Genomic DNA, 54,136 nt, shown 5'->3' on the forward strand with positions numbered 1-54,136 from the left:
CGACCACGCGGTTGACGAGATTGCCGACCGGCAGGCGGTAGCTCGCGGGATCGTCGCGCCTGGCGCCCTCGAACACGGGGTTGATGGCGCTGCCGAGATTGGCCCCCAACACCAGCGCCAGCGCCGCATAAGGGGTGATGAACTGCGAATAGGCCAGCGACATGATCAGGAGCACGCTGGCGACGCTCGAATGCACAGCCCAGGTGACGAGCGCTGCGATGACGATGCACAGAACGGGATCACCAGTGACGGCGGCCATCACGACGCGGACGCCGGGCGCGTTCTCTGCCGGCGCCAGCGTGTCGAGCAGGATGTGCAGCGAGAGCAGCATCAGCCCAAGGCCGATGCAGACGCGGCCGATGTCCTTGATGCGCGAGCGAGCGCCCGAGCGGAAGGCGACGAGGCCGAGCACGAACAGTACGGGGGCGACGGCTGCGATGTTGAACGATAGCACCTGCACGATCAGCGTAGTGCCGACGTTCGCCCCGAGCATGATGGCGAGCGCGGCAACGAGGCTGAGCAGGCCCTCGGCCGCGAAGGAGCTGGTGAGGAGCGCCGTCGCCGTGCTGCTCTGGAGCAGCGCAGTCAGTCCGAGGCCCGCGGCAAAGGCGCTGAAGCGGTTGCTCAGCGCCTTGCCGAGCAGGCGACGGAGGTCGGGGCCGAAGGCGCGCAGAATCCCGCTGTGGACCATGTGCAGGCCCCACAGCAACAGCGCCACGCCACCCATCAGATCGAGCAGAACCAACGTTCCCATGCTCCGTGTCCGGATTAGAGTCGAAGGGTCAGGCTAGCGCCAAACGATCGTGGATCAAACCCTTTGTTGGCGGGTCGGCGTTAACGTTTGCGGTAGCTGCGCGTTCCCGAGGCGCGATGCCTTGTGAGCAGGCTCACATTGCCGCTTTGAGGGCAGCAAAGCCGCTGTCAAGATCGGCCTTGAGGTCGTCGACGCTCTCGAGCCCGATGTGCAGACGCAGCGTCGGGCCGCCCGGCGCCCACTTGGTCGCGGTGCGATAGCCATCGCAGTCGAAGGGAATCGCCAGGCTCTCGAAGCCGCCCCAGGAGAAGCCCATGCCGAAGAGCTTCAGAGTGTCGAGCATCGTGTCGACAGCCTTCTGCGGCGCCGGCTTCAGCACGATGCTGAAGAGGCCCGAGGCGCCGGTGAAGTCGCGCTTCCAGATCGCGTGGCCGGGATCAGTTTCGAGCGCCGGATGCAGCACGCGCGCGACCTCGGGTCTAGCAGCGAGCCAGCGCGCCATGTCGAGCCCCGAACGATGATGCTGCGCAAGCCGCACCGACAGCGTGCGCAAGCCCCGTAGCGCGAGGAAGACGTCGTCGGGGCCGGCGCAGACGCCGAGCTGGCGGATGCCTTCGGCAATCTGCGGCCAGGCCTTGGCGTTGGCCGAGATCGTGCCGAACATGATGTCGGAATGGCCGCCGATATATTTGGTGGCAGCCTGCATGCTGATGTCGACGCCCTGGTCGAGCGAGCGGTGATAGAGCGGCGTCGCCCAGGTGTTGTCGTCGATCACGAGCGCATCGCGCGCATGCGCGACCTCGGCGATGGCACGGATGTCGGGCATCTCGAAGGATTGCGAGCCCGGCGCCTCGATCAGCACGGCGCGGGTATTGGGCTTGAACAGCTTTTCGATGCCCGCGCCGATCAGCGGATCGAAATAGCAGGTCTCGACGCCGAAGCGGGCCAGCAGGCCATTGCAGAAATTGCGTGAGGGCCGATAGACGTTGTCACAGACCAGCAGGTGGTCGCCGGCCTTCAACACCGCGAGCAGGGTGGTGGAGATCGCCGCCAACCCCGACGGCGCGATGCCGACGCCGGCGCATTGCGGTCCCTCCAGCGCCATCAGCGTGTCCTGGAACGCCCTGGTGGTGGGGGTGCCGTGGCGGCCGTACTGGAACTCGCCGCGATGGGCATGCAGGTCCTCGGCGGTCGGATAAAGCACAGTCGAGCCGTGAACGACCGGCGGATTGACGAACCCCTTCTGCGCCTTGGTGTCACGGCCGGAGGTGACCAGCCGGGTCTCGGCATGCTGTTGGGAGGGATGCGAAGAATCCATGCGTCTGCTTTCAAAAGTGCTTCCGATGGACGCGCGTCGCGCCCCGCGGGTCGGCCGGAGGCCGCAGGAATTAATAACAGAACACAGAAGAGTCCCGTCAACCCCTTGACCCGGCTCGCCAGTCGTTCTGTGATGCGCAGGTGCTATTCAGTCGCCGCATGTTGAGGGGCCTGCCGCGACCTTCGATCCATCGTCTGACCGGACCTTGCGCCATAGCCAAAACGGCGGGCGCCTGTGGTGGGGATTAAGGTATGGCCTTTCAGGGATGGGCGGGTGTTCGGCAAGGTTTTCCAGCATGACTCTTGCAAGGCTAGCCTTTTTACGGGGAAAGTCCTGGCGGAGACGATCCTGAGACAACGTTCCTGTCCTTGAGACGACTTTGAAAGGCCCAAAGCCCATGAAACGCGTAGCCCTGGCTCTCACTCTTGCCCTCGCCGCCGGCCTCTCCGCCCAAGCCGCCGACGCGCAAACGCTCAAGACCGTCAAGGACCGGGGCGTGCTGTCCTGCGGCGTCAGCCAGGGCCTGCCGGGCTTCTCGGCGCCCGACGACAAGGGCAACTGGACCGGGCTCGACGTCGATGTCTGCCGAGCCATTGCGGCCGCCATCTTCAACGACCCGACCAAGGTCAAGTTCGTGCCGACGTCCGCCAAGGATCGCTTTACCGCACTGCAATCCGGCGAGATCGACGTGCTCTCGCGCAACACCACCTGGACCATCTCGCGCGACACCTCGCTCGGCGCCAACTTCACCGGCGTAACCTATTATGACGGGCAGGGCTTCATGGTGAAGAAGTCGCTCAAGGTGAATTCGGCGCTGGAGCTGAACAGCGCCTCGGTCTGCGTCCAGACCGGCACCACCACCGAGCAGAATCTCGCCGACTACTTCAAGGCCAACAACATGAAGTACGAGGTGATCGCGTTCGGCACCAACGACGAAACGGTCAAGGCCTACGAAGCCGGGCGTTGCGACGTCTTCACCACCGACCAGTCCGGCCTCTATGCCAATCGCCTGAAGCTGGCGAATCCCAACGATCACATGGTGCTCCCGGAAATCATCTCGAAAGAGCCCCTGGGGCCGATGGTGCGCCACGGCGACGACCAGTGGTTTGACCTCGTGAAATGGACGCTGTTTGCCATGGTCACCACCGAAGAGCTCGGCATCACCTCGAAGAATGTCGACGAGAAGGCCAAGATGGAGAACCCGGAGCTGAAACGCGTCCTCGGCTCTGACGGTAATTTCGGCGAACAGCTCGGCGTGACCAAGGACTGGGTGATCCGGATCGTGAAGGCCGTCGGCAATTACGGCGAGGCGTTCGACCGCAATGTCGGCGCGGGCTCGCCGCTCGCCATCAATCGCGGTCTCAACAATCTCTGGAATAAGGGTGGTCTTCAGTACGCGCCGCCAATCCGCTGATCCGCTTGATCCGCAGGCCAGGGGCAAAATGAGCACCGAGGCTCGTAAAGCGCCGCTCCAGATCGCGCTGAAGATCAGGCGACTCCTGGGTGGCAAGGCAGGCTGGAACGGCGTCGCCGTCCAGTTTGCCTTCGCGGCGGTCCTGGGCTGGATCGCCTACGAGATCATCTCCAACGCCCGCGCCAATCTCGAAAACCAGCACATTGCCGCCGGTTTCGGCTTCCTCAGGAACAATGCCGGCTTCGACGTCAATCAGACCCTGATCTCCTACACCGGCTCCGACACGTTCCTGCGGGTGTTCGTGGTCGGGCTCTTGAACACGCTCGTGGTCTCGGTGGTGGGCATTGTCTTCGCCACCGTGATCGGATTTGTCGTTGCGCTATGCCGGCTGTCGCCGAATTGGCTGCTGTCGCGTGTCGGCGAGATCTATGTGGAGATCATCCGCAACCTGCCGCTCCTGTTCCAGATCCTGTTCTGGTATCTGGCAGTGCTCGCCGCGTTACCTAATCCGCGCCAGAGCATTTCGCTGTTCGGCCTCGCCTTCATCAGCAATCGCGGATTGGTTATTCCCAGCCCGATCGGCGAGCCCGGATTGATGCCGTTCATGGCCGTGCTTGCGGTCGGCATCGTCGCCTCGCTGGCGCTCCGCACCTATGCGCGTCGGGCACTGTTTCAGTACGGCCGGATGATCAGCATCTGGCCTTACGTGGTCGGCTTGCTGTTGGGGCTCCCGCTGGTCACGATGCTGGTGTTCGGTCTGCCCTTCACTGTCGAGCTGCCGCAGCTCAAGGGTTTCAATTTCGCCGGCGGCTCGCGGATCATCCCGGAATTCGTGGCGCTGACGCTGGCGCTGTCGACCTATACCGCCGCCTTCATCGCCGAGATCGTGCGCGCCGGCATCCTGTCCGTCCACGCGGGGCAGATGGAGGCGGGATCGTCGCTGGGCCTGAGCCGCGGCACCACGCTGCGGCTGATCGTCGTGCCGCAGGCGATGCGCGTGATCGTGCCGCCGTTGACCAACCAGTACCTCAACCTCACCAAGAATTCCTCGCTGGCGGTTGCGATCGGCTATCCTGACCTGGTGTCGGTGTTCGCCGGCACGTCACTGAGCCAGACCGGGCAGGCGATCGAGATCATCGCCATGACGATGGGCGTCTATCTGCTGATCTCGCTCATTACCAGCGGTGTCATGAGCATCTACGGGTGGCGCATCAGCCGGAGCCTCGGCGCATGACCGACATCACTGCGTCATCCTTCGTCCGTCAGGACCTGGTCGCCGAGCGTCCCGCGCCGGTGAAGACCACCGGCTTCATCGGCCTGCTGCGCACCCGCCTGTTCAATTCGCCGACCAACATTCTGCTCACGATCCTGGGTGCTTTGCTGCTCTGGTTCACCATCATTCCGTCCGTCAGGTTCCTGATGGTCGATGCGGTCTGGATCGGCAAGGACCGCACCGCCTGCCTCGCCGAGAACGCCGGGTTTACCGTCGGCGCCTGCTGGCCGTATATCCAGGCCAAGCTGCCGCAACTGATCTACGGCTTCTATCCCGAGGCCGAGCGTTGGCGGGTCAACCTCGCGCTCGTCCTGGCGGTGGCTCTGCTGCTGCCGCTGCTCATTCCCCGCCTGCCGGCGAAGGGGCTCAACGCCGGCCTGTTCTTCTTCGCCTTTCCGGTGGTCGCGTTCTTCCTGCTGCATGGCGGCGGCATCACCGGATTCGGCCTGAGCTGGACGGCCGGCGCGCTGGAATTGTTCGACGACAGCATCACTAGCGCCGGGCGGGCCCTGCTCAGCCTCAGCAAGACATCGGCCATCGCGCCGCTGCTCTGGGTCGTCGGCAACCTCGTCGTGCTGGTCGGCACCGCGATCCATTGGCTGATCTTCCCGCTGACCTGGCTGCGCGATCAGATCCAGGCGACGGGCCAGTCGGTCTGGGTCGATTTCGCCATCACCACCGCGTGCATCTCGCTGATCGTCTTCTTCCTCGGCGGCGGCCTGCGGAGCGGCGGGCGCGCCTTGCTCGCGAGCATCGTCGCTTTCATCGCGATCGCAATCGTCATCAAGCTGATGGGACTTGATCACGGCGGCCTGCCGATCGTCGCCACGAATCTGTGGGGCGGCCTTTTGGTGACGCTGGTGGTCTCCGTGACCGGCATCGTCACCTCGCTGCCGATCGGCATCGCGCTGGCACTCGGCCGGCGCGCTTCGATCCCGCTGATCCGGATATTCTCGATCGCCTTCATCGAATTCTGGCGCGGCGTGCCGCTGATCACCGTGCTGTTCTTCGCCACCTACATGCTGCCGCTGTTCCTGCCGGGCAATTTTTCGGTCGACGGCCTCGTGCGCGCGCTGATCGGCATTGCCCTGTTCACCGGCGCCTACCAGGCCGAGAATGTCCGCGGCGGGCTCGCCGCGATCCCGCGCGGGCAGGGGGAGGCGGCGGCGGCCCTGGGGCTGTCCTGGTGGAAGACGACGTCGCTGATCGTGCTGCCGCAGGCGCTCCGCCACGTCATTCCGAACCTCGTCAACAGCTTCATCTCGCTGTTCAAGGACACCTCGCTGGTCTCGATCGTCGCGTTGTTCGACCTGTTGGGCTCGTTGCGGGCGTCATTCTCGGATCCGAAATGGTCGACGCCGTCGACTGCGTTCACCGGCTTCGCCTTCGCCGGGATCATCTATTTCCTGTTCTGCTTTGGAATGTCACGCTACTCGCTCTTCGTCGAGCGCCGCCTCAACGCTCACCGCCGCAACTGATCGAGCTCACCATGTCCGATAGTCCCATCGTCAACATTTCCGGCCTCAACAAATGGTACGGCGAGTTTCACGTGCTGCGCGACATCGACCTCGAGGTCGAGAAGGGCGAACGCATCGTGATCTGCGGGCCCTCCGGCTCCGGCAAGTCGACCCTGATCCGCTGCATCAATGCGCTGGAGGAATTCCAGGAGGGCGAAATCGTCGTCGACGGCATCGAGCTCGGGCCGAACCTCAAGCACGTCGACGCGGTGCGGCGCGAAGTCGGCATGGTGTTCCAGAGCTTCAACTTGTTTCCGCATCTCAGCGTGCTCGACAATTGCACGCTGGCGCCGATCTGGGTGCGCAACATTCCCAAGAAGGCCGCCGAAGAGACCGCGATGAAATTTCTGGAGCGGGTCAAGATCCCGCATCAGGCCAACAAGTTTCCGGGCCAGATGTCCGGCGGCCAACAGCAGCGCGTCGCGATCGCCCGCGCCCTGACCATGAACCCGAAGGTGATGCTGTTCGACGAGCCGACCTCGGCGCTTGACCCCGAAATGGTCAAGGAAGTCCTCGACACCATGGTCGACCTTGCGAAAGAGGGCATGACCATGCTGGTCGTCACCCACGAGATGGGCTTTGCGAAGGAAGTCGCCAACCGCGTGGTCTTCATGGATGCCGGCCAGATCATCGAGGCCAACACCCCGAACGAATTCTTCGCCCATCCGCAACACGCGCGCTCGAAGCTGTTCCTGAGCCAGATCCTGCGCTGATCTCCGGGAACTCCCGGAGGCGTCGTCGATCGGCCGGCCAGGCCCACGAAATCAGTTAGACTCTCCGCGGGCCATTCCTTCGGAGAGCAACCTTGCAGAGCAGCGCCGGCGCGCGTGCGTTCCACCTGGGAATCCCTCTATGCCGGCGTTCCCGTCGTTGCCAAGCTCGGCGACGCGTCTTCGTCGCGCGCCGACGGTTCGATCGTGGCGGCCGTCGGCCTCAATGACTGGGTCGCCGAGGATGATGATGGCTATGCCGCGATCGCGTGCAAATATGCGGCGCAGCCGGCTCATCTGGTGAAGTTGCGCGCGGAGTTGCCGGCTCAGATCGCAGCCTCGCCCGCCGGCAATGTCGAAATCTACACGAGTAGGGTCGAGGCTGGCTATCGCCAGTTCTGGCGCGACTATTGTGCCTCGGCTTCGAACGGCAGCGAGGGCGCTTGACGAAGCTGACCGGGGGCGAAAGCCTCAAATTGCTGAAACTGGCTTAGTCTTCCGGAAACCATGGACAGGCGCGCGGCCGCGCTAGTTCACAGCTCCGAAAGCTATCGCCGCGCATATGGCGCCAAAAGGGTACGCCAATGCTTGGTTTCGTGTTCGGCCTCAATGCCCGTCTCGGGCGCTTGCATTTCTTTCTCGCCTCGGTCGCGCTTGCGATCGTGATGACCGCGATCTGTTTTGCGATCGCGATGGCGGTCCTGCGCACCACCTCACCCAGCATGATCCGGGTGGAAGACCTCGTGAAGAACTGGGCGATCATCGCCGCGATCGTCTTCTTCGGACTTGCGACCTTCACGCTGCAATCGATGCGCATCCGCGACATCGGCTGGGATCCGGTCTGCGTGATCCCGGCCTGGCTCGCGCTCATGATCGTCGATCACGTGGTCGCGACCCGGTTTCCGGCCTGGGCCTTCGGCCATGAGCAACAGGGCACGGCCGTCGGCGGGCTGGTCAATCTCGGACTGATGCTTGCGCTCACGTTCTGGCCGAGCGCCGACAGCGAAGGCTCTTACGGCACGCCCGCGCCGCCGCGCTCCAGCGCCAGGTCCTCGGTTTCGAACGACCGCCTGGCGCGTATATCGCAAGGCCCGGCACGTCCGACCTGGAGCTAGGTGGACCTAAACGAACGGCGGCTTGATGTTGCTGCGCTTCTCCAGCCATTCCGGCACCGGCAGGTTCTTGGCGCGCATGAAGTCGGCGTTGAACAGCTTCGACTGGTAACGGCTGCCGGAATCGCAGAGCACAGTGACGATCGTCTTGCCTGGCCCGACCTGCTTGGCGAGGCGCACGGCGCCGGCGATGTTGATCCCGGTCGAGCCGCCGAGGCACAGGCCCTCGTGCTGGAGCAGTTCGTAGATCACAGTGACGGCGTCAGTGTCGGGAATGAGATAGGTGTCATCGACCTCCGCGCTCTCGACGATCGCGGTCGCCCGGTTGAGGCCGATGCCCTCGGTGATGGAGCCGCCGGGCGTGGCCTTGGCGTCGCCGGTCCTGAAGTATTCGAACATGCCGGCACCGTGCGGATCGGCGCAGGCGATCCGTACGTTCTTGTTCTTTTCTTTCAGATAGCGGCTGGTGCCTGCGAGCGTGCCGCCGCTGCCGACCGAGCAGACGAAACCGTCGACCTTGCCGTTGGTCTGCTCCCAGATCTCGGGGCCGGTCGACTCGTAGTGCGCCTTGGCGTTGTCGAGATTATTCCACTGGTCGGCGAACAGCACGCCGTTGGGCTCGGTCTTGCGGAGCTCGTCGGCGAGCCGGCGGCCGACATGCTGGTAGTTGTTTGGGTTGGCATAGGGCAGGGCCGGCACTTCGATCAGCTCGGCGCCGCACAGCTTCAAAAAGTCCTTCTTCTCCTGGCTCTGCGTCTCCGGGATCACGATCAGCGTGCGGTAGCCGCGGGCGCTCGCCACCACGGCAAGCCCGATGCCGGTGTTGCCGGCGGTCGCTTCCACCACGAGCCCGCCCGGCTTCAACTCGCCGCGCTTCTCGGCCTCCAGGATCATCCATTTGCCGGCGCGGTCCTTCACCGACTGGCCGGGATTCATGAACTCGGCCTTGCCGAGAATGGTGCAGCCGGTCAGTTCCGAGGCGCGCTTCAGCTTGATCAGCGGGGTGTTGCCGATGGCTTCGACAACGTCATTTTTGATGGTCATGTCAGGCAATTACCGGCTGGTTATGACGTGGGCGCCGACCCTAAAGTAGGGTCGCCGGCCTTACAAGCGACCCCTTGCAAGCCGATCCCCGCAAACTCTTATTGCTGCTTTGCGAAGATGACCTGCCGGACGTCGATATTCCCCGACAGGAATCCGGCCTCGCAATAAGCGAGATAGTACTCCCACAGCCGCCGGAACCGGTCGTCGAATCCGAGCGGGACGAGGCCCGGCCAGGCCGTGCGGAAATTATTTCGCCAGGTGGCAAGCGTCTTGGCATAATCTTGCCCGAAGATGCGCTCGCGGATGACTGGGACGCCGAACCTGTCCCCGAGCGATTTGAGCACGGCGGGCGAGGGCAGCATACCGCCGGGAAAGACGTAGCGCTGGATGAAGTCGACCTCGCGCCGGTAGCTCTGGAAAAGCTTGTCCTGGATGGTGATGGCCTGGATGCCGGCAAGTCCGCTCGGCAGCAAGCGGTCACGCAACTGTGCGAAGTATCGTGGCCAGAACTGCTCGCCGACCGCCTCGATCATCTCGATCGAGGCGATCCGGTCGTAGCGGTCGCGCTCGTCGCGATAGTCCTGGAGGCGGATCTCGACCTTCTCGGCCAGCCCCGCTTCGTGGATGCGCTTCCGCGCGAAGTCGCGCTGCTCGGTCGAGATCGTCAATCCGACCACGCGCGCGCCGAAGCTCTTTGCGGCGAATTCAGCGAAGCCACCCCAGCCGCAGCCGATCTCAAGCAGCTTCTGGCCCGGCTTCAGGTCGAGCGCCTCGGCAAGCCGGCGATATTTATTGGTCTGCGCCGCCGTGAGATCGGTGGTCGATTCGTCGAACAGCGCCGAGGAATAGGTCATACTGGGATCGAGCCAGGCCGAGTAGAACGCGTTGCCGATGTCGTAATGGGCGTGGATGTTGCGCCGCGCCTGGCGGCGGGTGTTGCGGTTGAACCAGTGCTGCAGCATCTGGACGAACCGCATCAGCGGCTTGTCGCGCAGCATGGCCTGGATCAGATCGTGGTTGACGCAGAACAGGTAGAGAAACTGTGTCAGGTCCGGCGTGTCCCAGTCGCCGGCGAGATAGGCTTCCGCGATCCCGATGTCGCCGCCGTTGATCAGGCGCGAGGCGAAGCCGTAATTGTGCAGCCGCATCGCCGCATTCGGACCTGGCTCCTGTCCGCCAAGCCGGATCAGGCGGCCGTCGGGTAGAGTGACGTCGAGCGTGCCGCGCCGCAGCCGTGAGCCGAACGAGAGCGCAAGGCGCACGATGCGCGGTAGGTCCGCGAGCGCTGTCTCCACATTATCGGGCGTCACCGGGATGACATTCGACATCGGCTGATCCATCGACTGAACGGATACTATCCGACCGCGAGCCAAGCGCGCCCCACCCTCCATTTTGCCAAACCCGAGCGCGCCCCGCATACAGTCAGCGACGGATAGTATAGGGGCGCGTTCTGTCGGCCGCCAAGCTGGTTTCGTCGCCATGCTGCCCTGCGACATCAGGTCGTGGCATCAGCCGCTTACCCTTCAGCCAAAGCCGTAGTGCTTCCCAATGGATCGCGGCCATCACCTTGAAGCTCACGAGCGGCAGGGCAACGAACGATCGCAGCAGGGCGAAGGACGTCAGCGCCCGGCGGCGCCCGTTGAAGGTCGCCGCCAGCAGCGGGCCGTCGCGGTCAGTCTCCAGGATGCGCAGCTTGACCGTGTCGGACGGCGGCAGGAGGCGGAAATGGTAGCGCATCGACATCGGCACAAAACCGACATCACCGCGCAGCCGAACCGGACGCGGTTCTTGAACGCGGCCTGGAGCTGCTCGACGTTAGCGCTGGCTGCCGCCCTTGACCGTGCGCCAAATCGGCCGGTCGTAATGCAGCAGGCGATGGTTGTCGAAGAAGGCGACGAAATTCTCGGCCGGAAAGCCGAGCATGTCGTTTGCCGGCTCCGACCAGATCGCCCGCGCCCATCAGCGCGAGATAGTCGGTCAGGAGCCGCTTCGAAAATCCTCGTTGATGGAAATAGTCGTCGAGCGTCAGTCCGGCGAGACGGCCGTTGCGCAGGTCGGCGGCGCTCTCGCAACCGAACCGGGAATCTGCGCGAGCATCCGCAGGTAGGACGGGGAGAGCAAATTACCAGGCTGGGCAACAGGCCCGCACCCATCGTCCACCAATCATTCGAACCGGCCGCCCTCGGCTGACACCGCAAAGCTCATGCAGCTTGCGACCGTCTCGACGCCGAGATGCGCGAACATCGCCGTCAGATCGGGATAGTTGAACGCGTTGTAGACAATGAAGCCGATGTCGACCGCAATCGGCGTGCCCTGATAGTCGATGGTGACGGTGTGGCTGTGGCCGCCGGGGCGCAGCTCGCGGTCATAGACCGTTACCGGATAGCGCTGTGACAGCGTCCAGGCCGCCGCGTTGCCGGCGATGCCCGTTCCGATGACCGCGATGCGCATGTGTAAGTGTCCCCGCCTGTCCAAGGAACAGGTACGGTGCACCGCGGCGTGGGTTTCAGTGGAGCACGAGCCGGGATCGGTGGCTTCGGCGTCAGTGTGGCAGCAATATCACATGAAATCTTGGTAAGCTTGCCGCCGTTTCCGGATGTTTCGGAAATGAGAGAAAGCCTTGCAAGGCAAGCATATCTTGCTGTTTCGAGGATCGAGCAAGCGGCTCTTTCGGAGGTATGTTTCGCAGGTGCGGGACTGTCCCGCAGTTCCGCGCCCGGCTAGTATGGACTTCAGGTTCCGAGAAAAAAGCACCACCGCTGTGAACGAATTGCAGACTGCTTCCTCACGATCCCGCCGCGAATCGGTTAATCCGGCTTCGCGGTGGCGGTTCGGTCTGCCCGGCAGGGGGTGGATGTGACACAGCGAATTCCGGCGGTCGCCGCGCGGCGACCCTTCGGCCCTGATTCGCGGATGTTACGTGCGGCGCGCTGGCTTGCGGTGCTATGCCTCGCGACAACTTCTGGTGCGTGCGTCCTCACGCAGGATCAGCCCGATCCGGCGCTCGATGTTCCCGCCCAGTACAAATACGCCGGCAAGGCTGACGCGCCGCCGACGCTGGATTGGTGGCGCGGCTTCCGATCCGCCGAGCTGACGCAGCTGATGGAGGAGGCGCAGACCGTCAACCTAGACATCGCCGCCGCCGTCTCGCGCATCGTCGAAGCCGACGCCCAGGCGCGGCAGGCAGGTGCAGCTTTGCTGCCGAGCCTGTCGGGAAGCGGATCGGAGACCTATTCGCGCACCTCCGGCTCGAGCGCGTCGGGTCTGACCAATGGCGGGCGCGAAGTCGTCAATTACTCATCGTCGCTGAGCGCCAGCTACCAGCTCGATTTCTGGGGCCAGAACCGCGATGCGCTGCAAACGGCGGAAGAGACCGCCAATGCCAACCGCTTCGATCGCGACGTCGTCGCGCTGACGACGCTCGCAGGCGTCGCCAACGCCTATTTCCAGGTGCTGGCTTCGCAGGACCGGCTGCGCACCGCCCAGAATAACATCGCCAGCGCGCAGCGCATCCTTGATGCCATTCGCGAGCGCCGCAAGGCCGGCACCGGCACTGATCTCGATGTCGCCCAGCAGGAGAGCGTGGTCGCCAACCAGAAGGCGCTGGTGCCGCCGCTGCGCCAGACGCTCGACCAGAACGTCAACGCGCTCGCCGTGCTGGTGTCGCGGCCGCCGGAGAGCGTACGCGTGCTCGGCGGCTCGCTGAACAAGATAGCCATCCCGCGCGTCACGCCGGGCCTGCCGTCGGAGATTTTGACGCAGCGGCCTGACATCCGCCGCCAGGAAGCGCAGCTGGCGTCCGCCACGGCGAATATTGGCAACGCCCGCGCGCAGTTTTTTCCGACAATCCAGTTGACCGGCAATGGCGGTTATCAGAGTTCGGCGCTAGTATCGCTGTTCCAGCCGCATGCGGCGTTCTTCCAGCTCGTTGGCAGCGCGACGCAACCCATCTTCGACGGTGGCAAGATCCTCGGCAATTTCGAATTCGCCAAGGCGCGGCAGGATGAATTGCTCCAGACCTACCGCAAGACCATCGTCCAGTCCTTTGCCGACGTAGACAATGCGCTGTACTCGATCAAGCAAACCACGATCAAGCTGCAATTGCAGCGCGATGTCGTTACCTCCTCGAAGCGCGCGTTCGATCTTGCCGAGCAGCAATTGCGCGCCGGCACCGCCGACATCGTGACCGTGCTGAACGTCCAGCAGACACTATTTCAGGCGGAAGACGCGCTGTGGCAGGCCCAACTCGCACGGCTTCTTGCCATCGTCAGCCTGTATCAGGCGCTCGGGGGCGGCTGGGAGCCGCGAATGGAGAAACCGGTCAATGCTCTTTAAGCCGGACGCAAAGGATGATGCGAAGCAGGCGACCGCGAAGAAATCGCGCGGCCGCGGCCTCGTCATGACCCTGATCACGCTCGCGATCCTCGGCGGCCTCGGTTATCTCGGCTGGACCGTCATGCATCAGCAGCCGCAGCAGGCGAACGGCCGCAACCAGCGCCCCGATTTGCCGGTGCCGGTGCTGGCGGCAACGCCCCGGGTCCAGGACGTACCGGTCTATCTCGACGGCGTCGGCGCGATCCGCGCGCTCAACACCGTGACCGTACGCTCGCAGGTCGACGGCAAGCTGATCGCGGTGAATTTCACCGAAGGCCAGGACGTCAAGAAGGGCGACGTGCTCGGCGAGATTGATCCCGCGCTCTACCAGGCGACGTATGACCAGGCCGTCGCCAAGAAGGCGCAGGACCAGGCCCAGCTCGCCAACCAGCGCATCGACCTGACACGCTATGAGCAGCTTGCCGCCTCCAATGCCGGCTCCAAGCAGCAGGCCGACACCCAGCGGGCCGCGGTCGCGCAGACCGAGGCGCTGGTCAAGGCCGACCAGGCCGCGATCGACAACGCGGCGGCGACACTGAGCTACACCAAGATCGTGGCGCCGCTCTCGGGCCGCGCGGGTCTGCGTCAGGTCGACCAAGGCAACATCGTCCACGCCGCCGACATCACCGGCCTCGTCGTGATCACGCAGTTGCAGCCGATCGCGGTGTGGTTCAGCCTGCCGCAGCAGCAGATCATGCGGGTCAATGCGGCTGCCGCCAAGGGCGCGCTCGCGGTCGACGTGTTCGGCAATGACGGCGTCACCGTGATCGACACCGGCAAGCTGACCGGCATCGACAACCAGGTCGACCAGACCACCGGCACGCTCAAGCTCAAGGCGGAGTTCCCCAACGCCCAGTACCAGCTCTGGCCAGGCCAGTTCGTCAATGTCCGCCTCAAGGTCGAGACGCTGATGCAGGCGCTGGTGGTGCCGACGTCGGCAGTGCAGCGCGGACCGATCGGTACCTTCAGCTACGTCATCGGCGAGGGCGACATCGTCTCGGCCAAGCCCGTGACGGTGACGCAGCAGAACGAGCATGACGCGGTGATTGCGAGCGGCCTGTCGCCGAACGACCGGGTCGTGACGACGGGCTTTGCCAATTTGTCCGACGGCTCCAAGGTGATCGTCGGCCGCGACGAGCAGACGCCATCCGCCGATCTCGCCCCGCGCAAGCGCACGCGCGCGCCGGACGCTCAGAAAAAAGACGGCCAGAAGGACGGGCAGGCCAAAGACGGCCCCTCGAAAGATGGCGCAAAGGATTGGCAGGAGCGCCGCGCCAAACGGCAAAGCAGCGAGGGCGACCAGAAGGGCCAGACCGGTCCGGCACCGGCGCAGGCGGCTGGCTCATCGGGAAGTGGAGCCAAGCAGCCATGATCCCGACAACAGCCGCCTGAGCGGCAGGCGCATCCCATGGGTGTCTCCGAACCCTTCATCCGCCGTCCCATCGCGACCTCGCTGCTCGGCATTGCGCTGCTGATCGGCGGGCTGCTGGGCTATTTCGCGCTGCCGGTGTCTGCACTGCCGCAGGTCGATTTCCCGACCGTGCAGGTGACGACGCAGCTACCCGGCGCAAGCCCCGACGTGATCGCTTCGCTGATCACAGCGCCGCTCGAGCGGCAGCTCGGCCAGATCCCGTCGCTGTCGGCGATGAACTCGACGAGCTCGTTCGGCGTCAGCCAAATCTCGCTCCAGTTCGACCTCAACCGCGACATCGACGGCGCGACCCAGGACGTGCAGGCTGCGATCAACGCCGCGGCCGGCGTGCTGCCGAAGACGCTGCCTTATCCGCCGACCTACGCCAAGGTGAACCCGGCGGATGCGCCGGTGATGACGCTGGCGCTGCGCTCCGACACGATCTCGTTGCGGGCGATGAGCGACATCGCCGACACACTTCTCGCACAGCGGCTCAGCCAGATTTCCGGCGTCGGTCGCGTCTCCGTGCTCGGCGGGTTGAAGCCGGCCGTGCGCATCCAGGCCGACCTGGCGCGGCTGGCTGCTTATGGCATCGCCATGGAGGATCTTCGCGCCGCGATCTCCAACGCCAACGTCTCAGGGCCAAAGGGCTCGCTCGACGGTGCCCAGCAGTCCTACATCATCGCCGCCAACGACCAGATCGCCGCGGCCGACGCCTACCGGCCGATCATCATCGCCTATCGCAACGGTTCGCCGGTCACGATCGGCGACGTCGCGCAGATCGTCGACGGGCTGGAGAACGACCGCACCGGCGGCTGGTATCAGGGCACGCCGGCCGTCATCATCGACATCCAGCGCCAGCCCGGCGCCAATGTGATCGACGTCGTCAGCCAGATCCGGGCCGAGATCCCCAAGGTGCAGCGGGCGATTCCGGCCGGCGTGCACCTCACCATCGTCTCCGACCGCACCGTGACCATTCGCGCCTCCGTCCATGACGTGCAGTTCACGCTGATCCTCAGCGTGGTGCTGGTCACGCTGGTGGTGCTGCTGTTCCTGCGCTCGTTGCGCGCCACGCTGATCGCCGGCGTGGCGCTGCCGCTGTCGCTGATCACGAGCTTCGGCATCATGTATTTTGCCGGCTTCAGCCTCGACAACCTGTCGCTGATGGCGCTCACCATCGGCACCGGCTTCGTCGTCGACGATGCCATCGTCATGATCGAGAACATCGTCCGCCACATGGAGAATGGCGACAGTGCGATGGAAGCCTCGCTCAAGGGCGCCAGCGAAATCGGCTTCACCGTGATTTCGCTGACGGTGTCGCTGATCGCGGTGTTCATCCCGCTCTTGTTCATGTCCGGCCTGGTCGGACGCATGTTCCGCGAATTCGCGCTGACGCTGACGATCGCCGTCGTGACGTCGGCCGTGGTCTCGCTGACGCTGACGCCGATGATGTGCTCGCGCCTGCTCAAGCACGCCCATGAGGAGCTGGCGGTGCCGGGGCTGGCTGCGATCAGCCGCTTTATCGACCGTACCGTCGAATTCTATCACCGGACGCTGCTCTGGGTCTTGCAGCACCAGCGCGCCACGCTGGTCGTGACCTTCGCCACACTGGTTGCAACCCTGGTCCTCTATGTCGTCGCGCCAAAGGGCTTCCTGCCGCTCCAGGACACCGCCTCGATCACGGCGGTGACGGAGGCTGGGCCCGACGTATCGTTTGCGGAGATGCAGAAGCGGCAGGCTGACGCGGCCGACGCCATCAAGGCCGATCCCGACGTGACTGGCGTGGTCTCGGTCATCGGCGCGGGCTCGGTCAACCCGACCACCAATGTCGGCCGTCTCGTCATGACCCTGAAACCCCGCGGCGAGCGGCGCGACGATGTCAGCGCGGTCATCACCCGGCTGAAGGAGAAGGTGGCGGCCATCCCCGGCATGACCGTCTATTTCCAGCCGGTGCAGGACGTACAGATCTCGACCCAGTCGAGCCGTTCGCAATACCAGTACACGCTGACCGGCACCGACGCGACCCTGGTCTCCGAATGGTCGCGGAAGCTGGTTGACGAGATGCGGCGCGATCCTCTGTTCAGGGATGTGTCCTCGGAAGCGCAGGAGGGCGGCCTGCGGGCGCAGCTCGACGTCGACCGCACCCGGGCCGGCCAGCTCGGCGTCAGCCTCCAGGTCATTACTGACACGCTGAACGACGCCTTCGCGCAGCGCCAGATATCGACCATCTACGGCCAGGCCAACCAGTACCGCGTCGTGCTGGAGGCGCTGCCGATGTACCAGCGTGATCCCTCGATCCTGTCAAAGCTCTACCTGCCGGGCGGCGCGAGCAGCTCCACCGTCGGCGCACCCAACGCCCAGGTGCCGCTGTCGGCGGTGGCGACGCTGAAGCGCACCACGGCGCCGCTCGCGATCTCGCACCAGGCGCAATTCCCGGCGATCTCGCTCAGCTTCAATCTCGCACCGGGCGCAGCTCTCGGCGACGCGGTCGAGGCGGTCAAGACGATCGAGACCAACATCGGCATGCCGAACAGCATCGTCGGCGTCTATGCCGGCGACGCCGCCGAATTCGCCAAGGCGCTCGCGGGCCAGCCCTGGCTGCTGCTCGCCGCCGTGATCACGATCTACATCGTGCTGGGCGTGCTTTATGAGAGCTACATCCACCCCATCACGATTCTTTCGACCCTGCCCTCGGCCGGCGTCGGCGCCATCCTGGCGCTGATGCTGTGCGGTCAGGATCTCTCGGTGATCGGACTGATCGGCATCATCCTGTTGATGGGCATCGTCAAGAAGAACGCGATCATGATGATCGACTTCGCGCTGGAAGCCGAGCGCGGGCAGGGCATGCCAGCTCATGAGGCGATCGTGCAGGCCTGCCTGCTGCGCTTCCGCCCGATCATGATGACGACGCTGGCGGCGCTGTTCGGCGCGCTGCCACTCGCGATCGAGAGCGGCACCGGCGCCGAGCTGCGCTTTCCGCTCGGCATCTCCATCATCGGCGGCCTGCTGCTGAGCCAGCTCCTGACGCTCTACACCACGCCCGTGATCTATCTGGCGCTCGACCGCATCAATCGCCGCCTCGAGCGCGCGCTGCCGCCCGCCGAGCCCGGAGGCCCGCCTGTCGCCGGTGCGACCGAGGGGATGCAGTGATGGCATCGATCTCGGAGCCCTTCATCCGCCGTCCGGTTGCGACCACGCTGCTGTCGATCGGGCTGTTCCTGCTGGGAGGCGTCGCCTACGAGTTCCTGCCGGTCGCCTCGGTCCCGAATGTCGATTTTCCCGCCATCTTCGTCTCGGCGAGCCGCCCCGGTGCCGATCCTTCGGTGATGGCCGCGACCGTCGCGGCGCCCCTTGAACGGCGGCTCGGCGAGATCGCCGGCATTAACCAGATCACCTCGACGAGCTCCCTCGGCAACGCCAACATCCAGCTGCAGTTCGACATCGGCCGCAACATCGACAAGGCCGCGCGCGACGTGCAGGCTGCCATCAACGCCGCGCTGGTCGACCTGCCGAGCGACCTGCCGGCGCTGCCGCGCTTCCGCAAGGCCAACACAGCCGGCGCGCCCGTCTTCGTGCTGGCGCTGACCTCGAAAACGCTGTCCGCAAGCGCGATCTACGACGTCGCCGATACCGTGCTGGCGCAGCGCATCTCGCAGGTGCCGGGCGTCGGCGACGTTACGGTCAGCGGCGCGGATCAGCCCGCAGTACGGATCCAGCTCAACCCGGTGGCCCTGTCGAACGCCGGCATCGCCACCGACGACGTGCGCACCGCGATCGTCAACGCCAATCCGCTCGGCCCGGTCGGCATCTTCAACGGCGAGCGCCAGAGCGAGACGCTGTCGCTCAACCGGCAGATGCGCACGGCGAAAGAGTTCCGTGACATCGTCATCAAGAGCTCCAACGGCAATTTCGTGCGGCTCTCTGATGTCGCCGACATCGAGGACGGTGTCCGCAACGCGCGCTCGATCGCCTGGTTCAACAAGCAGCCGGCGGTGCTGATCCAGATCACCAAGCAGGGCGATGCCAACGTCATCGACACCGTCGACAGGGTCAAGGCGCTGATCCCCGCACTGAAGCAGTGGATCCCGGCCGGCGTCGACGTGTCCACTCTGGTCGATCGCACCAGCACGATCCGCGCCAGCGTGATGGACATGCAGTGGACGCTGCTTGCGACCGCCATCCTGGTGATGGTCGTGGTGTTCGTGTTCCTGCGTCGCCTCACGCCGACGATCGCGGCCGGCATTTCGGTGCCGCTGGCGCTGGCCGGCACCTGTGCCGGGATGTGGGTCGCTGGCTTCTCGATCGACAATCTGTCGCTGATGGCGCTGGCGATCTCGGTCGGATTCGTCGTCGACGACGCCATCGTGATGATCGAGAACATGTTCCGCAATCTCGAGCATGGCATGCGGCCATTCGAGGCGGCACTGGAGGGCGCCAAGCAGATCGGCTTCACCGTGGTCTCGATCAGCCTGTCGCTGATCGCGGCGTTCACACCGCTGATCTTCATGGACGGCATCGTCGGCCGCCTGCTGCGCGAATTCTCGTTGACGCTGACCTTCGCGATCGTGGTCTCGACCCTGGTGTCGCTGACGGTCACGCCGATGATCTGCGCCCAGTACATCCGGCAGACCACGTCGGGATCCGCAACCCTGTTCGACCGCGTCATCGAAGGCTCGCTGACGCGCATCGTCGCTTTCTACACCCGCACCTTGCGTACCGTGCTGGAATTTCCGCTGCTGACGCTGCTGGTGTTCTTCGCCACCATCGGCCTCACGGTGATGCTCTACATCAAGGTTCCCAAGGGTTATTTCCCGACGGATGATTCCGGCTTCGTCATCGGCGCGACGCGCGCTTCCGCCGACATCTCATTCCAGTCCATGCTCAGCCTGCAGCAGCGGCTCGCCGACATCGTGATGCAGGATCCAGCCGTGGCCGGCATCGGCTCGACGGTCGGTACCGGAGGCGGGCTGGGGCCGGCGACCTCGAATCGCGGCACCATGTTCATCAGCCTGAAGCCGCCGGAGGAGCGCGACCACATCTCGACGGAGGTCGTGATCGACCGTCTCAGGCGCGCCTTGTTCCCCGTGCCCGGCATCCGGCTCTTCATGTTTGCGGCCCAGGACGTGCGCGCCGGCGGTCGGCAGAGCGATTCCAATTACCAGTACACGCTCTCCAGCACCGATCTCGGCCTGCTGCAGCAATGGGCGCCGATCGTGGCCAAGCGCATGGAGACGGTGGAGGGCATCACCGACGTCTCCAGTGATCGCGATCCCGGCGGCCTCCAGCTTACGCTGAACATCGACCGCCAGAAGGCTGCGATGCTCGGCGTCAAGGTCCAGGATATCGACAATGCGCTCAACAACGCGTTCTCGCAGCGGCAGATCTCATACATCTACACCCAGCGCAACCAGTACGTGATCGTGCTGGAGATCGATCCGAAATTCCAGGTCGATCCCTCCAATCTCGATCGCATCTATGTCGCCGGCGCCAACGACACGCAGGTGCCGCTGTCGGCCGTGGTGCACGCGACGCGCGGGCTGGCCGCGCTCGCGGTTTATCATTCGCAGTCGTTCCCCTCGACCACGGTGTCGTTCAACCTGTTGCCGGACGTGCAGCTCCAGGCGGCGACGCAAAACATCCAGCGCGCGGTCGAGGAGCTGCATATGCCGGAAGGCATCCGCGGCAGCTTTGACGGCAATGCCGGCGATTTCGCCAAGACCAGCGGCCGTCAGCCACTGCTGATCCTCGGCGCGCTGGTGGCGATGTATATCGTGCTTGGCGTGCTTTATGAGAGCCTCGCCCATCCGCTCACGATCATCTCGACGCTGCCCTCGGCAGGTCTCGGCGCGCTCCTTGCGCTGCAAATCACCAATACGCCGCTGACGGTGATCGCCTTCGTCGGCATCATCCTGTTGATCGGCATCGTCAAGAAGAACGGCATCATGATGGTCGACTTCGCGCTCGACGCCGAGCGCCAGCGCGGCCTGTCTTCGGCGGAGGCGATCTTCGAGGCCTGCCAGGCGCGCTTCCGCCCGATCCTGATGACGACCATGGCGGCGCTGTTCGCCGGCATTCCTCTGGTCGTCGCGACCGGGCCCGGCACGGAGCTGCGGCGGCCGCTCGGCATCACCATCATCGGCGGCCTGTTCGTCTCACAGATCCTGACGCTCTATACGACGCCCGTGATCTACCTGCTGATCGACCGGCTACGGCGTCGCTCCGAGCCACGTGCGGTGCCTGCGCCGGCGGAATAGGTTGTTGCAGCGCCGCTTCGAGCGTATAGCGGCGGCATGTCGAACCCAGCTGAAACGACGGCCGTAGCGCCCGAGCCGATCCCCGAATGTCCGCACTGCCAGAAGCCGATGCCGCTGTGCATCTGCGACAGCGTCACGCCGATCGAGAACCGCCTTGGACTCCTGATCCTCCAGCATCCGCAGGAGCAGGACAGGGCGCTTGGTACCGCGCGGCTGACCGCGAAGCATTTCTCCAAGGCGACGTTGCGGGTTGGCCTGTCCTGGCCGAGCCTGTCGAAGGCGCTCGGGCATCCGGTCGAGAATGCCGCGCGCTGGGCCGTGCTCTATCTCGGCTCGGCGCGCGCGGCCGACCTCGAGGCCGAGGGCGAGATCCTCGCGCTCACGCGCAAGGGTGAGATCGCGGAGAACCAGCGCGCCATCCTGGGCAAGCTGGAGGGTGTGGTGCTGCTCGACGGTACCTGGAGCCAGGCCAAGGCGCTGTGGTGGCGCAATCCCTGGATGCTGAAATGCCAGCGCGTGATCCTCAACCCGGCGCGTCCGTCGCGCTACGGGCGCCTGCGCCGCGAGCCGCGGAAGGACGGGCTGTCGACCATCGAGGCCGCGGCGACGATCCTGGCCGGTCTGGAGCGGCGCCCCGACATCGCCGAGACGTTGAATGCGAGTTTTGAACGGCTGTTGACACGCTACCGCGAGGTTCAGGCCGAGATGCCGGAATTGGCTCCAAAGCCGGCGGTGAAGGACCGCCGGCGCGGTGTCCGGCGGAGCAAACGAGCCTAACTCCAGCTCCATCATCCGTACGGTTGATTGCCCCGCGAGGAGCCGGCGGATAGAGACCATCGGCCGGTGAGCCGCGATCTGCGATCTGTACCATGCTCGCAAATCCGGAAGGTAAAAAGGGCGGTCGAATTCAGAGCGCAGCGAAGGAGATCCTTGCCCAGGCGGCGCAGTTCGATCGTTGGGGCACGCTCGCCCTGATGGACATCTCGCTGCGCTACCGGCGTACCGTGATCGGCCCGCTCTGGATCACGCTGACGCTCGCGGCGACAATCGTGAGCGTCGGCACGGTCTATGCCACGCTGTTCAAGCAGGACATTGCCAGTTTCCTGCCGCCCTTTGCGCTCGGCCTGGTCGTCTGGACCCTGATCGCCACGACGCTCCAGGAGGGCTCAAACATCTTTGTCGCCTCCGGCCATCTGATCAAGGCGGCGCCGGCGCCGCTGATCGTGCACGTGCTGCAAATGATCGCGCGCAACGTCCTCATCTTCGTGCATCATCTCGTGATCGTCGTCCTGCTCTTCGTCGTGATGCCCTGGCCGCCGCACTGGAACATGGTGCTCGTCGTGCCCGGCTTCGCGATCCTGCTGGTCGTGCTCCTCGGCGGCTCGGTCGCGCTCGGCATGCTCTGCGCGCGCTTTCGCGACATCGGCTCGGCGATCGTCAGCGGCCTGCAGTTTGTCTTCTTCCTCACGCCGATCATCTGGACCGAGGACAGCGTGCGCGGCACCGCGTTCCATTGGCTGACACGGGTCAATCCGTTCGCAACGCTGCTCGATCTCGTGCGCAGGCCGCTGCTGTCGCAGCCGACCGACGCCGAGCAATGGCTGCTCGGGTTGGTCTATGCGATCGGCATGGCCGTCATCGGCCTCGGCTGCTACGCAAGATACCGCCGCCGCGTGGCGTATTGGTTGTGAGGCGTGAGATGAGCCCGGCTGCCCATATCGTGCTCCGCAACGTCTCGGTCAATTTTCCGGTGCTGTCGTTTCGCGACCGCTCGCTGCGCAGCCGGTTCGTTCGCGCCGTGACGCTGCGCCGGGACGCGCTGCGCCCGCACATCGTCAGCGCGTTGAACGACGTCAATCTCGATATCCGTGCGGGTGATCGCGTCGCCATCGTCGGCGCCAACGGCGCCGGCAAAACCACGCTGCTGAGAGTCCTGGCCGGGATCTATCATCCGACGGCAGGCAACATCGACGTGCTCGGCCGCTGCCTGTCGCTGTTCGACCTGTCGGCCGGCTTCGACGAGGAGGCTACCGGCTACGAGAACATCATGCGGCGCGGCCTCGTGATCGGCGCGCGGCGCACCGAAATCGACGCGCGGCGCGCGGAGATCGCCGAGTTCACCGAGCTTGGCGACCGGCTCGACCTGCCGCTGCGTACCTATTCCAGCGGCATGATGCTGCGCCTGATCTTCGCGGTCGCCACGGCCGTCGAAGGCGAGATCGTGCTGCTCGACGAATGGATCGGCGTCGGCGACCAGCAGTTCCGCAAGAAGGCGCGGTAGCGGCTCGATGAGATCGTGGCGCGTGCCGGCATTTTGGTGCTGGCCTCGCACGACGTCGATCTGATCAAGAGCACCTGCAACCGCGCGATCCTGCTGCGAGAGGGGCGGATCGTTGCCGCAGGCGCGATCGAGGAGATTCTGGGCCAATATCTCGGCGGCGCGGACGAGCCGAAAGCCTAGCTGCCCGGTCGGGGTTGCCTAAACCCATGATCCCCTATATTGCTCCGCCCTCGTTGGGGCCACGTGGCGGAGTGGTTACGCGCCGGTCTGCAAAACCTGCCAGCAAAATCGGCGCTCCATTCACAATCCCCTATAAAACAAGCCGTTTCCTGCATTCTCTAAAAGAAAAACTCCCCAGAGTGGGGAGTTTTGTGGGGACCTCATCCACCGGATCAGGCCGTTTTGCGTTCGCCGTGGGTATTCTGGCGTTGTTGGCCGGCCGTGACGTATTTGAGATATTCCTCGGTCTGCTTGATCGAAGAATGGCCTAGCCGCTGTTGCAGCTCATAGATGTTGCCGCCTTCGCGGAGCCACACGATGGCGTGCTTGTGCCGAAGGTGATGGAAGGTGAAGGGCCGGAACTCGATTCCGTTCTTCTTGGCCCATGCGGCGATGCGGTCTGTCTCGCGCTTGAAGACGGCGGCTGCGTCCTCAATCTGGTCCCCGATCGTGGTAGCCTCGCGCTTGCTATCCTTGCGGACCCTCTTGTCCTCGGTGCGCCAGAACAGCCACGGCTTGCCCGCAAAAGCCGGGAGCTTGGCGAACAGCTCATAGCCGCCCATCGGCTTGAGATCGATGACGCGGACCTTATTCCCTTTGTCGAGGACGGTGATCTCCTTGCGCTCATGGTTGATCCAGTCACGCTGCCCTCGGATAAGGGCGTCCTCGCGGATGCCAGTTTTGACAGCAGCTTGGACGAGCTGGGGCCACATGCCACGGGCGCGCTCGACAACGAGGGCGATATCCTCATCACGCGGCTCGACGATGGGATCGCGGCGTTCCTTGACCGTCTTGAGCCACGGCAGGACCGGATTGTTATCGCGGTACTCGTGGGCCACTGCATAGTTCATGACCGAGGAGAGGGCGCTCAGGTCGCGCTTGACCGTCGCCTTGGTCACGACCGCGCCGCGCTCGCGGACGATCTGGCCGACCAGCTTGCCGTCGATCTCGGATAGGCGCTTGTCTTCGACGAACCCGGCGATTTGGTTCAGCGAGACGCGATAGCGGATGAAGGTCTTCTTGCCGACCTGACCATCCCATTTATCGCCGGCCTTGCCGGTCATGAAGGCCTTCCACTCCGTCAGCACGTCAAAGAACGAGCGCGGGCCGCCGCCGTGATAGGTCTCGGCGATGACTTGCTTGCGCAGCTTCTCTACGGCAGCTTTAGCAACTCGCGGATCGTCAGTTTTGAGGCTGACCCTGATCGACTTCCCTTTGACCTGGAACTCCGAATAAAGGACGTTCCCGCGCCATTGCGTTCCGGGAGGTGCCTTCGGTTTGCGGCCTGCCATTGCTCTTCCTCTCGCTTACGAATGTAGCCCCTGAGCTTTTGCTCATCGAACGTCCACCGCCGCCCGAACTTCGCCGCGCCCGGTATTTCTCCAGCAAGCGCCATATCTTGAACGGTGCGGGCAGGGAGCCCTAGAATTTTTACTGCCTTCTCTGTCGTCACTCGTTCCGGGCTGTCAAGCACGGAAACAACGCTCTTACGCATGCTCCATACGGGGTCTAGCAATGCGGCTGCGCCGCAGGTTCGGTGACATCATGGCTTGCCCTTCGCCTTGGCCAATCCGAGATCGGCGGCGAGGACGCCAAGCATGTCGAGCGAGGCGTTGCTGCTGATCCGCAGGTCGATCTCGCTCAACATCTCGACGGGCGCCGGCTTGGCGCTCTCCATCTCGGTCATGAGATGTAACGCTCTCAGGGTGCCCAATGAACCCGGCCGAAGATATTGCTGTGCGACCTCGGGCGGCATCTTCTGGACATGCTGCTCCAGACGTTCCGGGACCTCTGGGGTCGGTTGCCGCTCCGGCACCAGATAGACGAGCGCGGCTTCGATTGCGCTGTGCAGCGCCATGCCCGTGAAGACATCCTCACGCCAGTTCTTGCCCGTGCGGGCCTCGATGTTCTCGGCGAGGTGGCCGACGATGAAGGCGAGGGCGCGGTTCCTCGGCTCGCCTGACGGCTTCGCAAGGTAGCTACGCAAGGCGATCTCGGCCTCCTGCGAAACTGACCTGCCATGTCTATCGGCGGCTTCCTGCAACGTCCGGCGCGTCTCAGCCGTGATCCGCGTCGAGAAGGCTGCGCCTTTTCCGCTGATCTCGCCCTTAGGCTTGCGTCCGCCACCCGGGGCGCGCCTCCGAACGACTGTCTTATTTGTCTTTGCCATGCCCGTATGTTGACATGAACGAAACAGGCTTGCAACCGCCCGAACGAAAACCTCTTCAATACCCGAATAGTTATCACCCATCAGCTTCGTCCCGGTGGGTTGACGAAATTTGAGAGCGCGGATACTTGGAGAATGATCGCTCAGGCGATCTTGCACTCGACGCGGCCCCGACATTGAGCGGTCAGCGCGTCAGCTCGCGATGAAGCGAACCGATCTCGGCCCGGACTGGGGGCCGGCTCAAGACGGTTCGCAAGGTGACGTGGATGTTCCCGTCACCTGTCATTGTGGAGCTACTATGGGCCGACAGATTCCCCCCGATGAAGTGCTGGCGCATCCAATGCGTCGCGCCGTGCTGGCGCACCTCATCCAGGCGGGCGGGAATTCGACCTCCGTTGTGACCAGCGCCCAACTCGGCATCCACCGCCAGTCGCTCGTCAAGCACGCCGCTTTGCTGATCCGTGGTGGCCATCTCTGGGTGTCGCTCGACGGACGCGGCAGCAGGCGGACCCTGACCCTGCACATCACCCGGCGCGGCCGGAACGCAATTGCCCGCGCAATCAATCCCACACCAATGATGGAGCTTTCACCGTGAAGAAAAACGCGCCGCCGTGGGCAAACACGGCAGCGCGCGGGAGTTCTGCAATCGCTAGTGAGAGCATTGCTATAAAGCCGAACACGGCGCCCGCGCAAGAGACACCAAGCCATCAGGTGGTGCGCAATGGTGCGCAACCCTCTGCGCCCATCGAAATCGCCCACATCGGCCGCGTTTGGAAGTCGGCCCGTGACAAGACGCGTTGTCTCCAGTTCGACATCAAGGAGTTCCGAGGCAACGCATACTTGGATTGCCGGGCGTTCGTGCTCGACGCGGACGGCCGGATGCAGCCGACCGATCAGCGCCTGACGATCGGGACCAAGCAGCTCGCCAAGCTCGCCGACATGATCGGCCGGTCCTATCGCAAGGCCTATGAGCTGGGTTTAACGGCGGGGTCGTCGTGACGTGCCCCGATCTCATCCCACTCTAGAGGACGTAAGGGCTCGGCGCCGACGTCGGCGCCGGAGTGGCGGCACGCCGAGGGCGTCGTTTCGCTGCGCCGAGCTGAACCGGGAGTTCACCGATCGGCACGGCGGCCTTGTTCTGTCCGAAGATGATGCCGGGCGCGAAGATGCCGAGATCATGCTGCATCACATCGCGCACCGCGCCAAGGCGCAGGCAGAGAGCATGACGAGCTGGCTCGATCTTCGCGCACCATGGCTCTGTGGCGAGCAACGTCAGGCCCTGATCGCCAAGGTGATGGCCAATCCCATCCGATACAAGGCCGACACGTTGGCCAGGAAGATCGGCCTGACGGCGGAACGCCGGGCTCACCTCCGCATCACCACCATTGGCGCCACCGACGAGACGGCCGAGCAGCGCAAGGCGAAACGGCGCGCCAAGGACATCGAGCGTAAGCGAGAGAAGCGGTTCGCCGCAGGATGCAAACCGAGGAGCGCGGCGTCCATGCCATGGGTCGCCGAGGGCATCAGTCGGGCCACGTATTTCCGCCGCCAAAAAGAGAAGGAACAAGAAGAGGCCCAAACGCGTGAGACTCGAACGGCGGCAGCATAATGTGAATTTGGCGTCGTTACCGTCAGTTGCGCTGACGAATGACGCATGGCGCGCACATCGATGAGACTCCAACGGCGGCAGCATAGTTACTTGGTATATGCTGCCGCCGTTCAAGTCTCACGGCTTGCTCAGTGCAGCGGGCGTGATGGTAGCCCGTCGCCCGCAAGGGCGCGAAGAGGGCGGACGTCACGACCGCCTCTGATGACGGGCTGTCGCAGGAACAGCAGCTCGGCCGAGATCAGCGCGTCGTCGCCACGCTCGCGCGCCGTTTAAGACGGCGCGTCATCTCGCAAGATCAGTGGTGAAGGAACCATCCCGGCGAGAGCGTCCTCGATCTCCACCACCACTATCGCGGCAGCATCTTCAACACTGGGGCTTGCCGGTGTATCGTCACAGCATGGCTCAGCTCCGAAACCAGCGTCACGAACTCTTCGCCAACCTCATCGTGCAGGCGCCCAAGAGCGGCATGTCAAATACGGCATGCTATCTCGCCTGCGGCTACAACGCCGAAGGCAACGCCGCCGAGGTCGCAGCATCGCGGCTGCTAAGTTCCGATAAGATCAGACAGCGCATCGCCGAACTTACGGCGCCCATCGTGAAGAAAACGCGGACGACGGTGGACACGCTCGCGGCTCAGCTCGACGAGGTCTTCGCTGGCGCTGCCGTTGACAAGCAGTGGGGCGCGGCCGGCTCGGCCGCCGCATTGAAGGCCAAGCTGCTCGGCTTCATGCGCGACAAGCTCGAAGTCGGCGCGCCTGGTTCCTTTGACGACCTTCATACGGTCGAGGAGGTCGCCGACCGCATGATTGAGGATTCAAGTTCGCCTGCGGCTGTGCTTGAAGTGCTCGATGCGATGCGGCGTCTTGTCGAGCAGCGCGCGGCCGGTGCCGCGCTCAACGTCACGCCGACGCGATGGCTATCGATGTCCGAGCGGCGTCACCGTTCCGGATAGGCCTAATCCGCGTTGACTGCATCCATCCTGCCTGTTACATATCAAGCAACGCACGTTGACTGGTGTGTAACGGAGCGGCGCAATGGCATCTTTCGGCAAGCATGTGGCCTATTACCGGTTCTCAACGGCGCGGCAAGGCAAGAGCGGCCTTGGTCTTGAGGCGCAGCGCGCGGCAGTCGCCACCTACCTGAACGGCGGCGAGTGGCAGATCGTCGGCGAGTTCACCGAAGTCGAGAGTGGCAAGCGCGCCGATCGGCCGGAGCTGGACAAAGCCTTGGCCGCAGCGCGGCTGCACCGCTGCCCCTTGGTCGTGTCCAAGGTCGATCGACTCACGCGCTCGGTGGCATTCCTCTCCCGCCTGCTTGAGGCTGGCGTTGATGTTCGGTTCGCCGATCTTCCCCAGATCGAAGGCGCGACCGGCCGCTTTCTGCTCCAGCAGATGGTCGCTGTTGCCGAGCTTGAGGCCGGCATGATCAGCAAGCGCACGAAGGACGCCTTGAAGGCGGCGAAGCGTCGTGGCGTTGCCCTCGGTGGTGATCGCGGCGTGATCCCAACGGCGAAGGTCCGTGCCAAGGCCATAGCGGCGATTGAGGAGCGCGCGGCATCGAGGGCGGCCGATATCGCGCCGACGATCGCCGAGCTACAGGCGGCCGGCAAAACGTCACTGCGGGCCATCGCAGCGGGACTGAACGAGAAGGGCATTCCGACAGCTCGCGGCGAAGGCGAATGGACTGCGACGCAGGTGATGCGGCTTCTTGAGCGGTTGCCGGCGACGTCATAGGCCGATCTCGGCCCGGGTCGCCGGCCGCGCTACTTTCTGCCCCTCCCCGGGAGGGGAGCCCGTACTCCCCCCGGCCCACCTTCCACCGACGCCGCCTTGAATAAATCTCATCCCACACTCCGACGTTCCCGCATCCAATTTTTCAGAAAAAATTCGCAGCCGCCACGAGAGAGGCCCCATGTCCGCAGAACCGCCGCTCGCTCCAGAAAAACCGCCGACAGAAAATGATGGTTACTTTCGGCAATTCCCGAAGATCGAGTTGTTCCACCCGAACGTTCGCAGCGCGTCGAAGTGGTTCTTGGACTTCTTGCGGAACATCGCTGTCGTTGCCGTGATCAACGCGTTCGCGTTCAAGGAACCGGGCTTTACAAACCTCAAGGTTGTCGCGGTTCTCGGCGATGTCGCGCTATTCGCCTTCCTGTTCAGCTACGTCAGGGTTTTGCCCCTCCCACTTCCGCATGGTGTAGCGCGCTCCAACGTTGGGGCGTGGATATGGGCCGCACTGAGCGCAAGCCTATTCTGTGGTACGATTTATCTCCTGACAGGTGCCCTAGCCGAAGTCGTGGCTCAGCTAACAGCGATCCAAAGGTCTAAGCCTTGAGACTGCGGGCTCGTTGGCCCACCAGATCGCGCCGCGTGGCGCGTAGGCCACCGTCCGGACAGCGGGCAGCCTGATGGCCCTCTGTGTGGCTGGCGGCTAGGTCTCGTGGCAACCTAGATTGGACAAGGCGAGACGCGAGATGACCCAGCGACGCAAGCGGCGTGCCGGCCCCACAGCCACAGAATTGCGGCTCAAGGCGATCCACGAGGGCGACAAGTCGCTCGCGATCATGCTTGCCCCGATCTTCACTGCGATCATCAACCTGATCGCTCTCGCTTGGGTTTTGGCGATGATGGTGGCTGTCCCTCGCGGAGCAGAGGCTGTGCCCCTTCTGCTCATCGCATTCTTTCCGATTGTCCTGCTCTGGTTCTTGGCGCGGGGCCTTCGGCGGATGGCCAACGGATATCGCAGGGAGCGCGAAGGCAAGGCTCAGTAGTCCGCCAGATCGCGCCGGCTAGGCGCCTGCCGCGTGGCCCGAGCTGGAGGGCCACCATACAGCGGCGGTGTGGACGACCGCTGTAGCGCCTCCGTAGACCCGGGGATCGCGAGACAACGCTAGACATGATTTGTTCGGATCACTGAGGTGGAGGAACCACGACATGCGGCTCTGGCCTCAGCTCACTCATGGCGGTCTCAACGATCTGCCTCCGCTCATCGAGCGGATGAGGAGCAAGCATGACCTTCATTGCGTCGATCTTGTCGCGAACGGTCTTTGTCAGACAAGCGGCTGTCTGCTTGGCGGCCTCTGCCTTTTGCAGCGCATTGGGATCGTCAGTCATGCGACCCTCTCCGATGCGGACACAACCTTCTGGAGCGACGCAGGCAAGTCTCTATGGTGAAACTTCATCTGCTCACTATCACCCTTGACGCTGCCTGCGTGATTGCCTTTTTCGGAACACAACAAGTGATAGTGCGATCTCGGCTGGCCAAAGCTGAACGACCATATGCCATCGTCGCCGCGCCGCCATACCAAGTCAGCATTGAAGGCCTTTAGGCCGACAATGTGGCCGGAGCATTTCTTGCCCCTCGCATAAGCGAAGGGGCACGGGATGCGAGCGGCTGTGGTCCTCGCGCCAGTTCTTGCCGTCGCCCGTTCCGCGACGGGATCGGCTGCCTTTCTGGAGGCCGCGATCCATGCAGGTTCGTTGTCTACCTTTTGCGGATTGCCGATGGCTTGTTGCTCTTCGGTCGCCATGTTCGCCCGCCTCCTCCAAGTAGTTTTGTAAGCCAAGCTGACGGTGGCAGCGACTGTTGCGCGCGCCAAGGCAAATATTTTTCGCTAGTTCTCCAGTCGCGAGAATTGTTTCTCTTGCCAACACCTACGGTTAAACAACGGCGAGTTGATTTCCGTTTTAAAGTTCTACTAGTGGAGAGGTTCCGGCGCTGTTTGCCTACGGGTATATCGCGTGAAGGCAATTGGCGGACTCTATGAGCTGACTTGAGAAGAATATTGCGGTAGTGCGCGGCGAAGCTCTGGCAGCGACATGACGCGAGCGTCGGCAATCACGCGACGGGCCTTCTCAAGGTGCTCAGTTTCAATGTTCAGTTGCCGCGTGCGGCTTATTTCGCAATAGCGCAGTAAGTTGCCCGATCGGACAGTCTATTGCGCAGATTTATCGAGGAGCCGTGCAAAATACTCTTTTGTTCGCTTGGACGATTCCTCTGCTGCTTTCGGATTTCCGCCCATTTTGTGCCTCTTCACGCCCCCTCCAACGCTCCAACCGCTAACCTCGGTGACACCCTGTGTTCGGTCAAACCCGTGGTACGCTCCTGAGTAGAACACCATGTCTACCGGAGCGGCCTTCTTTAGCTCTTCATTGGCCTGCAATTCGCGGCACCGTGAAGCCGGCGTCCAGTTATCCTCTTCTCCTATTTGCACGAGGAGAGGAACATCGACTTTGACGTCAAGTTTGGGGTCGCAATACGGATAATACGCTACTGCTGCTCGCACGCCGAATAGCTTGAGTTGGTACTTCACCTGTACTGCCTTCATGATTGTCCAGGCGCCGTGTGAAAAGCCGAGAAGACCGATCCGATCTTTCGCGACGTATGGAAGCTTGCGCAGATACTCGGCTGTTCCATAGATGTCGGAAACTCGCATCTCGGGAGTGACAGCGGTGGTTTCCTTGCAAATGTTGCCGAAACCACGTGAGCCAAAGCTATCGACGACGACCGCCACGTAGCCCCACGACACCAGCCGCTCAGCCCAAAGCTCGTGGTGAGCATCATGACCACCGCAACCATGCAAGACGATAATCGCCGGGGAAGGGCCGTTTTCTTGAGGTCGATATATTTCGGCGCGGACAGTCACCGGCTGGATCATGGCGCCCGGCAACACCACGTTCGGGTAGCGAACGTTGTCCCTAGCGAGCGCGGGCTGAGTTATTCCGATAAAAGCACAGGAGAGGCACGCCATAGCCACGATAGGCTTAATTCTGATCTGCATCGTCATTCCTATTCCTAGCGAAGTGCCAATTCATCCTGTCTAAGTTGTATTAGCAGGAAAGCTGCGGATGTAATCGCAATTGCATTGTGGGTCGAAAACCGCAGTCGGCCCCGGAGCGATACGACTGCTGCTCTACCTCTCGCTCCAGACATGTCGCTACGGTGCGCTAGCCAACGCGATGGACCAGACGGGGACGTTGGAGCGCGCTTCTTGCGCAAGTAGGGGCGCCCTGCTTTCGCGACCATTAAGAGACTCTTAACTTGTGTCTGTAATTCTACGGGAGTTTTATTTTTATATCCGATATTTTCCATGCGCCTCGTCGCTACGCGACAATATTCGTTCATCTCCGTTCAAACGCTTACCGAAAGTCAGGCGTGCGACAGCCTTTTCAGAGTCGCCGAGAACGAGTTCATGTTGCACATGAATTCCAACGATGTATCCGAAGAAGAGCGGCTGGTTTGGTTGGATACTAGAGCAGCTCTGCTGTGGATCAATCAATCGAGTGACGATTATGGACTGAATTGGGAGTGATCTCTCGTGGTCGAAACCCGAATTGCGCCCCGCTATCGCGTCTCGAAGCCGGCGCAGATTGAGTATGGCGGCGATAAGATCGCCTGTGTCATCCGTGATCTCTCTATCACGGGTGCCGCTCTACAGCTTTCCGATCGCAGCGCAATAATTCCTACCGCATTCACGTTGATCATGCTTGAGGACAACCTGAAGCTGACCTGCCGGGTGGTCTGGCGAGCTGCTTTCAAGATCGGAGTAGCATTCGACTAGCGTCATGAGGGACCGCTCATGGCACAGCCTCGGCCATTGGCGAGGCGCGCACCTTTTCCGGCCGCGCTGGCGCATGCACTCGCTCAAGGAGCTGGAACAAATCGGCTTCGCTCTGGATCGCCGCCTCAAGCGCAGCGCGAGCCAGAACCATGCAATCGACGCTGCGGCATTCGCGGATCGCATGTGACGCTCGGCGGATAGCTTCCTGTCCCCAATGGACAGGCCGGGCATACGCTCTCGGGTGCGGCTTGAAGGTTGACCTCTTCGGTCCCTGCTTCTGAGGAGCCGTTAGGCGTCGCCAGTGCTTGACGATCGTGTTGGGATGGTTGGCGCGCCTGCGCTGCACGTCTGTCAGGCCGTCGCGCCATGAATCGATCTCGGCCTGATGCTCAACGCAGTGGATCGCCCCACGTCGCTCTTGGCTGTCGACGTCAGCAAGGCCGTTCTCGTCTAGCCAGACACGCATCAGTTTCTGATAGGCCGGGCCGTAGGGCGTGTTGACGCCGGCCTTGGCTATGCATTCTTGGCGACCGGCGATCAGGGCTCGGCCGATCGCCAGCCAGTCGTCAAACGTCGGCTTGTCGCGATCCTTGATGCGCTGCCATGCGGCTTGGGCCTCGATGATCGTCGCGTCGCTCATCATCCAATACCGGCCTGCAATACGGTCGCGGTGACTGATCCACCCGTCGAGTTGTTCGTCAGCCGCCATGCTGCAATGGGCTGCAAGACCGCGCCCACGGCGTTGCCGGAGCCGCCTGAGATCGTTCCGACCTGCGACGACGCGAAGATCGTCGGGCCAGCCGAAGACGGATAAACGCCGGACGGATCGTCCATCGTGACGTCGAGCTGCCACGTCGAGGAGAGCGAAGCGACGCGCACAGCGAAACCGACGTTGATCGGAGTCGCATGCCAATTCAGCACCTGCCAAGGCGATGAGCCGCTTGAAGAAATGGTGACGTAACGGGGCTGCATGTTGTTAAGTTCACCTGACGCTATTGTTCAGAACAACTGACGGTTACTTAGTCGATTGAACTTATTACTCAATTTGGATAGTATCCCGACAGTATTCCGAACACAACGGGGGAGCTTCACCATGATGTTCTGGACCGATCTCGATCGCGCTTACGACGAAGTCCACGACGCGCGCGCCGCCGTCGACAAAGCCCAGTGCGACTATTCCAAGGGCGGGAGCACCGTCGCGGTCAACGCGGCGAACCGACGTCTCGCGGATGCACACGCGCGGCTCCGTGAGATCAATGGCGTTCGCGATACGCGCTGACAGGATGCTGACGAGAGAGTGTCGGGACGTTGCCCGGCTCTTCTCCCCCGTAATGCAGGGATAATCACCATGGCACGGCCCCGACGTTTCCCGGTCATCTTCGAATTCTGCGGCCCCGAGGAGCATGACGCCGCGTTCAATGCATTGGCGGCGAATGGGCTATTCACGAAGTCCGATTTGTACCGAATGGCATTCGATCAATTCCTGCGACAGCAAGGCGCACTGCCGCTGCGAATGAAAGCTCCAGAGCGCGATCGTGCTGCCTGATCCTGTCACATCTGCAAAAGGAACCATCAATGGCTGACATTCGAGAAGTGCATCGCCGTAGCGTTCACGGCATTCAGGTCGCAATCGAGGAGGCGAGCATCGCTTACCGCCAGGCCGAAATTTACAATGACGTCGACGGCATGGCCTATGCGGCCCAACAGATGGCTGGCCTGCGGGCTTCGGCCCGCGAACTCGACATGATGGCCCGCGAGACTTACGCGGCGCAGCCGCGTGACGTGAACCGCTTTGGACTCAACAAGGATGAGGTCGAGGTGGCGAATACGCATCCCGACTCATCCATGACGCGGGACCAAAAGCAGGAACTCTATGCGCGCAATAAGCAGCGCTACCATCACATGCGCCAGACGGGCGAGTACCGCGACGATCAGGGCTCAGTGCGGAGGTAACGATGTTTGGTCGGACCACGAATGACATCAGCGAAACTCTGATGAAGATGCACGACGAAGCGCGGATCGACTGCAAGCACAATCAGACCGCAATCGCGCAGCGCATGGCGGAATGGATGGCGGCGGATCGCCGGTTCGATGAATTCCCTGACAAGGTGAAGCTGGCTCGCGACGCCATGGACGCGCGCACTCATGGCCGCGTCCTGAACCTCGTCGAGCCGGTACGAAGCAACGCCAACTCGTATGTCGGACATGTCGTCCGGCAGGTCTAGGAGATCAACAATGTCGAGAATGAGAGTGGAACGATGTAGGGAATACGCCAACCCGCGCCGTCGAGAGAATTGGGACGGGGAATCCACGGCTGACAACATCTCGCGTTGGAGCAAGAGAGCAGCCGAAAATTCGACTTTGGCGCCTCGGGCGAAGGGCGGCGAGATGCGTCTTCCAGAGACGGGCGGCGATGTCGCCTTGCATGACACCGAGGCGAAGCCGCGCCGTGATGCCGGTGCAGATGCCCGCGCGAAGGCCAAGGCCGACACCAACACCGATGGCGGCTCCAGTTTCATGAAGAGCATTCGGCGGAAAGCTTGATGGCGACCAAGCGAAAATATGCCCCGCCGAAGTATCGAGACGGCGGGCGCGTTCCGCTTTCCGCTGATAGCGTTCTGACGGAGAGCGAACAGCAGCCGATGGCAGTGAGCGCGGATGCACCGCCGCAGCCATCGGCTGCTGACGATCCCATGATGCGGGCGGTTGAATTGCAGCGCCAAGCCGAGGCGCTGCAACATCGGCGTGTGCAGGAGCCGCTGACCGTGGAGCAGTACGTCGACAGCCTGCCGAACCTGAATGAGCACAAGCGGACATTCCTCAGGTCAAACCCTGAGATGTTGAACGGCGAACAGCGCGAGTTGATGTCGCAGGCCTATATCGAAGCGATGCAAGCCGGCATGCGTGATGACACGCCGGAGTTGGATCGCTGGCTGGTTGAGACCGTCCGGTCCGAAATGAACTCGCGCCGCACGCGCCTTGCCGATGCTGCACGCGCCGCTACCACGGTTCAGCCGCAGCGGCCTGAACTCACCGTCGAGCGCGAAGTCGAGCGGCTGGACGCTGAGGTCGCTGCTCACAGGGCCATGGACCACGCCAACGCGTCAACGCCTGCGACTCTGGCAGGGCAATTGCCGCCGACAGAACCGACGCCTCGCGCACCGCGCATGCCCATGACAGCTCCTGTATCGCGTGACGTGCCTACGGCGTCCGGACGGCGGCGGGCCTCGCCGTCGCAGATCACGTTGTCGCCGGAAGAGCGACTTATCGCCCGCAACAGTTTCAGCGCCCCGGGCATGACCGACGATGAAAGGGAGCGGCTCTATGCAACCAACAAGGCGCGGTTGCAGCGGGAACGCGCCGAAGGTCGGTATCCAGAAAGAGAACGAAATTGATGCGCTTCCATCCCGTCGATGAGGTCGACGCGCTCGTCGCTGCCCGGGTCTGGTGCTTCGAGGACAACGCCATGCCGTTTACCTCTGATCTCGGGCCTAGACAGACGGTCGCCGAGATCGTCGAGGAGGTTCGGCTGTTCTATGGCGAACGGGCTGCGCGCTCCTTACGGCTGACGGTTCATTGATGGCCATCCCAACGCGCCAGGATCACGCGCTCGCCGAGCTTGAGAACCTGCACAGCGTCACTATGGTTCGCTGCCGGGCCTTCATCCACGCCGGGCAACGCCGGGACGCGGCGAGCATCAAGCAGGCCTTGCAGGCCTACTGCGACGCCCTTGTCGCCTTCGTGAATGAGGCGGCGGACCGATGAGCCACTGGTATCCCTCGGGGAAGACGGAGCGGCAGGTCAAGGACCGCAAGGATCGCTCAGAGCGCTTTCGCGACATGGTTGCCTTTGTGACTGATCGCGGCGGATGGGTGACATCCAGCCCCGGCGCGTCAGAGATCACCATTGACTGCCTACCGTCGTCGACATTGCCGACCGAACTCGCCAAGGCGGGTCACAAGATTGAGCAGATCGGCGACGGCGAGCGCATCATTCCCGGGACGATCGTCGAGAACTTCACGACCGGACTTGACGGCGAATTGGTGCCGCTTCCGGAGGGATCGACCGAGCCCGTGACGATGACCCTGCGCCACACCGGCATCATTGCCGTCAAGCGCTACGCCTTACCACCACTTGGAGATGTCCAACAATGACTACCGCGACGCAGGCGGCGGAGTAGCCACCAGAGTTCGGCGGCCATAGCTCAGGCGTAAGCGGTCTATCCGGCGCCGCCGTAGCGCCTCGCTCGCAAGAGCGGGGCGCTTTACTTGCTCTATTTGTAGACTGGCGCTAACGCTGCCTCTAGGGCTGCGTTTAGGGGAATACGGTGAGCAAGGCTCGCGAGTTTATCGATTTCTGGGTCGAGAATAGTATCCACGCTGCCGAGCAGTACCGGACTGCCGGCGCGTCGCAGGATGTGGCGGAACTCACCCGGCGTCTAGTAGAGGCTGCCAATGGGCAGGGTATCTCCGAAGCAGACTTGAGCGCTGAGATCGGCGACATCGCCGCCTATATCGAAGAGCTTCTGACAGCGGCCAACAAGGCTGAAAGCGAACGTCGTAAGTCTACTTAGGCCTTGTCCAACCTGTGGACATCGCCCGGCTCCAAGTTTAGCTCCTCAAGCGTTCGCTGTTGCTCAGATGTCGGCGCGATATCCAATAGTTCTGCGGTTGAACCTTCCGGGGCGGCGGCGAGGACCAATGTCAGCGCCTGGCTTGGTTTTGCTGCCGCAATCCAAATCTGTGTTTCACCGTCGTCGGCCGTCACCTCAACGACGGTAAATGAGTTGCCAAATGATTCGGCCATTTCGTTCAATGCGGCAACTAGCGCCGGGTTTCTGTTTCGCAGGCGCCGCCCGCCTCAACGCCTCTCTTGGGCTCTTGGGCGGAGAGGCGGCCCCGGCTGGGGGGCATGCGGGGACAGGCCGGGGCCGCTCCACCAGCTCGGCGGGGAGTAGGCGAGAAATAAACTAACGAGCCGCGACTGCGGTTCCTCCGGGGGCATCGGCGAACGTCGGCTTAGGGGGGCGACAACCCGCTCCAGCGAAAGTTGGAGCGGGCTATTTGCCACGGCTCTTCCGGTATTTATACGGACTCCCATTTTCGGAACGGTGTGTTCTACTGGAGGAACACTTGAGCGAGATTTGAGCACCAAAAGCTATTGGACTGGATGGGCCGCAGTGGGGCTGGACCGCACTGCGGCTTTTCCGTTTATGGCGGCCGAGCGACCAGGTCATCCGCACTTGTGGTTCTTGGCATGCAGCGTCGTTCGGTCTCCCGTGATCTGCTCGACGTAGTCGTCGATCGCATCAATCAGTGGCCGCACGTGTCCGAGGGTCCTGCTCTTGATGAGGTAGCTGCGGAGCCGGTCCAGCTCGACGAGCTCGGCCTTGGCCGCCTCAGCCCGAGCTTCTTCCGCGTGCCGGCGCTCGCGTTCTTCATGCCAAGCTTTCGCAGCAGCCCGGTTCTCTGCCTTCGTCATGCCGCCATCGAAGCGAGGCGCCGGCCAGAGTCAAATTATCGATCCCCCGTAGGTCCGAACGGCGGCGAGCTACTGCGGGTCGTGGGTGTGGACAAGAGGCCGCCCACTGAGGCGGCCTGTTTGTCAGTGAACTTTGACCTCAAGAGGAAGCCGCAGCTCTGCGGCGCGCTCCTCGCGATCCTTCTTACGGAACTCGTTCTCGCGTCGCTCGAAATCAGCCAGCTCCTTTTTGGCGGCCTCCAGAGTGCGGTCACGCGGTGCTATTGCCAATTGAGTACGCTCCGTCATCGCTCACTCCCGTCTTGCGACGCCCCAGATGGAATGCTTGCAAATGCTGACGGTTCATTGCCGTAAGATTACGGATTTATAACGGCGGGTGTTCGTCTCGCGGAACGCCTAAGGAACCCGATTGCGGCATGGATCGCGAACAAGGTCGACGATGGTGGGCAGTGACGGGCTCGAACCGCCGACAGATTCGGAGCGGTGAGGAGCGGGCGGGTTGACCTCTCGGAGGCGTCCCTATATGGCCATAGCACACCAACGGGGCCGCTTCCGAAGGTGTGGGGACTTGTGTGGGGACTTGTACCGTTTTCGTCCGCGTTTTGTGCGTTTGGCGCGCAAAATCGAGAACGTGAAAGGTGCTTACTACCTACTGATATCTAAGGTACTTTTCTAGTTGGGGCCACGTGGCGGAGTGGTTACGCGCCGGTCTGCAAAACCGTTTACTCGGGTTCGAGTCCCGACGTGGCCTCCATCATAAGACTCTGATCTCTCAGCAGAAATGTGATTTTGGTGCGGGTTCCGCCGAGTGCGCGGACATCGCCTGCCGGTGCGCGCCCACCGGGTTTGCCCGGGGCTTGCTGGAAACCCTCGATTCAGGCCCGATGGCATAGACTTCGCATCTGCGAAGGGATGCCGTCCCCAACCATCGAGCGCTGGAGAGCACGTGGGCGAGATCGTCCGATTTATCCCGAAGTCCGAGCTGGAGCGGGCTCGCCTCATTGCCGAGGCCCGTGCGATCTATGACAGCATCTTCCCGCCGGCCGCACCCGACCGGGCGCCGCAGGACGGCGAGGAGAGCGTCAAGAATTGATCTGGGCGCGCCTTCGCGTCCGTTCGTGAGGTCTGGCTGGGCGAGACTTGGCTAGCGAAACTTGGCTAAGGGTCTCAGCAGGACGCGTACCAGCTGTCCGGAAAGGGCAGGAGGGGCCAGGCACCCTCGTTGTCATTCGCGGCCTTGGGCGTCGCGTAAAAGCTCCACGAGCGGGGCACGAATTCCTCCTCCGGCGCGGGCGCGAAATCATCATTGATCATGGCGTCGCGGACGGTATCCAGCAGCAAGTTGAATTCGGCTTCGCTCATCACACCCTCCGGAACGCGGATGGCGCACTGTCGCAGAGCCAGTTTGTTTCCCGATTGAGCCGATCGTTCGCATTTTAACGTTCCGGCGATCGGGTCCAGATTGGTTAGCGATTCCTGAAAAATGCCCGCGCGAACTTAGGCATCCCGGACTGGCTGCCAGTGTGAAAGAGATCACATTCTCCGCGATTTATTCCTCCTACCTCTTGGCACACGCCGGCCAACGCGGGCCGGGGCGAAGCAGGGCAGACAGGAGACGGGTCATGAAGGCGAGGTTCTTGCGGTTTGCAGGCCTGAAGAGCCGGGCGCGACGCGCATCGACCGTCGGGCTGTTCCTGACGCTGTTTGCCTCTGCAGCCCAGGCGCAGCAGGGAACACCGGAGCAGCGCCGGGCCTGCACGCCCGACGTCTACCGGCTCTGCGCCGGCGAGATCCCCAACGTCCGCGCCATCACGACGTGCCTGCGCCGTAACCGGTCCAGCCTGAGCGAGGCCTGCCGCGCCGTGTTCGATCAGGCCGGCGGCTGAGCCTGTGGATTTGTGCGCAGCAAGTGGCTCGCGCGCGTTGGCGAATCCGGCATAGTCGGCCTGTGGATATGCTGCGGACAAGCTGTTGAGGGATGGCAGGGTGATGCGGATGCGGACGCAAGATGCGCCCTTCGGACGTCATATCTCTGTCAAATAATCACACTGAATGATTCTCCGATCGTTCAGATCAATGCACAGATCGAGACGATTTGGTTCTGACGAATTCGGAATCCGGTATCGCGGCGTCCTGCGCCTGCGAACAGTTTTTGTGCAGCCGCTTGCCCAAATCGCGGGCCCCCCCATCCAATTTTTTGTACGTCCGCGGACAAGCTTTTCCGTCCGCTCTCCACCTAGGCTCGCTCCGAGTTTTGGAACATGGCAGGCGCCATGACAATTCGAAGGAGCTGGACATGGAGAGACGGGCTTTATCCCAGGCGCGGCGGGGAATGGCGCGCGCATCGTTGCCATGGCGCAAGCTGGCGTTCGGCGCCATCATCGCTCTCGGCGCCGTCGGAGCAGCACCGCTGAACGCGCAGGCCGCGGCGCCCGCCGCCTGCGCCGCGCTCCAGGACAAATATCCGGACTGGAAGGGCAAGACGCTCGTCAACGCCATCAACCCGCACACGCCGGGCTATGAGACCATCGACCCGAAGGATCCCAACAAATATATCGGCTTCGACATCGACCTCGGCGAAGCCATCGGCGACTGTCTCGGCTTCAAGCTGACCTACAAGCCCGTGACGTTTGCGGCACTCCTGACCACGCTCGCCGCGGGCCAGGCCGACATCGTCATCTCCGACATCTACGCGACCAAGGAGCGCGCGAAAGCGGCCGACTTCATCACCTATTCGAAGGTGTTCGACGGCGTGCTGGTCGCCAAGGGCAATCCGAAGGGCATCAACGGCATCAACATGTCGATGTGTGGCGCAGCTGCCGCCGAAAACACCGGCTATGTCGAGGTGCCGCTAATCCAGGCCCTGATGCCGGAGTGCAAGAAGGCCGGCAAGCCCGAGCCGACGGTCCAGCTCTATGACAACAATGCCAACTGCATCCAGGCGATCCTCGCCGGCCGCGCCGACACCTATGTCAACGACGTCAACACCGTCGACAGCGCGGTCAAGGCCTATCCGGACAAGCTGGAGAAGGCGATCGCGGTCACGATCCCGTATTCGGTCGGAATCGCAGTCCCGAAGGACAAGCCGAAATTCCGCGACGCCGTGATGGCCGCACTGATCGAGGTGCAGAAGGCCGGCACGCACATGGCGCTCCTGAAGAAGTGGGAGCTCGATGTGAACAACTTCAAGGAGCCGGACATCCTGACGGCTGACTGATGTCGCTGTTCCTCCACTATCTGAGCATGCCGTATCTGCTCGAGGGCATCGAGCTCACCCTTGAGGTGACTGCCCTCGGCCTCGGCGGCGGACTGATCCTCGGATTGATCCTCGCCGGCATGCAGCTCTCCCGGTTCTGGCTGCTGGCGGCGATCGCTCGGGCCTATACCGTGATCTTCCGCGGCACGCCGTTGATCCTTCAGATGGTGTTCGCCTACGATGCGCTGCCGCATATCGGCATCAAGCTGCCGGCGGTGCTCGCGGCCGGCCTTGCGCTCGCCTGCAACGAGGCGCCGTTCATCGCGGAGATGCTGCGCGCCGGCGTGCTCGGCGTCGATCGCGGCCAAGTGGCGGCGGGCCAGGCGCTCGGCATGACGCCCTCAGTGCTGATGCGTCGCGTGATCGCGCCGCAGGCGATCCGCACCATGATCCCGGCCTTCGGCAACGAGGCCGTCAGCGCGCTGAAGAATTCCTCGCTGGCCTCCGTCGTCGCGGTCCAGGAACTGACGCTGCGTTCGACCCAGCTGGCATCCTCGACCTTCGACTTCTTCTCGATCTTCTTCGCCTCGGGCCTGCTGTACCTCGTGCTGACCTTTGCCATCAGCGTCATCCAGCTTTTCGTCGAATGGCTGCTCGATCTCGATCGTACCAAGGGCCGTGAGCGCAAGCTTGCCGATTATCTGCCCTGGCGCCGCGTCGATCTCGCCACGAAACTCGAACTGGCCGCAGCCACGGCGTACGATCCCGAACCCGTACGGGCTGAGCCCGCCGACACGCCGCTGTTGGCGCTGACTCGCGAGGAGCGCACCCGGCGTGCCGCGACGATCGCGCGCAACAACATTGCGGTGGAAACCAAGGACCTCACCAAGAGCTACGGCGCGCAAAAGGTGCTCGGCGGCCTCGATCTCACCGTCCGTGTCGGCGAAGTCGTTGCGCTGCTCGGGCCCAGCGGCTCCGGCAAGAGCACGCTGCTCCGCTGCATCAACCATCTCGAAAGCTGGGATTCCGGTACCGTGCGCGTCGGCGGCCGCCGCCTCGGTTTTGATGACGACGGCAAGCTGCTGTCGCCCCGGGCGATTGCCAACGAGCGGGCGACCGTCGGCGTCGGCATGGTGTTCCAGCAGTTCAACCTGTTCGCCCATCTGTCGGCCACGGAGAATATCGCCGGTCCCTTGCGCTGGGTCCATGGCATGACCCGCATCGATGCCGACCGCCGCGCCGCCGAGCTGCTTGAGCGCGTCGGCCTGACACATCGCGCCGATGCGCTGCCACGGCATCTCTCCGGCGGCCAGCAGCAGCGCGTCGCGATCGCGCGGGCACTCGCGCCGAACCCGAGTGTGCTGCTGCTGGACGAGCCAACCTCGGCGCTCGATCCGGAACTCGTCAACGAGGTGCTGGAGGTGATCCGCCGCCTCGCCATCGACGACGGCCTCACCATGATCATCTCGACGCACCAGATCCGCTTTGCCGATGAAGTTGCCGACCGCGTCGCTTTCCTGAGCGGTGGCGCGATCATCGAGGAGGGGCCGGCGCACGAGGTTCTCTCCAATCCCCGCAATCCGCTGACCGCGCGTTTCCTCAGCGTGATGGAAGCCGACAAGACTCCGGAGGCGGTGCGATAAGCGCCGCCTCTGCACGTACCGAGACTGCGTTCCCTAAAGAGGCCACGTCATGAAGCATTTCACGTTGCCGGTTTCATCAAAGACCGTCCATTGGGGCTATTTTTCCAAGAAAGTCGCGCCAGCCCTGACGCTGCGCTCCGGAGATCGCGCCACCATCGAAACGCTGACCCATCACGCCAATGACGATTACGAGCGCATGATCGCGGGCGATCCCGGCGCCGAGAGCGTGTTCCAGTGGACCCGCGAGCATAAGGCAGTCGCGCGCCGTGGCTCAGGTCCGGTCGAGGGCCCCTTCATCCGCGGCGCGGGCGAGGGGATCGGCGTGCATCTTCTGACCGGGCCCGTCGCGATTGAAAGCGCCGAGCCCGGCGACATCCTGGAGGTGCGCATCCTCGACGTCCGGCCGCGGCCGAGCTGTAGCGCCTGCCATGCCGGTCGCTGCTTCGGCTCCAACGTCGCGGCGAATTGGGGTTTTCACTATCACGATCTGATCGAGGAGCCGAAGCCGCGCGAGGTCGTCACCATCTTCGAGCTCGACACCTCCGGCGAGCCCTATGCCAAGGCCGTCTACAACTACGTCTGGACGCCGCAGACCGACCCTGACGGCATCGTGCATTCGACCATCGACTATCCCGGTGTGCGCGTCGATCACGCCACCATCAAGAAGCGCGAGAACATTCTCTCCAGCGTAAAGGTACCTGCGCGCCTGCACTTCGGCACCATGGGCCTCGCGCCGTCGGAGGCCGATTTCGTCAGCTCGATCCCGCCGAGCTACACTGGCGGCAATATTGACGACTGGCGGATCGGCAAGGGCGCGCGGATGTTCTATCCGGTTGCCGTCCCCGGCGCCTATTTCTCGGTCGGCGATCCCCACGCCGCGCAAGGCGACAGCGAGCTCGGTGGCACCGCGATCGAGACCTCGCTGACCGGCGATTTCGAATTCATCCTGCACAAGAAGGCCGACCTCGCTGGCACCAGCCTCGAAGGCCTCGACCATCCGATGCTGGAAACCGATCAGGCCTGGTCGTTCTACGGCTTCACCTATCCGAACTACCTCGCTGCACTCGGCGCGGAGGCGCAAACCGAGATTGCCAATCACTCTAGCCTCGACCGAGCGATGCGCGATGCGTTCCGCAAGCTCCGGCGGTTTCTGATGACGGTCCATCGCCTCAGTGAGGACGAGGCGATCTCGCTGCTCTCGGTCGGCGCCGATTTCGGCGTCACCCAGGTGGTCGACGCCAATTGGGGTGTCCACGGCACGATCCGCAAGAACATCTTCCGGTGCGATTGATGGGCCTTGAGATGAGGGAGTTTCGTTGCGGCCCATCGTTCGAGACGCCCGCTTTTGGCGGGCTCTTCAGGATGAGGTCTCGTTTCGCGGTGAGATATTAGACCCTCGTGGTGAAGAGCGCCGCCTTACGGCGCGTCTCGAACCCTGAAGGCCGAGCACTTTCAAGCGTAATGCGTTGAAGCGCAGCGTGTTTTCGGGATGAGAGGATGAGCAGCGATCGTCATTTGCGCCCCGTCGCTGCGACGGATGACCGCGTGCGTCTGGCACAGAGGTTGCTTCGATCCACTGCAATCTGGGTCGATCCGATGAGCTTCCGTCCCTTCACGAGCGAGTCCTACGCGCAAGACGACCGCCCCGAAGCCTGGCGGGACGTGCTGGCTGCGATCGGCCTGCAACCGGCGACCGGCCACACCTTCTTCGACGGACACGCCACTGCGTCGCATCGCCACGCCGCGGGCGTTGCACTCACCCGCATGGCGGCGGGCGCGCAGACCATTGGCCCACTCTCGCAATCGAACGAAGACCTTCCGATCGCGCTGATGCCGGTCGAGGACGGCATGGTGCTGAAAAGTGCGGGCGGCCACCGCATTGTTCCGGTCGGCCATCTCGTGCTGCTGCCGCGCAGCGGGGACTGGAGCATCGTGTTCCAGCGCGACTTGCGCGCCCTCGTGCTGTCGGTGACGTCGGACGCGCTGCACGGGCGGCTCTCGGGCAGGCCGCGGCTCGGCGAGCCCCGCGTCGTTCCACCCAGCGGCTTTGCAGATGTGTTCGCGCGCTTGCTGGATGCGACCGCGCGCACGCTCGACGCGTTGAGCGATGCGGAATGGAATTCGGTCGCACACTCTCTCGTCGATCTCCTCTTGACGCTCGCGCATCAATTGGCAGCTTCGACGTCCGACACCGGATCGAGCGCGACACAGGCTGCGCTTCTGCACCGGATCTGCCAGACCATCGAACGCCGCCTCGACGATCCCGAGCTGGTGCCGGCGCGGGTCGCGCAGGCCGAGGGAATTTCCGAGCGCTATTTACAAAAGCTGTTCGAGACGGTCGGCGACAATTTTACCCATTACGTTCGCGAGCGCCGGCTTCAGCGCGCCTGGGCCGATCTGTCCAACCCCACGGAGGCGCATCACTCGATCTCGGAGATCGCCTACGCCTATGGCTTTGGCGATTCCGCGCATTTCAGCCGTGCCTTCCGCCATCGCTTCGGCCTGCCGCCACGCGAGTTTCGCCAGCAGGAGGCGGAACGGGCAACGACGCAGCACGGGATCACCGGTCAGCGCGGCTGGCCGCAGGATGCACTGGCGCAGCTTCGCGTGCATCAGCCGGGCGCGGAAGCGCGCAGCAATGTCTTCCGCGCTGGCGCCGGCGAGCCGAGAGCGGCCGGCCGCAAGCACTATCATCTCCCGATCGAGGCGAGCCGCGTCCATTGGGGCTATTTCAGCCGCTCGCTGGCGCCGCAGCTCGAGATCACCTCGGGCGATACCATCACCATCGAGACGCTGACCCAGCACGCCTCCGATGATCCCGAGCTGATGATCGCGGGCGATGCCGCCGCCGAAAGCGTGTTTGGCTGGACCAAGGCCAGGAAGAACGTGGACCGCCGCGGCGCGGGACCGATGGACGCCAGCGTATTCGGCCGTGGCGCCGGCGAGGGGTTTGGCGTGCACATTTGCACCGGACCGGTTGCGGTGAAAGATGCCCAGCCCGGCGACGTGCTGGAGGTGCGCATCCTCGACATCGTGCCGCGCGCGAGCCGTCATCCGAAACATTCAGGCCGCGTGTTCGGTTCCTCGGTCGCGGCCTGGTGGGGTTATCATTACGACGAGTTCCTCTCGGGACCGAAGCCGCGCGAGGTCGTGACGATCTACGAGATCTTCGACGACACCGTCGCGCCGCACGCTCGCGCGCTCTATTCCTACCGCTGGGAGCCGCAGACCGATCCGTCCGGCGTCGTGCACCCAACTTACGACTATCCCGGAATTCCCGTCTTGCCCGGCACGGTGAGGCGCCGCCATGCCGTGCTAGACGGCATCCGCATTCCCCTGCGTCCGCATTTCGGCGTGATCGCGGTGGCACCGCGCGAGGTCGATTTCATCGACTCCGTGCCGCCGTCCTATTTCGGCGGCAACCTCGACAATTGGCGACTTGGGAAGGGCTCGACCGTCTATCTTCCGGTCTCCGTTCCTGGCGCATTGCTCTCGGTCGGCGATCCCCATGCGGCGCAGGGCGACGGCGAATTGAGTGGCACCGCGATCGAATGCTCGATGACCGGAACGTTCGAGGTGATCCTGCACAAGAAGGCCGATCTCGCAGGCCAACCCTTCGCCGATCTGTCCTATCCCCTGATCGAGACCGCGACCGATTGGGTGCTGACCGGCTTCAGCCATCCCAATTATCTTGCCGAGTTTGGTGCGCAGGGCCAGAGCGAGGTCTACGCAAAATCCTCGCTCGACCTCGCCATGAGGGACGCGTTCCGAAAAATGCGGCGTTTCCTGATGAACGTGAAGGGTTTCAGCGAAGACGAGGCAATTGCCCTGATGTCGGCCGCCGTCGATTTCGGCGTGACGCAGGTGGTCGACGGCAATTGGGGCGTACACGCCATCATCAGCAAGCGTCTGTTCCTGAACGCGCCCTAAGCAAGGACCCGCCAAGTGAAATTTCATATGATCAGCGGCGGACCGAAGCCGGTCGCGCCCTTCAGCCACGCGGTCGAGACCGACGGTTTTGTTTTCGTCACCGGCCAGATGCCGGATACGCCCGAGACGCCGGGCGTGCTGCCGGACGGTATCGTCGCGCAGACCCGGGCGGTGATGGAGAACCTGAAAGTGGTTCTCGCCGGCCTCGATCTCGGCCTCGAGCACGTCGTGATGGCACGCATTTATCTCACGCGCTTCAAGGACGACTACGCAGCAATGAACGAGACCTACCGTACGTTTTTCGCGCCCGGCCGGCTGCCGGCCCGCACCTGCGTCGGCGTTACCGGGCTCGCTTATGACGCGCTGATCGAGATCGACCTGGTGTGTCGGCGGCCATGCCGCGATGCGTAGCCCGGAGGGAGGCTACGAATTCTTGTGTTGTCCGACGGGCAAAACACCCAATCGGTGGGTCAATCCGCGCGTTCGAAAATATTCGTCTTTACAGAACTTCTGATTTACCGTAGATCGTCACCACCTCATCCCGGTCAGAGGGGCGTATCGCGATCGTCACGACACGCGGGGTGAGCTGTGGTGGACGCCGGGCCGCGTCGGCGCGAAGGGCTTCGCAGGGCGGGCAACCGTGAGCGAGGGGTGTCGCGCACACGACCGGTGCGGTCCGCGTACGGCAAAACCGTGTCGTCCTGGCGCCCGGAGTCTGTGCGCCAAGTCTTGCGGTGATGTGTGAGGCCCGACCGGGTGCGCACATCAGTTATCTGCAAGGCAACGGGGGCAATAGTGCATCGCTCCCCGGGGAGAGCTCGGCATAAGCCGTCAAACCACTGCGCAGGGAAGGCCGGGTTGCTTCCGGCATCACCTGTATGCCGCTGTGCCAATTTTGTAGCGCAACTTTCGCACAGTGGACCGCGGGTGCCAGCCGGCACCCGGTCTTCCCTGCGCCCTCTGACAGAAGAGGGTGTCGAGATGAAGCAAAGCTCGGGCGAGGTAAGCCGCGAGGATGCGAAGCCGTGTCTGCGAGTTGAGATGCGAGTTGGGGCAGAACAGCGAATGCCTCTTGCTCCGTCATTGCGAGCCACCGGGTCCGCGCAAGATCTGCAAGTTCAACGCGCTCCGGCTACGCTATGACCCCGGCACCAAGACCACGTCCTTCATCGCCGAGTAATCTCGCTTTCGATGGCCGGAGGAGGCCGCACAGGCCCTTCCTCGATGCGTTGCGGAAGATGACGAATTCGTCCTTTGCAAGCGCAAGCGGCTTTGTTATACGCAGCCGCGCGCGAACGAGTGGTTCGCCCTTTTCCTCGGTAGCTCAGCGGTAGAGCATCCGACTGTTAATCGGATGGTCGCTGGTTCGAATCCAGCCCGGGGAGCCAGTTTTCACCGTATTTTCAATGACTTGCGCACTGAGTCTGAACTGTCGCGCGATCTTGCTGCAGCAGTCTCTCAAGTGGATGTGTACGATCGCGCGGCCGCTGCCGCCGTGGGGACGCCAAATCGACTCAATTCAAATCAAGCTTGCAGGGACCGGGCCTTTACGGAGCTGATTCCCATGCGAGCCACCCAGGTCGACCGTTCCCCCTCGATTCTGCCGGCCGACATTCCCGAACTCAGCGACGATGAATGCCTCGCGCGGCTTGCGCGTGCAGTCGAGACACCCGATTCGGCGCGGCTGGACGAAGTCGCCGCATTGATCGGCCGCCTTGCGGTCGCGATCGAATAGCCATCGCCCCCCCGATGCCGCGAGTTGCGCAAAGCCCGGCTCCGCCCGGGCCAATGGACGTGTTGCGTTTTCGTGGAGCCTGCTCCAAAGATGCCGCAACTTTCGTCCGCGGCGTCGTCCGCATTGCAGGGTTCGCAAATGTCCGGTTTCTCGACCGCGCGCCAAAAAATGGTCGATGGCCAGGTGCGCACCACTGACGTCACCGATCGCCGCATTCTCGATGCCATGCTCACGGTTCCCCGCGAAGTCTTCGTGCCGGCGACCAGGCAGGCTCTTGCCTATCTCGACCTCGATCTCGACGTGAGCGAGGGCGCCGCCAAGCGGTTCCTGATCAAGCCGGCGCTGACCGGCAAGCTGCTCCAGGCCGCCGAGATCGGCGAGGGCGACAACGTGCTGGTCGTCGGCTGCGCCTCAGGATACCTCGCGGCGCTGATCGCGAAGCTTGCCCGCCAAGTCACTGCGACGGAATGCGATTCAGCTCTGGCCGCGAAGGCCAAGGATGCCTTCGCCGCGATCGGGCTCACCAATGTGACCTGCAAGGTCGCCGCCTGCGGCGACGGGGATTCGGCGGCCGCTCCCTACGACGTGATCGTCCTCAACGGCGCCACCGAGGTGACGCCGGAGGGCCTGTTCGGCCAGCTTAAGGAGGGGGGCCGTCTGGTGGGGGTCTCTGCCGAATCCAGCCCGTCGCGGGCCATGATCGTGACCCGCTCCCACGGCGAATTCGGCTATCGGCCGCTGTTCGATGCCGCAGCCCCGGTGCTTCCCGGGCTGGAACGGGCCGCCGCCTTCGTCTTCTGACGGTCTAAATCCCGTTAAAATCCCGTTCTGAATCATTAGTGTGGCCGGGATGCTGCACGTGAAGAGTTTCCGCCGAGAACCACCCTCAGGTAGTTCCGTCGCGCTTGACCGCGTCCTATGTTGCTACGGGGCAACGACTCCACTCGGATACGGTAACCAGGCTCGTGGGCACGAGCCTGACGTGAGAATGAACGGAATTTTTGGGATGCATGGGGTGAAGCTCTTCACCGGAGCTGCGGTTTCGGTCCTCCTGATGGCGGTCGCCGGGCCGGCGCCTGCCTTGGCGGATACGATCGAGGCTGCGCTGGTGCGCGCCTATCAGAACAATCCGCAGCTCAACGCGCAGCGTGCCCAGGTGCGCTCGACGGACGAGAACGTGCCGCAAGCCTTGTCGGGCTATCGCCCCAAGGTCGCGGTGACGGCCAGCGTCGGTGTTCAATACACCGATACGCAAATCAACTCGCAAGGCAACAATGACGTCTTTCGTACCATAAATCACGGTATCAACGCGCCGCGCAGCGCCGGCGTAACGGTGTCGCAGAACCTGTACAACGGCAACCAGACCGCCAACAGGACGCGCGCCGCGGAGAGCCAGGTGTCGGGCTCCCGCGAAGCGTTGCGCGTGCTCGAGCAGAGCGTTCTGCTTCAAGCCGCAACTGTCTACATGGATTATTTGCGTGATTCGGCGACGCTGGAAGTCCAAAAGAGCAACGTCCGCGTCCTCGAGCAAACACTGAAGCAGACACGCGACCGCTTCAATGTCGGCGAGGTCACGCGCACCGACGTCGCACAGTCCGAAGCGCAACTGGCCGCCGGTAATACGCAGGAGCTTCAGGCAGAATCGAACCTGACCACGACCCGTTCCACCTTCCGCCGTATCATTGGCAATGAGCCGACGAACCTCGCGCCGGGCTCGCCGGTCGACCGCTTCCTGCCGGGGACGCTGGCCTCGTCGGTCAGTCTCAGCCTGGTCGAGAACCCCAACGTCACGGCGTCGATGTACGGAATCGACGTCAACTATCTCCAGGTCAAGATCAACGAAGGCGCGTTGCTGCCGACGATCAATTTCCAGGTCGCGGCGACGCAGTCCTATGAGCAGACCATGACGATCTTCCGCTCGTTCGGTGCCTCGGCGGTCGCGTCTGTCTCCGCTCCCATCTATCAGGGCGGCGCCGAATACGCGCTGATTCGTCAGTCCAAGGAAAACCTGGCGCAGCAGCGCCTCAACCTCGAAACGACCCGCGACCAGACCCGCGCCAACGTTGTGCAGGCCTGGGGCCAGCTGGTCGCCGGCAAGGCGCAGGTGTCCTCGGCGCAGGCGCAGGTCACGGCCTCGGAGATCGCGCTGAACGGCGTACGCGAAGAGGCCAAGGCCGGACAGCGCACCACCCTCGACGTGCTCAATGCCCAGCAGGCGCTGGTCAACGCGCGCGTTGCGCTCGTGACCGCGCAGCACGATCGCGTGGTTGCGTCCTACTCCGTGCTCAGTGCCGTCGGCCGTCTCGCACCGCAGGTGCTCGGCCTGGCGACCACCGTTTACGATCCGAGCGTGCACTACCAGCAGGTCCGCGACAGCTGGGCTGGCGTGCGTACGCCTGACGGACGCTGATAGCGCAATCGGGTTGGCCTCGCGAACAAGCGGGGCCAACCTGCGGTTTGCTTGCAATCGTCAAAATCCCTGACATAGCCTTTCAAGGATGCTGCGGGCCGATTCGCCCGCGCGCGACGTCGTATGCGTAAAGCTTGGGTGCCGGGGGCAGGGGCGCACCGCCGCACGTTGAGCCGTGATCTGGGGACAAGTCTGGCTGTCACGACGAAAATGTCGGGCCGCCGATCCGGAACCGGCCAATCCTGTCCTGCTTGGTGTAAAATAACGCATGCGAGGGCGTTGATGATGTGGAGTCGGAGATGACGCAGCCTGCAAAGGTCACAGAACCCTCCATGGAGGAGATTCTGGCCTCGATCCGGCGCATCATTGCCGACGATGAGGCCAAGCCGCCTCCTGCCGAGGCCGCGAAGCCAGCGCCCGCTGCACCTGCGCCAAAGCCGCAGGCGATGAACGACATTCCGCCGTCCAAGGTTTCCCCCGCAAAGCCTGCTGCCGAAAAGCCCGCGCCACCACCGCCGGCTGCAAAGCCCGCGGCGCCGCCGCCACCCGCGCCAGACGCCGGACCGAACAATCAGGACGATATCGATGCGCTGCTGGCCGGGTTCGACGAGGCCACGCCTGCCCCCGAGGTGCGAACCCCGGAACCTGAGCCTGAGCTAGAACCAGAACCGGACGTGCTCGAATTAACCGACGAGATGGCGGTTGATTCGGCGCCGACACCGGCTCCGCCGCCGCCAAGCTTCCGCAGGGTCGAGCCGCGCGACGACCTCGAATTCGCCGAAGCGCCGCCGCCCCGTCCCTCGCCGTCACCGTCATACGCGCCGGTGGACTTCGAGGCCCCCCCCGTGCCGCCGCAGCAGCCGATTTTGGCGCAATCGACGGTCTCCGCCGTCGAGTCCGCCTTCAACTCGCTGGCGCATACGGTGCTCAGCAGCAATGCACGGACGCTGGAGGATCTGGTCAAGGAGATGCTGCGCCCGATGCTGAAGTCCTGGCTGGACGACAACCTGCCGGGACTCGTTGAACGCATCGTGAAGGCCGAAATCGAGCGGGTCTCCCGCGGCGGCAGGTAGAGCTGGGCCGCACGGCCCCGATAAGGCCCTGCTTCTGTGTTCTGTTCAGCCTGCCAGCCGGGCCGGAAAGCTCTATTGCCGCAGAGCTTTCCATTGACCTTTTCGTTTGACTTGGCCCCCGCGCGCGGCTTTCTAGCAGCCCCATGATCGAGAAAAATTACCAGCCCGCCGATATCGAAGCCCGCATGTCCGTCGTGTGGGAGGACAGCCTTGCCTTCAAGGCCGGCCGCCCCGACCGCCGCGACGCAGTGCCCTTTACCATCGTGATCCCGCCACCGAACGTGACGGGCTCGCTGCATATGGGCCACGCCCTCAACAACACGCTCCAGGACATCCTGTGCCGGTTCGAACGGATGCGCGGCCGCGACGTGCTGTGGCAGCCCGGTACCGACCATGCCGGCATCGCCACCCAGATGGTGGTCGAGCGCCAGCTGATGGAGCGCCAGCAGCCCAGCCGCCGCGAGATGGGCCGCGAGAAGTTTCTGGAGCGGGTCTGGCAGTGGAAGGCCGAGAGCGGCGACACCATCATCAACCAGCTCAAGCGGCTCGGCGCCTCCTGCGACTGGTCGCGCGAGCGCTTCACCATGGACGAGGGCCTGTCGAAGGCCGTCGTCAAGGTGTTCGTCGAATTGCACCGCGACGGCCTGATCTACAAGGACAAGCGGCTGGTGAACTGGGACACCAAGCTGCTGACCGCGATCTCCGATCTCGAAGTGCAGCAGACCGAGGTCAAGGGCAGCCTTTGGTATCTGCGCTATCCGGTCGAGGGCAAGATTTTCAGCCCCGACGATCCCGCGAGCTTCATCGTCGTTGCCACGACGCGTCCCGAGACCATGCTCGGCGATACCGGCGTGGCCGTGCATCCCGATGACGAGCGCTATCAGAAGCTCGTCGGCAAGCACATCATCCTGCCGCTGGTCGGCCGCAAGGTTGCAATCGTCGCGGACGAGTATTCCGATCCTGAAAAGGGCTCCGGCGCGGTCAAGGTGACGCCGGCGCACGATTTCAACGATTTCGAGGTCGGCAATCGCCACGGCCTGCGCCGCATCAGCGTGCTCGACAAGGAAGGGTGCCTCGATCTCCTCGATAACGAGGATTATCTGCGCGACCTGCCGGAAGGCGCCTCGCAGTTCGCTGAGGAGTTCCACAAGGTCGACCGCTTCGCCGCCCGCAAGCGTATTGTCGAACGGCTGGAATCGTTCGGCTTTATCGAGCGGATCGAGCCGCACACCAACATGGTGCCACATGGCGATCGCTCCGGCACTGTGATCGAGCCCTATCTGACCGACCAGTGGTATGTCGACGCCAAGACGCTGGCCAAGCCGGCGATCGCGGCGGTGCGCTCGGGCGAAACGACGTTCGTGCCGAAGAACTGGGAAAAGACCTACTTCGAGTGGATGGAGAACATCCAGCCCTGGTGCATCTCGCGCCAGCTCTGGTGGGGCCACCAGATCCCGGCCTGGTACGGCCCGGACGGCAAGGTCTTCGTCGCCGAGACTGAGGAGAAGGCCGTCAGCCACGCGCTCGGCTACTATGTCGAGCAGGAAGTCATCACGGTCGAACAGGGCCGCGAGATGGCGCTCGACCGCAACAAGCGCGAAGGCTTCATCACCCGTGACGAAGACGTGCTCGACACCTGGTTTTCCTCGGC

General features: G+C 63.4%; 59 protein-coding genes, 2 tRNA genes and 4 pseudogenes (2 of these 65 running past the window's edge). 46 read left to right on the forward strand and 19 right to left on the reverse strand.

The genetic code is table 11. The features are described 5' to 3' along the window. Positions 1-754, reverse strand: partial view of a Na/Pi cotransporter family protein gene (locus ABIB73_RS00325; RefSeq protein WP_354220313.1) — the 5' end (the start) only. Its footprint begins 938 nt before the window's first position; only the first 754 of its 1,692 coding nucleotides appear in the window; the start codon lies at positions 752-754; the stop codon falls past the left edge of the window. Positions 755-887: 133 nt separating this feature from the next. Continuing rightward, positions 888-2,072: a cystathionine beta-lyase gene (metC, locus tag ABIB73_RS00330; protein WP_354220315.1), complete on the reverse strand. Its 1,185-nt coding sequence runs from the start codon at positions 2,070-2,072 to the stop codon at positions 888-890. 397 nt (positions 2,073-2,469) lie between these two features. On the opposite strand from metC, the gene ABIB73_RS00335 reads away from it, so the two are divergent. The 6 genes and pseudogenes from ABIB73_RS00335 (at position 2,470) to ABIB73_RS00360 (ending at position 8,101) form a co-directional block, all read left to right on the forward strand. Then, entirely contained in the window at positions 2,470-3,486 is a 1,017-nt protein-coding gene (locus tag ABIB73_RS00335) for an amino acid ABC transporter substrate-binding protein (protein WP_354220316.1), read from the forward strand. 28 nt (positions 3,487-3,514) lie between these two features. Continuing rightward, positions 3,515-4,720, forward strand: coding sequence for an amino acid ABC transporter permease (locus ABIB73_RS00340; protein ID WP_354220318.1), 1,206 nt, complete (start codon positions 3,515-3,517; stop codon positions 4,718-4,720). Further along, the gene (locus tag ABIB73_RS00345) at positions 4,717-6,237 is read left to right on the forward strand and encodes an amino acid ABC transporter permease (protein WP_354220320.1); all 1,521 of its coding nucleotides are present in this window, start codon (positions 4,717-4,719) and stop codon (positions 6,235-6,237) included. The genes ABIB73_RS00340 and ABIB73_RS00345 overlap by 4 nt, the downstream gene beginning before the upstream one ends. Positions 6,238-6,248: 11 nt before the next feature. Beyond that, positions 6,249-6,989 (forward strand): amino acid ABC transporter ATP-binding protein, encoded by a 741-nt coding sequence (locus ABIB73_RS00350; protein WP_354220322.1) that lies wholly within the window; start codon positions 6,249-6,251, stop codon positions 6,987-6,989. 120 nt (positions 6,990-7,109) lie between these two features. After that, positions 7,110-7,433, forward strand: a pseudogene (locus tag ABIB73_RS00355) (O-linked N-acetylglucosamine transferase family protein); the annotation flags it as partial. A 137-nt stretch (positions 7,434-7,570) separates the two neighbouring features. Continuing rightward, on the forward strand, positions 7,571-8,101 hold the full coding sequence (locus tag ABIB73_RS00360; protein ID WP_354220324.1) for a DUF805 domain-containing protein: 531 nt from the start codon (positions 7,571-7,573) through the stop codon (positions 8,099-8,101). 6 nt (positions 8,102-8,107) lie between these two features. Here the strand turns inward: ABIB73_RS00360 and ABIB73_RS00365 are convergent, their stop codons facing one another. The 4 genes and pseudogenes from ABIB73_RS00365 to ABIB73_RS00380 form a co-directional block, all read right to left on the reverse strand. After that, positions 8,108-9,142, reverse strand: coding sequence for a cysteine synthase A (locus tag ABIB73_RS00365; protein WP_354220326.1), 1,035 nt, complete (start codon positions 9,140-9,142; stop codon positions 8,108-8,110). 98 nt (positions 9,143-9,240) lie between these two features. Then, positions 9,241-10,470 (reverse strand): class I SAM-dependent methyltransferase, encoded by a 1,230-nt coding sequence (locus ABIB73_RS00370; RefSeq protein ID WP_354220328.1) that lies wholly within the window; start codon positions 10,468-10,470, stop codon positions 9,241-9,243. A gap of 94 nt (positions 10,471-10,564) precedes the next feature. After that, entirely contained in the window at positions 10,565-10,885 is a 321-nt protein-coding gene (locus ABIB73_RS00375; protein ID WP_502918376.1) for a DUF1365 family protein, read from the reverse strand. A gap of 8 nt (positions 10,886-10,893) precedes the next feature. After that, positions 10,894-11,593 (reverse strand): annotated as a pseudogene (locus ABIB73_RS00380) (NAD(P)-binding protein); the annotation flags it as partial. A gap of 399 nt (positions 11,594-11,992) precedes the next feature. Here ABIB73_RS00380 and ABIB73_RS00385 point away from each other — a divergent pair. The 7 genes and pseudogenes from ABIB73_RS00385 (at position 11,993) to ABIB73_RS00415 (ending at position 23,642) form a co-directional block, all read left to right on the forward strand. Further along, positions 11,993-13,477 (forward strand): efflux transporter outer membrane subunit, encoded by a 1,485-nt coding sequence (locus ABIB73_RS00385; protein ID WP_354220330.1) that lies wholly within the window; start codon positions 11,993-11,995, stop codon positions 13,475-13,477. Then, positions 13,467-14,888 carry an efflux RND transporter periplasmic adaptor subunit gene (locus ABIB73_RS00390; RefSeq protein WP_354220332.1) on the forward strand — a complete coding sequence of 474 codons (1,422 nt, stop codon included), beginning with the start codon at positions 13,467-13,469 and terminating at the stop codon, positions 14,886-14,888. Before ABIB73_RS00385 ends, ABIB73_RS00390 begins: the two co-directional genes overlap by 11 nt. Positions 14,889-14,924: 36 nt before the next feature. Next, the gene (locus ABIB73_RS00395; protein WP_354220334.1) at positions 14,925-18,077 is read left to right on the forward strand and encodes an efflux RND transporter permease subunit; all 3,153 of its coding nucleotides are present in this window, start codon (positions 14,925-14,927) and stop codon (positions 18,075-18,077) included. After that, positions 18,077-21,181: an efflux RND transporter permease subunit gene (locus ABIB73_RS00400; protein WP_354220336.1), complete on the forward strand. Its 3,105-nt coding sequence runs from the start codon at positions 18,077-18,079 to the stop codon at positions 21,179-21,181. The genes ABIB73_RS00395 and ABIB73_RS00400 overlap by 1 nt, the downstream gene beginning before the upstream one ends. A gap of 36 nt (positions 21,182-21,217) precedes the next feature. Beyond that, complete coding sequence (locus ABIB73_RS00405) at positions 21,218-21,958, forward strand: tRNA-uridine aminocarboxypropyltransferase (protein WP_354220338.1); 741 nt, start codon at positions 21,218-21,220, stop codon at positions 21,956-21,958. 92 nt (positions 21,959-22,050) lie between these two features. Then, the gene (locus ABIB73_RS00410) at positions 22,051-22,872 is read left to right on the forward strand and encodes an ABC transporter permease (RefSeq protein WP_502918377.1); all 822 of its coding nucleotides are present in this window, start codon (positions 22,051-22,053) and stop codon (positions 22,870-22,872) included. Between the two features lie 8 nt (positions 22,873-22,880). Next, positions 22,881-23,642, forward strand: a pseudogene (locus ABIB73_RS00415) (ABC transporter ATP-binding protein). Between the two features lie 212 nt (positions 23,643-23,854). On the opposite strand, the gene ABIB73_RS00420 reads toward ABIB73_RS00415, so the two are convergent. The 3 genes and pseudogenes from ABIB73_RS00420 to ABIB73_RS00430 form a co-directional block, all read right to left on the reverse strand. Further along, positions 23,855-24,973 carry a tyrosine-type recombinase/integrase gene (locus tag ABIB73_RS00420; RefSeq protein ID WP_354220340.1) on the reverse strand — a complete coding sequence of 373 codons (1,119 nt, stop codon included), beginning with the start codon at positions 24,971-24,973 and terminating at the stop codon, positions 23,855-23,857. 23 nt (positions 24,974-24,996) lie between these two features. Beyond that, a pseudogene (locus ABIB73_RS00425) lies at positions 24,997-25,176 on the reverse strand (helix-turn-helix domain-containing protein); the annotation flags it as partial. Between the two features lie 48 nt (positions 25,177-25,224). Further along, positions 25,225-26,007, reverse strand: a complete 783-nt coding sequence (locus tag ABIB73_RS00430; RefSeq protein ID WP_354220342.1) for a hypothetical protein — start codon at positions 26,005-26,007, stop codon at positions 25,225-25,227. Positions 26,008-26,146: 139 nt separating this feature from the next. Here ABIB73_RS00430 and ABIB73_RS00435 point away from each other — a divergent pair, with 139 nt between their 5' ends. Both ABIB73_RS00435 and ABIB73_RS00440 read left to right on the forward strand, forming a co-directional pair. Further along, the gene (locus ABIB73_RS00435; RefSeq protein ID WP_354220344.1) at positions 26,147-26,443 is read left to right on the forward strand and encodes a hypothetical protein; all 297 of its coding nucleotides are present in this window, start codon (positions 26,147-26,149) and stop codon (positions 26,441-26,443) included. After that, the gene (locus tag ABIB73_RS00440) at positions 26,440-26,847 is read left to right on the forward strand and encodes a hypothetical protein (RefSeq protein WP_354220346.1); all 408 of its coding nucleotides are present in this window, start codon (positions 26,440-26,442) and stop codon (positions 26,845-26,847) included. Before ABIB73_RS00435 ends, ABIB73_RS00440 begins: the two co-directional genes overlap by 4 nt. A gap of 22 nt (positions 26,848-26,869) precedes the next feature. Here ABIB73_RS00440 and ABIB73_RS00445 read toward each other — a convergent pair whose 3' ends face one another. Further along, positions 26,870-27,034, reverse strand: a complete 165-nt coding sequence (locus ABIB73_RS00445) for a hypothetical protein (RefSeq protein WP_354220348.1) — start codon at positions 27,032-27,034, stop codon at positions 26,870-26,872. Between ABIB73_RS00445 and ABIB73_RS00450 the strand changes: the two genes are divergently transcribed. The 5 genes from ABIB73_RS00450 to ABIB73_RS00470 all read left to right on the forward strand — a co-directional run bounded on the left by ABIB73_RS00450 (position 27,026) and on the right by ABIB73_RS00470 (position 30,227). Beyond that, positions 27,026-27,457 (forward strand): hypothetical protein, encoded by a 432-nt coding sequence (locus ABIB73_RS00450; protein ID WP_354220350.1) that lies wholly within the window; start codon positions 27,026-27,028, stop codon positions 27,455-27,457. The genes ABIB73_RS00445 and ABIB73_RS00450 overlap by 9 nt on opposite strands. A 298-nt stretch (positions 27,458-27,755) precedes the next feature. Next, on the forward strand, positions 27,756-28,409 hold the full coding sequence (locus ABIB73_RS00455) for a terminase small subunit (RefSeq protein ID WP_354220352.1): 654 nt from the start codon (positions 27,756-27,758) through the stop codon (positions 28,407-28,409). 82 nt (positions 28,410-28,491) lie between these two features. Beyond that, positions 28,492-29,190, forward strand: coding sequence for a recombinase family protein (locus tag ABIB73_RS00460; RefSeq protein WP_354220354.1), 699 nt, complete (start codon positions 28,492-28,494; stop codon positions 29,188-29,190). A gap of 178 nt (positions 29,191-29,368) precedes the next feature. Further along, entirely contained in the window at positions 29,369-29,791 is a 423-nt protein-coding gene (locus ABIB73_RS00465; RefSeq protein ID WP_354220356.1) for a hypothetical protein, read from the forward strand. A 139-nt stretch (positions 29,792-29,930) separates the two neighbouring features. Beyond that, positions 29,931-30,227: a hypothetical protein gene (locus ABIB73_RS00470; RefSeq protein WP_354220358.1), complete on the forward strand. Its 297-nt coding sequence runs from the start codon at positions 29,931-29,933 to the stop codon at positions 30,225-30,227. 139 nt (positions 30,228-30,366) lie between these two features. Here ABIB73_RS00470 and ABIB73_RS00475 read toward each other — a convergent pair whose 3' ends face one another. The 3 genes from ABIB73_RS00475 to ABIB73_RS00485 all read right to left on the reverse strand — a co-directional run bounded on the left by ABIB73_RS00475 (position 30,367) and on the right by ABIB73_RS00485 (position 32,243). After that, the gene (locus ABIB73_RS00475; protein WP_354220360.1) at positions 30,367-30,570 is read right to left on the reverse strand and encodes a hypothetical protein; all 204 of its coding nucleotides are present in this window, start codon (positions 30,568-30,570) and stop codon (positions 30,367-30,369) included. Beyond that, positions 30,567-30,986, reverse strand: a complete 420-nt coding sequence (locus tag ABIB73_RS00480) for a hypothetical protein (protein WP_354220362.1) — start codon at positions 30,984-30,986, stop codon at positions 30,567-30,569. Before ABIB73_RS00480 ends, ABIB73_RS00475 begins: the two co-directional genes overlap by 4 nt. 405 nt (positions 30,987-31,391) lie before the next feature. Further along, the gene (locus ABIB73_RS00485; RefSeq protein WP_354220364.1) at positions 31,392-32,243 is read right to left on the reverse strand and encodes a dienelactone hydrolase family protein; all 852 of its coding nucleotides are present in this window, start codon (positions 32,241-32,243) and stop codon (positions 31,392-31,394) included. Positions 32,244-32,774: 531 nt separating this feature from the next. Between ABIB73_RS00485 and ABIB73_RS00490 the strand changes: the two genes are divergently transcribed. Continuing rightward, positions 32,775-33,017 (forward strand): PilZ domain-containing protein, encoded by a 243-nt coding sequence (locus tag ABIB73_RS00490; protein ID WP_354220366.1) that lies wholly within the window; start codon positions 32,775-32,777, stop codon positions 33,015-33,017. 16 nt (positions 33,018-33,033) lie between these two features. Here ABIB73_RS00490 and ABIB73_RS00495 read toward each other — a convergent pair whose 3' ends face one another. Next, positions 33,034-33,657 (reverse strand): hypothetical protein, encoded by a 624-nt coding sequence (locus ABIB73_RS00495; protein WP_354220368.1) that lies wholly within the window; start codon positions 33,655-33,657, stop codon positions 33,034-33,036. Beyond that, positions 33,657-33,989 (reverse strand): hypothetical protein, encoded by a 333-nt coding sequence (locus ABIB73_RS00500; protein WP_354220370.1) that lies wholly within the window; start codon positions 33,987-33,989, stop codon positions 33,657-33,659. Before ABIB73_RS00500 ends, ABIB73_RS00495 begins: the two co-directional genes overlap by 1 nt. Before the next feature lie 121 nt (positions 33,990-34,110). On the opposite strand from ABIB73_RS00500, the gene ABIB73_RS00505 reads away from it, so the two are divergent. The 10 genes from ABIB73_RS00505 to ABIB73_RS00550 all read left to right on the forward strand — a co-directional run bounded on the left by ABIB73_RS00505 (position 34,111) and on the right by ABIB73_RS00550 (position 37,590). Further along, entirely contained in the window at positions 34,111-34,296 is a 186-nt protein-coding gene (locus ABIB73_RS00505) for a hypothetical protein (RefSeq protein WP_354220372.1), read from the forward strand. Positions 34,297-34,365: 69 nt separating this feature from the next. After that, complete coding sequence (locus ABIB73_RS00510; protein WP_354220374.1) at positions 34,366-34,563, forward strand: hypothetical protein; 198 nt, start codon at positions 34,366-34,368, stop codon at positions 34,561-34,563. A gap of 29 nt (positions 34,564-34,592) precedes the next feature. Then, entirely contained in the window at positions 34,593-34,970 is a 378-nt protein-coding gene (locus ABIB73_RS00515) for a hypothetical protein (RefSeq protein ID WP_354220376.1), read from the forward strand. A 41-nt stretch (positions 34,971-35,011) separates the two neighbouring features. Beyond that, the gene (locus tag ABIB73_RS00520) at positions 35,012-35,242 is read left to right on the forward strand and encodes a hypothetical protein (protein ID WP_354220378.1); all 231 of its coding nucleotides are present in this window, start codon (positions 35,012-35,014) and stop codon (positions 35,240-35,242) included. Between the two features lie 163 nt (positions 35,243-35,405). Further along, a complete protein-coding gene (locus ABIB73_RS00525) occupies positions 35,406-35,561 on the forward strand; it encodes a hypothetical protein (protein ID WP_354220380.1) in 156 nt (51 codons plus the stop codon). Further along, positions 35,561-36,412: a hypothetical protein gene (locus tag ABIB73_RS00530; protein WP_354220382.1), complete on the forward strand. Its 852-nt coding sequence runs from the start codon at positions 35,561-35,563 to the stop codon at positions 36,410-36,412. The genes ABIB73_RS00525 and ABIB73_RS00530 overlap by 1 nt, the downstream gene beginning before the upstream one ends. Then, entirely contained in the window at positions 36,412-36,597 is a 186-nt protein-coding gene (locus ABIB73_RS00535; RefSeq protein WP_354220384.1) for a hypothetical protein, read from the forward strand. Before ABIB73_RS00530 ends, ABIB73_RS00535 begins: the two co-directional genes overlap by 1 nt. Then, positions 36,597-36,782 carry a hypothetical protein gene (locus tag ABIB73_RS00540; protein WP_354220386.1) on the forward strand — a complete coding sequence of 62 codons (186 nt, stop codon included), beginning with the start codon at positions 36,597-36,599 and terminating at the stop codon, positions 36,780-36,782. The genes ABIB73_RS00535 and ABIB73_RS00540 overlap by 1 nt, the downstream gene beginning before the upstream one ends. Next, on the forward strand, positions 36,779-37,171 hold the full coding sequence (locus tag ABIB73_RS00545) for a hypothetical protein (RefSeq protein ID WP_354220388.1): 393 nt from the start codon (positions 36,779-36,781) through the stop codon (positions 37,169-37,171). Before ABIB73_RS00540 ends, ABIB73_RS00545 begins: the two co-directional genes overlap by 4 nt. Positions 37,172-37,344: 173 nt before the next feature. Further along, complete coding sequence (locus ABIB73_RS00550; RefSeq protein WP_354220390.1) at positions 37,345-37,590, forward strand: hypothetical protein; 246 nt, start codon at positions 37,345-37,347, stop codon at positions 37,588-37,590. Here ABIB73_RS00550 and ABIB73_RS00555 read toward each other — a convergent pair. The 3 genes from ABIB73_RS00555 to ABIB73_RS00565 form a co-directional block, all read right to left on the reverse strand. Continuing rightward, on the reverse strand, positions 37,587-37,823 hold the full coding sequence (locus tag ABIB73_RS00555; RefSeq protein WP_354220392.1) for a hypothetical protein: 237 nt from the start codon (positions 37,821-37,823) through the stop codon (positions 37,587-37,589). The two genes, ABIB73_RS00550 and ABIB73_RS00555, sit on opposite strands and share 4 nt — an antisense overlap. A 426-nt stretch (positions 37,824-38,249) precedes the next feature. Beyond that, entirely contained in the window at positions 38,250-38,498 is a 249-nt protein-coding gene (locus ABIB73_RS00560; RefSeq protein WP_354220394.1) for a hypothetical protein, read from the reverse strand. A 123-nt stretch (positions 38,499-38,621) separates the two neighbouring features. Continuing rightward, positions 38,622-38,786, reverse strand: a complete 165-nt coding sequence (locus ABIB73_RS00565) for a hypothetical protein (protein WP_354220396.1) — start codon at positions 38,784-38,786, stop codon at positions 38,622-38,624. Between the two features lie 392 nt (positions 38,787-39,178). Here ABIB73_RS00565 and ABIB73_RS00570 point away from each other — a divergent pair. Both ABIB73_RS00570 and ABIB73_RS00575 read left to right on the forward strand, forming a co-directional pair. Beyond that, positions 39,179-39,252 (forward strand) — tRNA-Cys (locus ABIB73_RS00570). 192 nt (positions 39,253-39,444) lie between these two features. Then, complete coding sequence (locus ABIB73_RS00575; RefSeq protein ID WP_354220398.1) at positions 39,445-39,591, forward strand: hypothetical protein; 147 nt, start codon at positions 39,445-39,447, stop codon at positions 39,589-39,591. Positions 39,592-39,665: 74 nt separating this feature from the next. On the opposite strand, the gene ABIB73_RS00580 is transcribed toward ABIB73_RS00575, so the two are convergent. Then, positions 39,666-39,860: a hypothetical protein gene (locus ABIB73_RS00580; RefSeq protein ID WP_354220400.1), complete on the reverse strand. Its 195-nt coding sequence runs from the start codon at positions 39,858-39,860 to the stop codon at positions 39,666-39,668. Positions 39,861-40,120: 260 nt separating this feature from the next. Between ABIB73_RS00580 and ABIB73_RS00585 the strand changes: the two genes are divergently transcribed. From ABIB73_RS00585 to ABIB73_RS00645, 13 genes are all read left to right on the forward strand, one after another. Further along, entirely contained in the window at positions 40,121-40,384 is a 264-nt protein-coding gene (locus ABIB73_RS00585) for a hypothetical protein (RefSeq protein ID WP_354220402.1), read from the forward strand. A gap of 446 nt (positions 40,385-40,830) precedes the next feature. Further along, a complete protein-coding gene (locus tag ABIB73_RS00590) occupies positions 40,831-41,715 on the forward strand; it encodes an ABC transporter substrate-binding protein (protein WP_502918378.1) in 885 nt (294 codons plus the stop codon). Further along, positions 41,715-43,337 (forward strand): amino acid ABC transporter permease/ATP-binding protein, encoded by a 1,623-nt coding sequence (locus ABIB73_RS00595; protein ID WP_354220406.1) that lies wholly within the window; start codon positions 41,715-41,717, stop codon positions 43,335-43,337. The genes ABIB73_RS00590 and ABIB73_RS00595 overlap by 1 nt, the downstream gene beginning before the upstream one ends. Before the next feature lie 49 nt (positions 43,338-43,386). Continuing rightward, the gene (locus tag ABIB73_RS00600; protein ID WP_354220408.1) at positions 43,387-44,628 is read left to right on the forward strand and encodes an acetamidase/formamidase family protein; all 1,242 of its coding nucleotides are present in this window, start codon (positions 43,387-43,389) and stop codon (positions 44,626-44,628) included. A 305-nt stretch (positions 44,629-44,933) separates the two neighbouring features. Beyond that, positions 44,934-47,267, forward strand: a complete 2,334-nt coding sequence (locus ABIB73_RS00605; protein ID WP_354222503.1) for an acetamidase/formamidase family protein — start codon at positions 44,934-44,936, stop codon at positions 47,265-47,267. Between the two features lie 15 nt (positions 47,268-47,282). After that, positions 47,283-47,678 (forward strand): RidA family protein, encoded by a 396-nt coding sequence (locus ABIB73_RS00610; RefSeq protein WP_354220410.1) that lies wholly within the window; start codon positions 47,283-47,285, stop codon positions 47,676-47,678. A gap of 637 nt (positions 47,679-48,315) precedes the next feature. Continuing rightward, positions 48,316-48,447, forward strand: a complete 132-nt coding sequence (locus tag ABIB73_RS00615; protein WP_354220412.1) for a hypothetical protein — start codon at positions 48,316-48,318, stop codon at positions 48,445-48,447. A gap of 133 nt (positions 48,448-48,580) precedes the next feature. After that, a tRNA-Asn gene (locus ABIB73_RS00620) sits at positions 48,581-48,655 on the forward strand. A 176-nt stretch (positions 48,656-48,831) separates the two neighbouring features. Then, positions 48,832-49,002 (forward strand): hypothetical protein, encoded by a 171-nt coding sequence (locus ABIB73_RS00625; protein WP_354220413.1) that lies wholly within the window; start codon positions 48,832-48,834, stop codon positions 49,000-49,002. 138 nt (positions 49,003-49,140) lie between these two features. Continuing rightward, a complete protein-coding gene (locus ABIB73_RS00630; RefSeq protein WP_354220414.1) occupies positions 49,141-49,803 on the forward strand; it encodes a protein-L-isoaspartate O-methyltransferase family protein in 663 nt (220 codons plus the stop codon). 205 nt (positions 49,804-50,008) lie between these two features. After that, the gene (locus ABIB73_RS00635) at positions 50,009-51,412 is read left to right on the forward strand and encodes a TolC family outer membrane protein (protein ID WP_354220415.1); all 1,404 of its coding nucleotides are present in this window, start codon (positions 50,009-50,011) and stop codon (positions 51,410-51,412) included. Positions 51,413-51,711: 299 nt separating this feature from the next. Next, positions 51,712-52,485, forward strand: coding sequence for a PopZ family protein (locus ABIB73_RS00640; RefSeq protein ID WP_354220417.1), 774 nt, complete (start codon positions 51,712-51,714; stop codon positions 52,483-52,485). A gap of 143 nt (positions 52,486-52,628) precedes the next feature. Beyond that, positions 52,629-54,136 carry the 5' portion of a valine--tRNA ligase gene (locus ABIB73_RS00645; protein WP_354220419.1) on the forward strand. 1,360 nt of this gene lie beyond the right edge of the window, so 1,508 of the gene's 2,868 nt are visible here — the first part of the coding sequence; the start codon lies at positions 52,629-52,631; its stop codon lies off the right edge, out of view.

This window comes from Bradyrhizobium sp. F1.4.3 (assembly GCF_040548375.1).
Taxonomy (GTDB): domain Bacteria; phylum Pseudomonadota; class Alphaproteobacteria; order Rhizobiales; family Xanthobacteraceae; genus Bradyrhizobium.

Bases quoted from the DNA above. Each gene is read 5' to 3' on its own strand.
- ABIB73_RS00630 (WP_354220414.1), top strand. From the start codon at position 49,141: ATGTCCGGTTTCTCGACCGCGCGCCAAAAAATGGTCGATGGCCAGGTG.
- ABIB73_RS00555 (WP_354220392.1), bottom strand. From the start codon at position 37,823: ATGGCCGAATCATTTGGCAACTCATTTACCGTCGTTGAGGTGACGGCC.
- ABIB73_RS00480 (WP_354220362.1), bottom strand. From the start codon at position 30,986: ATGGCGACCGAAGAGCAACAAGCCATCGGCAATCCGCAAAAGGTAGAC.
- ABIB73_RS00395 (WP_354220334.1), top strand. From the start codon at position 14,925: ATGGGTGTCTCCGAACCCTTCATCCGCCGTCCCATCGCGACCTCGCTG.
- ABIB73_RS00635 (WP_354220415.1), top strand. From the start codon at position 50,009: ATGCATGGGGTGAAGCTCTTCACCGGAGCTGCGGTTTCGGTCCTCCTG.
- ABIB73_RS00340 (WP_354220318.1), top strand. From the start codon at position 3,515: ATGAGCACCGAGGCTCGTAAAGCGCCGCTCCAGATCGCGCTGAAGATC.
- ABIB73_RS00640 (WP_354220417.1), top strand. From the start codon at position 51,712: ATGACGCAGCCTGCAAAGGTCACAGAACCCTCCATGGAGGAGATTCTG.
- ABIB73_RS00580 (WP_354220400.1), bottom strand. From the start codon at position 39,860: ATGAGCGAAGCCGAATTCAACTTGCTGCTGGATACCGTCCGCGACGCC.
- ABIB73_RS00520 (WP_354220378.1), top strand. From the start codon at position 35,012: ATGAAGATGCACGACGAAGCGCGGATCGACTGCAAGCACAATCAGACC.
- ABIB73_RS00450 (WP_354220350.1), top strand. From the start codon at position 27,026: ATGCTGCATCACATCGCGCACCGCGCCAAGGCGCAGGCAGAGAGCATG.
- ABIB73_RS00515 (WP_354220376.1), top strand. From the start codon at position 34,593: ATGGCTGACATTCGAGAAGTGCATCGCCGTAGCGTTCACGGCATTCAG.
- ABIB73_RS00605 (WP_354222503.1), top strand. From the start codon at position 44,934: ATGAGCTTCCGTCCCTTCACGAGCGAGTCCTACGCGCAAGACGACCGC.
- ABIB73_RS00470 (WP_354220358.1), top strand. From the start codon at position 29,931: ATGACCCAGCGACGCAAGCGGCGTGCCGGCCCCACAGCCACAGAATTG.
- ABIB73_RS00495 (WP_354220368.1), bottom strand. From the start codon at position 33,657: ATGAGCGACGCGACGATCATCGAGGCCCAAGCCGCATGGCAGCGCATC.
- ABIB73_RS00565 (WP_354220396.1), bottom strand. From the start codon at position 38,786: ATGACGGAGCGTACTCAATTGGCAATAGCACCGCGTGACCGCACTCTG.
- ABIB73_RS00350 (WP_354220322.1), top strand. From the start codon at position 6,249: ATGTCCGATAGTCCCATCGTCAACATTTCCGGCCTCAACAAATGGTAC.
- ABIB73_RS00460 (WP_354220354.1), top strand. From the start codon at position 28,492: ATGGCATCTTTCGGCAAGCATGTGGCCTATTACCGGTTCTCAACGGCG.
- ABIB73_RS00400 (WP_354220336.1), top strand. From the start codon at position 18,077: ATGGCATCGATCTCGGAGCCCTTCATCCGCCGTCCGGTTGCGACCACG.
- ABIB73_RS00530 (WP_354220382.1), top strand. From the start codon at position 35,561: ATGGCGACCAAGCGAAAATATGCCCCGCCGAAGTATCGAGACGGCGGG.
- ABIB73_RS00405 (WP_354220338.1), top strand. From the start codon at position 21,218: ATGTCGAACCCAGCTGAAACGACGGCCGTAGCGCCCGAGCCGATCCCC.
- metC (WP_354220315.1), bottom strand. From the start codon at position 2,072: ATGGATTCTTCGCATCCCTCCCAACAGCATGCCGAGACCCGGCTGGTC.
- ABIB73_RS00535 (WP_354220384.1), top strand. From the start codon at position 36,412: ATGCGCTTCCATCCCGTCGATGAGGTCGACGCGCTCGTCGCTGCCCGG.
- ABIB73_RS00595 (WP_354220406.1), top strand. From the start codon at position 41,715: ATGTCGCTGTTCCTCCACTATCTGAGCATGCCGTATCTGCTCGAGGGC.
- ABIB73_RS00540 (WP_354220386.1), top strand. From the start codon at position 36,597: ATGGCCATCCCAACGCGCCAGGATCACGCGCTCGCCGAGCTTGAGAAC.
- ABIB73_RS00335 (WP_354220316.1), top strand. From the start codon at position 2,470: ATGAAACGCGTAGCCCTGGCTCTCACTCTTGCCCTCGCCGCCGGCCTC.
- ABIB73_RS00370 (WP_354220328.1), bottom strand. From the start codon at position 10,470: ATGTCGAATGTCATCCCGGTGACGCCCGATAATGTGGAGACAGCGCTC.
- ABIB73_RS00505 (WP_354220372.1), top strand. From the start codon at position 34,111: ATGATGTTCTGGACCGATCTCGATCGCGCTTACGACGAAGTCCACGAC.
- ABIB73_RS00600 (WP_354220408.1), top strand. From the start codon at position 43,387: ATGAAGCATTTCACGTTGCCGGTTTCATCAAAGACCGTCCATTGGGGC.
- ABIB73_RS00345 (WP_354220320.1), top strand. From the start codon at position 4,717: ATGACCGACATCACTGCGTCATCCTTCGTCCGTCAGGACCTGGTCGCC.
- ABIB73_RS00585 (WP_354220402.1), top strand. From the start codon at position 40,121: ATGAAGGCGAGGTTCTTGCGGTTTGCAGGCCTGAAGAGCCGGGCGCGA.
- ABIB73_RS00435 (WP_354220344.1), top strand. From the start codon at position 26,147: ATGGGCCGACAGATTCCCCCCGATGAAGTGCTGGCGCATCCAATGCGT.
- ABIB73_RS00390 (WP_354220332.1), top strand. From the start codon at position 13,467: ATGCTCTTTAAGCCGGACGCAAAGGATGATGCGAAGCAGGCGACCGCG.
- ABIB73_RS00365 (WP_354220326.1), bottom strand. From the start codon at position 9,142: ATGACCATCAAAAATGACGTTGTCGAAGCCATCGGCAACACCCCGCTG.
- ABIB73_RS00410 (WP_502918377.1), top strand. From the start codon at position 22,051: ATGCTCGCAAATCCGGAAGGTAAAAAGGGCGGTCGAATTCAGAGCGCA.
- ABIB73_RS00500 (WP_354220370.1), bottom strand. From the start codon at position 33,989: ATGCAGCCCCGTTACGTCACCATTTCTTCAAGCGGCTCATCGCCTTGG.
- ABIB73_RS00485 (WP_354220364.1), bottom strand. From the start codon at position 32,243: ATGACGATGCAGATCAGAATTAAGCCTATCGTGGCTATGGCGTGCCTC.
- ABIB73_RS00590 (WP_502918378.1), top strand. From the start codon at position 40,831: ATGGCGCGCGCATCGTTGCCATGGCGCAAGCTGGCGTTCGGCGCCATC.
- ABIB73_RS00545 (WP_354220388.1), top strand. From the start codon at position 36,779: ATGAGCCACTGGTATCCCTCGGGGAAGACGGAGCGGCAGGTCAAGGAC.
- ABIB73_RS00510 (WP_354220374.1), top strand. From the start codon at position 34,366: ATGGCACGGCCCCGACGTTTCCCGGTCATCTTCGAATTCTGCGGCCCC.
- ABIB73_RS00560 (WP_354220394.1), bottom strand. From the start codon at position 38,498: ATGACGAAGGCAGAGAACCGGGCTGCTGCGAAAGCTTGGCATGAAGAA.
- ABIB73_RS00475 (WP_354220360.1), bottom strand. From the start codon at position 30,570: ATGACTGACGATCCCAATGCGCTGCAAAAGGCAGAGGCCGCCAAGCAG.
- ABIB73_RS00420 (WP_354220340.1), bottom strand. From the start codon at position 24,973: ATGGCAGGCCGCAAACCGAAGGCACCTCCCGGAACGCAATGGCGCGGG.
- ABIB73_RS00625 (WP_354220413.1), top strand. From the start codon at position 48,832: ATGCGAGCCACCCAGGTCGACCGTTCCCCCTCGATTCTGCCGGCCGAC.
- ABIB73_RS00375 (WP_502918376.1), bottom strand. From the start codon at position 10,885: ATGTCGATGCGCTACCATTTCCGCCTCCTGCCGCCGTCCGACACGGTC.
- ABIB73_RS00360 (WP_354220324.1), top strand. From the start codon at position 7,571: ATGCTTGGTTTCGTGTTCGGCCTCAATGCCCGTCTCGGGCGCTTGCAT.
- ABIB73_RS00445 (WP_354220348.1), bottom strand. From the start codon at position 27,034: ATGCAGCATGATCTCGGCATCTTCGCGCCCGGCATCATCTTCGGACAG.
- ABIB73_RS00525 (WP_354220380.1), top strand. From the start codon at position 35,406: ATGCGTCTTCCAGAGACGGGCGGCGATGTCGCCTTGCATGACACCGAG.
- ABIB73_RS00465 (WP_354220356.1), top strand. From the start codon at position 29,369: ATGTCCGCAGAACCGCCGCTCGCTCCAGAAAAACCGCCGACAGAAAAT.